Consider the following 57,671-nt stretch of genomic DNA (forward strand, 5'->3'; position numbering starts at 1 on the left):
CAGGCCGAGCAACCCCGTGCCGACGATGCGACGGTCAATCATGGGCGGTCTCCCTGGACGCATCCTCGCGCCCGAACAGCAACAGGTAGAAGGCGGGCAGCGCGACCAGCGTCAGGATGGTCGCGCCGATCAGGCCGCCGATCATCACGATCGCCATCGGACCCCAGAAGATGTTGAAGCACAGCGGGATGAAGGCCAGCACGGCGGCCAGCGCGGTCAGCACCACCGGGCGTGCCCGGCCGGTCGTCGCATTAATCACGGCGTCGCGCACCGCCATCCCGTCGGCGCGGTATGATTGCACCTGATCGACCAGGATGATGGTGTTGCGCATGATCATCCCCGCCAGCGCAATCAGCCCCAGCAGCGCGACGAAGCCGAAAGGCGCGCCCGTCAGCAGCAGCGCCGCCACCGCCCCGATGATGCCCAGCGGCGCGGTCGCCAGCACCAGCAGCGTTCGCGAGACGCTCTGCAACTGGATCATCAGCAGCACGAGCATGATCCCGATCGTCAGCGGCAGCAGGCGATAGATCGCCCGGTTGGCATCAGCGGACAATTCGCCGTCGCCGCCTTCCTCGAGCCGATAGCCCGGGGGCAGGGTGGCGCGGATCGCGGCGATCCGGGGCGCGGCGGCCTGAACGATCTCGGACGCCTGGACATCGCCGATCATGTCGGCCTGCACGGTCATGGTCGGCGCGGCATTGCGGGTCCAGACGACCGGCTGTTCGGTGGCGGGGCGCAGCGTCGCCACCTCGCCCAGCGGCACCATGCCGTGGGACGTGGCGACGGGCATGTCGATCAGGCCGCCCAGATCGTGCCGATCCTCGGCCCGGCCGCGCACCATGATGCCGATCTGCTTGGTCCCGTTCAGAACCGCGCCCCCCGGCGCGCCCGACAGGATGGCGGCGAGGTCGCCCGCGACCTGCGCGCGGTCCACCCCCAGCGCCGCCGCCCGTTCCGGATCGATCGCGTAGCGCGCGACGGGCGCGGCGATGCCCCAGTTGATCCGAACGGCCGTGGTCGACGGGGTGGCGCGCAGCACGGCGGCGATCCGCTCCGAGATCGCACGCAGCCGCGCCGGATCGCTCCCCACCACCCGGTACTGAACCGGCGCACCCAAGGTCGGCCCGAGCGACAGGCGACGCACATGCAGGCTGGCTCCGGCGATGCCCGGCATGCGCTCCAGCTTGCGGATCAGCGCGTCGCGTGCCGCCAGGTCGGTCGTGACCAGCATCACGGTCGCCGTCGCCGGATTGGGCAGCGCCGGACCATAAGGCAGATAGAAGCGCGCCGCACCGCGCCCGACATAGCTGTCCATGCTGCGGATACGGGGATCGCCGCGCAGCACGTCCTCCAGCCGCTTCACGGCGGTTTCGGTCGCCTTGATCGATGCTCCCGGTCGCATCGCGACGTCGACCATCACCTCTGGGCGGTCGGAATTGGGGAAGAATTGCTGCCGCACGAGCATCGCCCCGGCCAGGCTGACCGCCAGTAGCGCGACCGTGATGCCGACGATCAGCCAGCACCGGTCGAGCGCCCAGTCGATGGCGCCGCGCAGATATCGATAGGGCCTGGAAGGACCGGCGTCATGACCATGGGCCTGCACCGGCTCCGGCAACAGCTTCACCCCCAGGAACGGCGTGAAGACCACCGCGACGATCCAGCTGACCAGCAGCGCCGACCCCGTCACCCAGAAGATGCCACCCGCATATTCGCTGGTCGTCGACTGGGCGAGGCCGACCGGCAGGAACCCGACGATGGTGATCAGGGTGCCGGTCAGCATGGGAAAGGCGGTGTGGGTCCAGGCATAGGCCGCGGCCTCGTGCCGGTCGACGCCCTGTTCCATCTGGACGACCATCGCCTCGACGCTGATGATCGCATCGTCGACCAGCAGGCCGAGCGACAGGATCAGCGCACCGAGCGAAATCCGCTCCAGCCCGATCCCGGCCACCTCCATGTACAGGGCAACGATCGCCAGCGTCAGCGGCACCGACAGCGCGACGACGACCCCCGTCCGCCATCCCAGCGTGACGAAGGCGACGACCAGCACCACGGTCAAGGCGCAGAAGAACTTGACGAGGAAGGTGTTCACCGCCTCGCGGATATTGGCGCTCTGATCCTCCACTTGTGTCAGTCGCGCCCCGGCGGGCAGCGTCCGGCGGACCTCTTCGGCCGCCGCGCGGATGGCGTCGCCGAAGCCCAGGCCGTCCGCGCCCGGCGTCATCGACACGGCGAGGATGACCGCCCGGCGTCCGTCATGGCGCACCAGCGCGTCGGGCGGATCGGCATAGCCGCGTGCCACCTGCGCGATATCCCCCAGTCGGACCGCACCGGCGGAGGTCGGGATCGCGGCGCCCTCCAGATCGCGGACATCGTCCACCTGCCCGTCCAGCCGAACGGGCGTCTGCATCGCGCCCATGACCCCGCCCGCCGGGCCGACCGCCTGGCGCTTGGCCAGCGCCTGCGCCACGCGACCGGGCGACAGGCCCATGGCTGCAAGCCGCCGGGGATCGACGTCCACGAACAGACGCCGGGGCAGTTCGCCGATGATCTCGGCCTTGCCCGCCCCCGGCACGCGCAGCATCGCGTCGCGCGCCTGCTCGGCCAGGCGAACCAGGCGGGCATTGTCCGCCCCGGTCAGCGCGAAGACATAGCCATAGACATCGGCATTGTCCTCGCTCGCCGCCAGCGACGCGCCGCCGGGCAAGGCGGGCTCGACGTCCTTCAGCTTGCGCCGGACCTGCCGCCAGACTTCCTTCACCTGACCGGGCGGCGCGGAATCCTTCAGTTCGACGGTGATGAGGCAGGCGCCCTCCAGGCAATAGGTCTGGAGATAATCGAGATGGTCGATCCCGCGCAGCGTCTGTTCGACCGGATCGGCGACCTGCGCCCGCATCTGCGCCGGGCTGGCGCCGTCCCAGCGGGCGGAGACGATCATCTCCTTCAGGGTGAAGCCGGGGTCCTCGTTGCGGCCCAGCGACAGGAATTGGAACGCTCCCGCGACAAAGAGCAACGCGATCAGGAAGCCGACCAGCGCGGGGTGGCGGATGGCCCAGCGGGACAGGTTGAAACGGTCCATGGCTCAATGGAACCCCGGCTCGATACCGGCCGCGACCACGCTTTGTCCGTCGACCAGCGTATCGGCGGCGGTGGCGACGACCGACTGTCCATCGTGCAGTCCCGTGACCAGCGCATCCTGTCCGATCCATTCGGTGATCCGGACCGGCTGCCGCCGGATGCGCCTGTCCGGCAGGATCGTCCAGACATAGGGCCGCCCGGCTCGATCGGCGATCGCGGACAGGGGCACGCGAATTCGCTGGGCCGGGACCGACGCTCGCAGGCTGAGCGTCACCATGCTGTTATAGGGCGGCGACCCCGCTCCGTTCAGCCTGAAGCGGGCGTCGCGCAGGTGCGAGGCCGGATCGCCCTCGGGCGACACGAGGCGCAACCGGGCGGTGACCGCCATGGCTTGGCCGGGGCTGCGGACATCGGCCATCATGCCGGGCGTCAGGCGGACATCGGCGGGGGCGTGGATCTCCACCTCGGACGGGCCGCTCGCCAGCTTCAGGACCGTGGTGCCCGCATCGACGACGCTGCCCGGTTCGGCCAGCCTGGCGGTGACGACCCCATCCTGCGGCGCGACGAGCATGGCGTCGGACCGCATATCCCGGCTGCGTCGCACGGCGGCGGCGGCGACCGCCACTTTGGCGTCGGCGGCGCGGGCGGTCAGAGCCCGCTGGCGGACCTCGGCGCCCGACAGCGCGCCCAGGCCGTCCAGCCCCCGCGCACGGTTCGCCGCGTCCCGCGCGCCTTGCGCATCGGCGGTGGCGGCGGCCAGCTCGGCCGAGGCTTGCGCCACCCCGGCATCGGCTTCGGCCCGGCCCAGGCGACCGAGCACCTGTCCAGCGCTGACCCGATCGCCGACCCGGACCGTCAGCGCCAGCACCCGGCCCGGCCGCTTGAACGCCAGCATCGTCTCGCCATAGGGGCGCACGACGCCGCTGAACTGGCGCAGCGCGTCGCCTGCGGCATGGACCGGGACGATATCCACGATCGCCACGTTGCGATCGGGCTGGTGCGGCGGCGGCGACGAACAGCCTCCTGCAACCAGGGCGGATATGGGAAACAGCATCGTGACAATGCGATACGTGCGGGCAAATGGCATGGCGGCCCCCTTGGGATCGGAATGGGGGTGCCATGGCGAGGAAGCGGCGCGGCGCCTCCCGGATTTCGGATTTCGACCGATCGATTCCGAAATCGATCAGTCGGACGGTGGCGTCGTGTCCAGATGGCGGCGGCGATAGGCGCTGGGCGTCTCCCCCTGGCGCGCCTTGAAGCTGCGGTTGAAGACCGCCAGGCTGCCAAAGCCCGCATCCATCGCGATGGTCAGGATCGGCACCTCGGCCTGATCGGGGTCGGCCAGCGCGGCGCAGACCTCGGCCACGCGCAGGCCGTTCAGATAATCGCTGATGTTGCGATGGCCGAACCGGCCGTTGACCAGCCGCCGGACCCGATATTCCGGCACCCCCAGATGCGTGGCGATGGCGCCGATGGTCAGGTCGGGCGCGCGGTACAGCCGCTCCTGCGTCATCGCCATGTCCAGCGCACGCGCGAGCGGCTCGTCCAGATCCTGGGCCGGGGAGGGATCGGCGGCGACCGGCAGCGACGGCGTGTCCTCGGGCGATGCGGATGCGAACATGTCCGGGTGGCGCAACCCGAACAGCAGCAGCGCCAGCCCGAATATCCCCGTCAGCATGCCGATCGCGCCGACGATACCGGCCATGGCGAAACCGCCCAGCGCGCGTCCGATGACCTCCGCACCGATCGTCCAGAGGATGACCATCGTGACGATGACGATGAAGGCGACCCGCGCGCGCAGCCGCGCCTCGACCAGATCGCTCGCCCGGTTCCGCCAGGCATGACGCAGCGTATCGACGGCAAGGACGATCCCGGCGATGTAGAGCAGGCCGTCCAGCGGATGCAGCGCCGCCTGCGCCGCATGCTCGCCACCGATCACCGCCGCGCTCAGGCCGAGATAGGCCAGCGCACATGCCAGTTCCGCGACGCCGGGCCGGAAATTGTCGTCGAACCACGAACGGGCGAAGAGCCAGAATAGCGGCAGGCTGGCCGATCCCGCGACCCGCAGCACCGTGGCAAGCATCGGCCGGTCCTGCGCGAAAGGCAGCCCGGCCAATTCCGCCAGCAGCGCGGCCAAGGCCAGCGCCGCGCCATAGCGGCTGGGCCGGGTGGGCGCCTCGCTGAGAAACAGCGCGACCGCCAGTCCGAGCAACGTCACGATGCCGCCGTGCAACCAGGCTTCCATGATGCGCGAGCGGGTCTTTCCTGGAGGATAGGGGGCGAGGGGCGAAATGCCCTATCGGCCCGTCGATAGAAAGCGGCGGCGCGATGGTGTCAATAGGAAGGGCCGGCTTGGGGGCAGGACTCGTTGATCACAGCCGAGATCACGGTGGCAGCGAGGGCGGCGGCGGAGAAGAAGAGAGTTGGACAGCGATCGCGACCTCTTCATACCATCATCGCATCCGACCAGGGGCAGATGATCCGCTCCCGGCAATATCTGATCTTTGCGCCCACGAACCTGGTAGAAAATTAGCCTGTATCGCCTGCGATATGAAGGGGAGGCTACCCATCACCCGAAAGGTTCGGTCTCACGGGCCAGGAGATAATCCAGCAAGTCGGATTCAGGCACAGGACGGGCCAGATAATATCCCTGGAAGAGGTGGCCGCCCAGCCCCTGTATCATTGCATAATCCTCACGCGTCTCGATGCCTTCGATGACGACTTCGAGGTCGAATTTCCGACCATAATCGATGATGGCGCTGACCAGATGCTGGTCCTCGGGCGACCGGGTGATGTTGGATACGAAGCTTCGATCGATCTTGATGCGATCGACCCGGCGATGGCGGAGAGCCTCCAGCGACGAATAGCCCACGCCGAAATCATCCAGGCTGATCGTCACGCCCGCTTTCGACAGCGTTTGTATCTTGTGCTGTATGGCCTTGGTCTCGAAGGCGGTCTCCTCCGTGATTTCAACGTCGAGCAAGGGAGGCGCGAGGCCAAGCGCCTCGAAATGCTCGAGGATGATGGTGTCGACCGACAGTTGCGCCATCTCGCGCGGCGATATGTTGATCGCGACCTTGATCTCCTTCAGTCCGGCTTGGACCAGGGCTTCCAGAAGTTGACTGGCACGGTGCAGCACGAAACGGAGCAGGGGTTCGGCGTGTCCGTTGATCGCGGCCAGGCGGACCACATTTTCCGGGGAAATCCAGCCGTGCTGCGGATGCCGCCAGCGCAACAGGGCTTCGATCGTGTTCGGCAAGCTTTGGCCGAGCGCGAAGATCGGCTGGAACCAGACATCCAGCGATCCGTCCTCGAGATGGCGTGGAAGGTCGCGTTCGAGGTCGCGGCGCATCTCCAATCGTTCGCGCAACTCGTTGTCGAAGACGTGATAGCGGTTCCGGCCTCCGTTCTTGGCGGCGTAAAGGGCTTCGTCGGCACAGGCCAGGACATCGGCCAGGTCCGCCTGAAGGCTCATGACGATCCCGATGCTCGCCCCCAGCGCGCCCGTATCGACGCCGTCCATGTGAACCGACAGGGCGCCAATGACAGCCTGTGCGAGGTCGGTGGCCTCTTGAAATGCCGCGACGGGGAGGAAGATGGCGAACTCGTCGCCGCCCATGCGCGCGAGAAGGCTTTTGCCGTGGGTCTGGGCCTGGAGGCGCCTGGCTGCCTCTATCAGCACCTGGTCGCCCTTGCGGTGACCATAGACGTCGTTGACGGCCTTGAAGCCGTCAAGGTCGATGAACATCAGGCAATAGGCATCCGGCCCCGCCTTCATGTGTTCCTCGACCTCAGTGAGAAAACCCGATCGGTTGAGCAAGCCCGTCAGGTCGTCATGCGTTGCGCGATACCGCATGATGTCGATGATGTGCAGCGAATGTTCGTGCGCCGCGGAAAGGGCCGCGGCGTTCGTCGTGGCTTCGTGCTTGGCGCGGCTGAGCGCTTTGAACGTTTTTTCGGCGCGAATGGAACTGCGGGATAGGGCGGCCATGTAAACGATCGTGGTGAAGGCGATGCAAGCCCGCTCGAACCCTCCTGCCACCAACAGGCAGATGACGACGGATGCCAGAGCCGGGAGGATGAAGCATAGGGGCGTGCGTGCATCGGGCGTGCCATGGGTGACGGCCCCTGCGGTGACGCCGCATACGACTGTCAGATAGAAGAGCGCCTGCGGCGAGGTGTAGCCTGCGCACAGGATCGGAACCCAGGCCCATACCAGTCCCGACAGCAGCGCTCCCGCCCACATCAGATATCTCTGCACGGTGATCGATCGCAGCGGCGATCGCCGGCCGGAAACCTGCCCCACATCCGGGGCCGGCAGATAGCAAAGATAGAGACGCACGAGGTTCACGGTGAGCGAGGCGACGAACCAGACTATGCCGTAGAGCGCGAGGTCACTCCTGATCGCGACCAGGAGGTTGACCATGCCGAGCATCATGTTGACCGGTATGGCGACCCGGACGCAGCTCTTGATCTCGGCAATCTGGTCCAGAACGATAGGCGCAGAAAGCTCGTCTGGGATTTTCGCCACAGGGAGATCAAATTGCGTGTGGCGGGAGGAGGGCATGGGCAATCACCGTGACGAACTCGGAATAGATGCTTCGTTTCGCATGTGTAAGGTATATGCTGTGCTAACAGTGGCCGAAACTGAGCGAAATGTTGTGAAATGGCCCCGGTTTTGACCGGAAGTTTAGGCTTGGGATCCTAGCTGAAAATTGAGTCGAGCCATTTCAACGACTTGCGGTTGGCCGACAGTGAGGTGCAGGTGATTACAGCGACCGGGGGCGGGGGGCCCTTGGCCCGCCGCCACGAACGTCAGCAGCTTCACCTTGCCGTCGACCCGGAGTTTCATGCGTCAGGATTTCGACCCGGTGCGGGCATAGGCTATCTGAATTGGCCATCCCGTATGGCTTCCCGCGTCGCTCCGGTGTGTCGATTAAAGTGATGTACCCCGCCATGCATCCACGACAACCCCGCGTTTACGAGGGGATGGAGACGTTAGGAGCGTATCGATGCAGGGTCATGGCGGAAGAGGTGGGATTCGAACCCACGGATGGCTTGCACCATCGCCGGTTTTCAAGACCGGTGCCTTAAACCGCTCGGCCACTCTTCCGGATCGGCGGAAGGGGGCTGTACGCCAAGCCGGGCGGCGAATCCACCCTTGGATTTGGGCCCGCCAGGATGGGGCAATCCCGCCATCCGTGGGTGATCCGTGCCGTGCGCGCGGTGACGCGAGGTTCCGGTTCCGCCGTCGCTATGGCAAACAGGCCGCATGTGGGGGGACATTACCCGGCGCGTGAGGCGCCTCGGCATTTCTTCGGCTCTGGCTCTGCTGGTCGGCAGCACGCCCGCGCTTGCGCAGGACGAGGCGGGTTTCCAGAGCTATCTGCAACAGGTGCGCGGCACCGCGAGCGCGCAGGGGGTCAGCCGCGCGACGCTGGACGCCGTGCTGCCGACGCTGACGCTCAACACCCGTGTCATCGAACTCGACCGTCGTCAGCCGGGCGGCCCGAGCAATACCGGCTTCAGCCCCTTTGCTCCCTATAAGGCCGCGCATGTCGATGCCGCGCGGATCGGCCGGGGGCGCAGCAAATATCTGGCGCAGCGCCCGCGCCTGTCGCGGATCGAGCGCGAGACGGGCGTGCCCGAATCGATCATGGTCGCGATCTGGGGCCATGAGACCAATTACGGTGCCTATACCGGCAATTTCGACCTGCTGCGCTCGCTCGCCAGCCTGGCCTATGAGGGGCGGCGGCGTCCCTTGTTCGAGGGCGAGTTCATCGCCGCGCTCAAGATGATGGACCGGGGCGTCAGCCGCGAACAGCTGAAGGGCAGCTGGGCCGGGGCGACCGGCAATCCGCAATTCCTGCCGTCCATCTATCTGCGCCTCGCGCGCGACGGCGACGGCGATGGCCGCGCCGACATCTGGAACAGCGAGGCCGATACGCTGGCCTCAATCGGCAATTATTTTGTCAACGCCGGTTGGCGGGCGGGCCAGCCTTGGGGCTTTGCGGTGACGGTGCCGGCCGGGTTCGATCAGTCGCAGGTCCGCAACCGGCTGGTCAGCCCCCGCTGCCCGCGGGTGTTCGAGCGGCATAGCGGGTGGCGGACCATGGCCGAATGGCGCGCGCTGGGCATCGTGCCGCAGGGCACCGCCTGGCCGGGCGATCAGGTGCTGGCGACGCTGATGGAGCCCGACGGGCCGGGGCGGACCGCCTATCTGCTGACCGGCAATTACCGCGTCATCCTGGATTACAACTGCTCCAACTTCTACGCCTTGTCGGTGGGCCTGCTGGCCGATGCGATTGCGGGCTGAGATCCTGGCCCTGGCGGCGCTGGTCGCCGGGTTCGCGGCGTCGGTCCGGGCGGAGGAGGCGCCAGCGCCGCGCTACGGCGGTTACCAGGCGAGCGGCCATGCCAGCTGGTACGGCCATGAACTGGCCGGGCGAAGGACCGCGACGGGGCGGCGGTTCGATCCCGACGACGTGATGATCGCGCATCGCAGCCTGCCGCTGGATTCGATGGTCGAGGTGACCGACATCGACACCGGCCGGACGATCGTGGCGCGGGTCGGCGATCGCGGGCCGGGCCGCGCCGACCGGCTGGCCGACCTGTCGCTGGGCGCGGCGCGGCTGCTCGGGACGAACCGGCGGGCGGTGGCCCATATCCGGTTGCGCGCGCTGCGAACCGGCGCGGACAATCCCGGCCTGGTGCTGGCGGGGGCCAGCGCGGTGCCGCCGGTGGCCAAGCCCATCTCCCTCGATCCGCAGGCCCGCTACCGCGTTCAGATCGCCAGCTTCTCCAGTCAGCCTCGGGCCGAAGCGCTCGCCCGCCGCTTCGATGCGCGGGCGCACCGGGTCGGCCGGGTCTGGCGCGTCGAACGGTCGTCATTGAATGCCGATTCCGCCAAAGCCCTGCGTGACGCGGCGGCACAGGCGGGTTATGACGACGCCCGCATCCTGCATCAGGATTGACCTCCTACCTCCCTTTGGTCACGGAACATCCATGAAGACCCTGTTCGCATCGCTCGCCGCCCCGCTCGCTCTCGTCGCGCTGGCCTATCCCTCGATCGCGGCCGCGCCGCAGTTCGATACCCCCGCGCCGGTCGCGTTCATGAAGGACCTGTCGTCGGGCGCGGTGCTGTTCCAGCGGGACGCCGATCGCCGGATGCCGCCCGCCTCGCTGGCGAAGATGATGACGGTCTATGTTGCCTTCGACCTGGTGAAGAAGGGCCAGCTGAAACTGGACGACATGGTCACGGTCCAGCCGGAGACCTGGAAGAAGTGGCATGGCCCGCAGGCGGGGTCGACCATGTTCCTGTCGCCCGGCGAGCAGGTCAGCGTCGCCAACCTTCTCTATGGCATCGTCACCCTGTCGGGCAACGACGCCTGCGTCGTGCTGGCCGAGCATATCGCGGGGACCGAGCCGAACTTCGTCGAGCGGATGAACCGGACCGCCAAGCAGATCGGGCTGACCAACAGCCATTTCGGCACCTCGAACGGCTGGCCGGACGGCGGCGTGACCTATGTCACCGCGCGTGACCTCGCCAACCTGGCCGAGCACACGATCGAGGACTTCCCCAAGCTCTACAAGCAATTCTATTCCCGCCGCGATTTCTCCTGGGGCAAGACCATGGGCGGCAACGCCATCACCCAGGCGAACCGCGATCCGCTGCTGGGTCGCGTCGCGGGGGCCGACGGGCTGAAGACCGGGCATACCGAGGAGGCGGGTTACGGCTTCACCGGATCGGCCGAGCAGAATGGCCGCCGTCTGGTGATGGTCGTCGCGGGGCTGAACAGCTTCGGTGCGCGGGCCGAGGAATCGGTGAAGTTCATGAACTGGGGCTTCCGCGCGTGGCAGGCCAAGCCCGTCGTGGCGCAGGGCAAGAAGGTCGCCGATGCCGAGGTCCAGATGGGATCGTCGAGCAGCGTCGGCCTGGTCGCGCCGCGCCAGCTGACCGTGACGCTGCCCGCCGGGCTCGATCCGCAGCTGAGCGCCAAGGTCGTCTATCAGGGCCCGATCAAGGCCCCGATCAAGGCGGGCCAGCATATCGCCGACTTGGTCGTCAGCTCGCCCGACATGCCCGCCCAGCGCCTGCCGCTGGTCGCAGACAAGGATGTCGGCGAAGCCGGGTTCTTCGGACGCGCCTGGGCCGGGCTGACCTCGTTCTTCGGGTGATCGCATGAACCTGCCGGTCGGCAATGCGGCGGCGCAGGCCGCCTTTGCCGCCGCGCTGGGGGGCGCCAAGCTGCACCATGCCTGGCTGCTGGCCGGGCCGGAGGGCGTGGGCAAGGCGGCCTTCGCGCGCGCGGCGGCCAGGCGCGTCCTGGCTCGGGCGGGTGGGCAGGGGGGCTTGCCCCCCGGCCTCGCCGTGCCCGACGATCATCCGACCGCCAGGCTGATGGAAGCGGGGTCGCATCCCGATTTCCGTGTGCTGGCGCGGCTGCCCAAGGATGCGGACAAGCCCGACCAGGATCTGGCGCGGTCGATCAGTATCGCGCAGGTCCGCACGCTCCAGCCCATGTTCGCGACCGCGCCCGCCATGGGCCCGGCGCGGGTCGTCCTGATCGATGCGATCGACGATCTGGAGCGGGGCGGCGCCAATGCGCTGCTCAAGAATCTGGAGGAGCCGCCCGCGGGCACCCTGTTCCTGCTGGTCAGCCATGCGCCGGGACGGTTGCTGCCCACCATCCGGTCGCGATGCCGCTTGCTACGCTTCGAGCGGCTGTCGGACGGCGAGGTCGCCACGGTGCTGCGCGGACAATTGCCCGAGGCGGAGGAGGACGAGATCGCCGCGTTGGTCGCCGCCGCCGATGGCGCGCCGGGCCGTGCGCTGCGCTTTGCCGGGCTGGACATTGCCGGGCTCGACGCGGCGATCGCGCGCATTGCCGAGAGTGGCGATCCGGGCAATGCCGAGCGGGTCAAGCTGGCCAAGGCGCTGGCGGGCAAGGCCGCACAGGCGCGCTACGAAGCGTTTCTGGACCGGGTGCCCGCGTTCATCGCGGGTCGGGCGCAGACGCGGTCGGGGCCTGCGCTGAAGGTCGCGCTGGATGCCTATGCCGCCGCGCAGGATCTGGCGGGCGCGGCACGCGGGCTGTCGCTGGATGCGCAGGGGACGGTGTTCGAGATGGCGGGGATCATCGCGACCTTGCGGTGAGGGTTGCCCTTGGGCTTCGACTTCGCTCAGCCTGAACGGAGGTCGTGGCAAGGGCTTTTCCCATCAGCCGTTCAGGCTGAGCGAAGTCGAAGCCCACGCTTCACCGCCATCCAAATGGCCTGTTACAGACCCACCCGCTCGAAATGCCCCGGCGCAAAGCCGTCGATGGCCAGCGCGGTGATCCGCTCCGCCACCATTTCGGGCGCCTTGACCGATGCCGGGTCCTCGCCCGGATAGGCCTTGGCGCGCATCTGCGTACGGGTCGCGCCCGGATCGACGATGGCGGTACGGATCGCACTGATCTCCGACGTCTCGTCGCCATAGGCGCCGAGCAGCGTCTCGAACGCCGCCTTGGAGGCGCCATAGGCTCCCCAATAGGCACGGGGGCGGCGTCCGACCGAAGAGGTGACGCCGATCACCCGCGCGCCCTTCGACCGGCGCAGCATCGGGTCGAAGGCGGAGATCATCGCCGCCTGCGCGCTGACGTTCAGGGTCAGGACGCGGGCGAATTCCTTGGGATCGATGGCGGGCACAGCGGCCAGCGATCCCAGCATCCCGGCGTTCAGCACGAGGATGTCCAGCGCCTGCCAGCGTTCGCCGATCGCCCCGGCCAGCCGCCCGATCGACTCATTCTCCGTCAGGTCGAGCGGCGCGATGGTGGCCGACCCGCCCGCGTTGAAGATGGTCTCCTCGACCTCTTCCAGCCCCTTGGGGGTGCGCGCCGTCAGGACGACATGGGCCCCTTGCGCGCCGAGCGCGATGGCCGTGGCGGCACCGATCCCCCGGCTGGCGCCGGTGACCAGCGCCAGCTTGCCCGACAGCGCGCCCGTCATCAGGCGACCCGCTCGGCCAGCATCTGGAACTGGTCGACCGGCGCCGTCTCGTCATGGTCGGTCAGCGTGGTGGGATAGTCGCCGGTGAAGCAGGCGTCGCAATAGCTGGGCTTGCCGTCGCGCGCCGCGTTCAGCGCCTTGTACAGCCCCTCGATCGAGACGAAGGACAGGCTGTCGGCATGGATGAAGTCGGTCATCCCGCCCAGGTCGAGCTTGGCGGCCAACAGCTTGGCCCGCTCGGGCGTGTCGACGCCGTAGAAGCAGCTGTGGCGGGTCGGGGGCGACGCGATGCGCATATGCACCTCGGCCGCGCCGGCCTCGCGCATCATCTGCACGATCTTCAGGCTGGTGGTGCCGCGCACGATCGAATCGTCGATCAGCACGATCTTCTTGCCCTGGATCAGCGCGCGATTGGCATTGTGCTTCAGCTTGACGCCCAGATGGCGGACCTTGTCGCCCGGCTGGATGAAGGTGCGGCCGACATAGTGCGAGCGGATGATGCCCAGTTCGAACGGAATGCCCGACTGCTGGGCATAGCCGATTGCGGCGGGGACGCCCGAATCGGGGACCGGGATGACCAGATCGGCATCGACCGGCGCCTCGATGGCGAGTTGCGCGCCGATTTCCTTGCGCACCGAATAGACCGACTGGTCGCCCGCGATCGAATCGGGGCGGCTGAAATAGACCCACTCGAAGATGCACGGGCGCGCATCGACCGCCTGGAAGGGGCGGATCGAGCGGATTTCGGTGCCCTGCACGATGACCAGCTCGCCCGGCTCGACCGCGCGCTCGAAGGTCGCGCCGCACACGTCGAGCGCGACCGTCTCCGAGGCGAAGATCACCGCGCCGTCCAGGCGACCCATGACCAACGGCCGGATGCCCAGCGGATCGCGGCAGGCGATCATGCCCTCGGGCGTCATGACGATCAGCGAATAGGCGCCCTCGACCTGCTTCAGCGCATCGATGAAGCGGTCGAGCAGGGTGCGGTAGTTGGAGGTCGCGACCAGATGGATGATCGTCTCCGTATCGCTGGTCGACTGGAAGATCGAACCGCGACGCACGAGTTCGCGACGCAGCTTCATCGCATTGGAAATATTGCCGTTATGCGCGATGGCGAAGCCGCCGGTCGACAGGTCGGCGTAGAGCGGCTGGACGTTGCGCAGCGCGGTCTCGCCGGTGGTCGAGTAGCGGACATGGCCGCAGGCGACATCGCCCGGCAGGCCGCGGATGACGTCGTCGCGGTCGAAATTGCCCGCGACGTGACCCATCGCGCGGTGGGTGTGGAACAGCGCGCCGTCGAAGCTGGTGATGCCCGCGGCTTCCTGCCCGCGATGCTGGAGCGCGTGTAGGCCGAGCGCGGTCAGCGCGGCCGCGCCGCTGGCGCCGGACACGCCGAAGATGCCGCATTCCTCGCGGAGTTTGTCGTCGTCGAAAGGATGGGTGGTCAGCATGGGAGAGGCGCTCGCAACGTTCGCAACTAAGGGGCAGACGGGGCGCATATAGGAACGTCATCCGCGTTTGTCGCCTGTTTGTCATGGTTGACGGGATCATTTTCGGGGAGGCTGCGTTTCGGCACCGAAAACAGGAGTTGTCATATGGCGCGCGACCACGGACCCCAGGTCAAGGATGACGCCCTGTACGAGGAGCTGCGCAAGCAGGGCCAATCCAAGGAAAAGGCGGCAAGAATCGCCAATGCCAAGGCCAAGGGCAGCCTGGACCACCGCGCGACCCATCTGGAGGATCGGACCAAGGACGACCTGCTGAAGGAAGCGCGCAGGATCGGCATTGCGGGGCGGTCGAAGATGGACAAGGCGGCGTTGATCGCCGCGATTCGGGATCACGGCTGACGGGTTGGAAGGCGGCGCGGTTGCGGCTAGATCACGCCGCCATGGCCGACCATCGTGACACCGGGCTGACGCTCGACCCCAAATTCGACGCCAACGGATTGCTGACCGCGATCGCCACCGACCGCGTGAGCGGCGACCTGTTGATGGTCGCGCATATGAATGCCGAGGCATTGGAAGCCACGCGGACCACCGGCGAGGCGCATTTCTGGTCGCGCAGCCGGGGACGGTTGTGGAAGAAGGGCGAAAGCTCGAACCATGTCCTGCGCGTCGTGGAGATGCGGATCGACTGCGACCAGGATGCGCTCTGGCTGATCTGCGACCCCGCCGGACCGGCCTGTCACACGGGCGCGCGCAGCTGCTTCTTCCGGCGGATCGAGGGCGACGGGCTGGTGCCGGTCGCGTGAGACGGGGCTGGGCGGGCCTGATGCTCGCCGCCGCGCTGGCGGCCTGCGGTTCGGGCGCCGGCGATGCCGACAATGCGGCGGGCGAGCAGCTGGAGGCCGCCAGCATTGCCACGGGCCTCGTTGCCGATCCGGCGGTCGTCCCGCTGGAGGGCATGTGGGCGCGCGATTCGGACCGGATGTGCATCCTGCCGCCCGGCGATGGCGGGTCGGAGGCATCGTGGCGGATCGGCGTGATGCTGGATTATGGCGAGGGGCAGGGGTGCACCGCGCGCGGCACGCTCAAACGCTCGGGGCGCGACCTGGCCGTGACGCTGGGCGGCTGTCGCTTCACCGCGCGGTTCGATGGCGATGATATCCAGTTCCCCGCGACGCTGCCTGCGCCCTGCGCCTCGCTGTGTACGGGACGGGCGAGCCTGTCGGCGCTGATCGTCGAACGGATCAGCCGGTCGGTGGCGGAGGCGCGGACGCTGCGCAGCGCGGACGGCGCGGCGCTTTGCGGCGATTGACGTTGACGTAAACGGACCCTAGCCTCCGGCATCATGGCCAAGGTCGCTGCCCATCCCGTTTCCCCGCCCCAACCCGACCGCGACTCGTACAGCATCACCGAATTGTGCGGCGAGTTCGGCGTGACCGCGCGCGCTCTGCGCTTCTACGAGGATGAGGGGCTGATCTCGCCCGAGCGGCGGGGGACGCAGCGCATCTATTCGCCGCGCGACCGCGCGCGTCTCGCCTGGATCCTGCGCGGCAAGCGGGTGGGGTTCAGCCTGGCCGAGATACGCGAGATGATCGACCTGTACGATCTGGGCGACGGCCGCCGCCAGCAGCGCGAGGTGACGATCGCCCGCTGCACCGCCAAGATCGAGGCCCTGCAGGCGCAGAAGCACGACATCGATGCCGCGATCGCGGAACTGGCGGAGTTCGTGACGCTGGTGGAAACGCATCGCGATTGAGAGCGGGGGACAGGCGCGCGCCATGCCGATGGGCGCGATACGGCGGCCATCCCCCATTCCCCAACTTCCGTTCAGCCTGAGCGAAGTCGAAGGCCACGCCCGGCGCTGGCCGCAAGCGATTTCACGTGCTCCCGACAAGCGGGCCGTCGTCCCATGGTGGTGTCGGAGAGGTTTTCCCTTGGCCTTCGACTTCGCTCAGGCTGAACGGGTGTGGGGGGACGGGATTGGGCTGGACGGGCCCAGGCGTCCTACGGTTTTCCTTCGGACGATGGCCCACTGGCGCGTCTCACGCCGCCGAGTTCGCCTGGTGCTGGTGCCGCGGCGGGCTGGGGCGTCGGGGTCGCCGCAGGCACGGGTATGACGGTCAGCGTCTGCCGCTTCATGCAGCGTGGCCCCCGCATCGCCGGATAGAGGGTACAGTTCCACAGCGTCCGCTCCAGCCCGGTGGTCGGATCGCGCAGATAGCTGAACGCCATCGTCTCCAGCTGCGTCGGGGCCAGCGGCACGGCGCGCGGGGTGGCGGCGGCGTCGCGCCAGGCCATGACCGTGCAATGCCTGCGCTCGCCGCACAGGGTCAGCGCGAAGGCGGCGAAGCCCTCGGGCGCCAGGCCGGTGGGCAGGGTGACGAGGAACATGTCCGGGTCGCTCGCCAGCGGGGCCAGCGTACCACCCGCCACCGCCCCCTCGGCCAGCGCGGCCCCCGCTTTGTCGGTCGCGTCGGTGCCCGCCCGATGCGGCGGCGAGAAGGGGGCGAGGGCTTCGATGACCGGCTCGCCCGCGACCTGGTGCCGGTTGAAGGCGGGTGGGGTGCCCCACCAGCCCGCCCAGCGGAAGAACAGATGCGATCCGACCCGCGCGACCTTGTCGAGGCTGGCCTGCCAATAGGGGACGACCCAGTCGGTATGGTAATGGGTGGCATGGCCCACGGGGCGGAAGACCTTGCCGTTCAGCGCCATCGCGGCGATCTGGCGGGCGCGGGTCCAGGCGGCCTCGGGCGGTTGCCACTTGGTCAGCGCGCCGTCGCAGCTGAAGGTGAACTGACAGCCGGTGCTGCGCTCCTGCCCCTCGAACACCACGCCGCACACCGTCTTGGGGAAGGCCGGGTGGCGCAGCCGGTTGAGCACGACCTGCGCGACCGCCTGCTCGCCCTTGGCATCGTCGCCCGCCTCGTACAGCACGCCCGCCGCCAGACAGTCGAGCGCGCGCGCCTTGTCCTCCGCCGTGCCCCGAAAGACGAAGGGGCGGGCGGCCGGGTTGGGATCGGTCGAGAAGGGGACGCCTTCGTTATAGGCGCGTGCCTCGTCGGGCGTCATGTCGATGAACGACACCGGCTCGACCGGCGGAAGCTCGGCGGGCGGCACCACGCGCGGCACCTGTCGCAGCCGCTCGCTGGCGGTGTGGTGCGTCTTCGGAATGGCGGGGGCGTTCGCCACGAGCAAAGCCGGTACGACACTGGCCGTACCGGCGATGACGAACAGCGCCGCGCGGATGCCGCCGCGCGGCCGGGACAGATCGCTCACTGTTCGGGCAGGAAGTCCGGCACCGACAGATAACGCTCGCCCGTGTCATAGTTGAAGCCGAGCACGCGAACGCCTTCGGGCAGGTCGGGCAGCTTCTGCAGGATCGCGGCCAGCGTCGCACCCGACGAGATGCCGACCAGCAGCCCCTCTTCGCGGGCGGAGCGGCGGGCCATGTCCTTGGCGACATTGGCATCGACCTCGATCACCCCGTCGATCGCCTGGGTGTGGAGATTGGCGGGGATGAACCCTGCGCCGATGCCCTGGATCGGGTGCGGGCCCGGCTGGCCGCCCTGGATGACCGGCGAGGCGGCGGGTTCGACCGCATAGACCTTCAGCTGCGGCCATTCCTTCTTCAGCGTCTCGGCGACGCCGGTGATGTGGCCGCCGGTGCCGACGCCGGTGATGATGACGTCGATCGGCGAATCGCGGAAGTCGTTCAGGATTTCCTGCGCGGTCGTGCGGACATGCACGTCGATGTTCGCGGGATTCTCGAACTGCTGCGGCATCCAGGCGCCCGGCGTCTCGCGCACGATCTCCAGCGCGCGCTCGATCGCGCCCTTCATGCCCTTTTCACGCGGGGTCAGGTCGAAGGTCGCGCCGTAGGCCAGCATCAGGCGGCGACGCTCGATCGACATGGACTCGGGCATGACCAGGATCAGCTTATAGCCCTTGACCGCCGCGACCATCGCCAGGCCGACGCCGGTATTGCCGCTGGTCGGCTCGACGATGGTGCCGCCGGGCTTCAGCTCGCCGCTGGCCTCCGCCGCCTCGATCATCGCGAGCGCGATCCGGTCCTTGATCGAGCCGCCGGGATTGGAGCGTTCCGACTTGATCCAGACCTCCGATCCGGGGAACAGCCGCTGGATCTTCACATGCGGCGTGTTGCCGATCGTTTCCAGGATGGTGTTGGCCTTCATGGCTTGGCTTCTCCGTGGGTTGGTTCGGTTGCAAGGATTTCAGGCGGATCAAAGGTTCGCGCCCGCCGGAGTTCCGGGAACAGCCGCGACCAGAGCAGGGTGACGCCGATCGCGCCCAGCCCGCCGAACACCACCGCGCCGACGGGGCCGAGGATCGAGGCCATGACCCCGCTCTCGAATTCGCCCAGTTCGTTGGAGGCGGAGATGGTCAGCTGCGACACCGCGCTCACCCGCCCGCGCATCGCATCGGGGGTGTGGAGCTGGATCAGCGACTGGCGGACATAGACCGACACCATGTCCGCACCGCCCGCGCAGATCAGCGCGGCGAGGCTGAGCAGGAAGGCGGGGTGGACGAACAGGTTCACGCCGCCCAGCGCCACCGTGCCGCTCTGGAGCCCCAGGGCGCCGGTCACATGGCTGGCGATGCCGAAGGTCAGGATCGACAGGCCGAAGACCACGACGGCGACCAGCATCTTGACCCCGACATTGCTGGTCATCGGCTTGAACGAGAACCAGATCGCGGTGGTCGCCGCGCCGATGCCCATGCCCGCCGCCAGCACGCCCAGGCCCTGCGACCCGACATGCAATATGTCGCGCGCATAGACCGGCAGCAGCGAGGTCGCGCCCGCCAGCAGGACCGCGAACAGGTCGAGCGTGATCGCCGCCTGGACCAGCCGGTTGCGGCGGACATAGCTGAATCCCTCGACGATTCGGGTCAGCGGGCGGCGGTCGGTCTGCGCGGGCGGCTGCGGCACCGGGCCGATCAGGAAGATGCAGAGCAGCGCGACGGCGAACAGCAGGGTGGCGACGCCATAGGCGAATTCGGGATGGATCGCATAGAGCAACCCGCCGACGCTCGGCCCGGCGATGGTGCCGACCTGCCACGCGATCGAGCTGACCGCGATGGCGGTGGGCAGGCTCTCGCGCGGGACCAGATTGGGGGCGAGCGAGGAATAGGCCGGTCCCGAAAAGGCCCGCGCGATGCCGAACGCGACGGCGGCGGTGAACAACGCCCCCAGCGTCAGATGCCCCGACCAGGTCAGGAACCAGAGGCTCGCAGCGGTCAGCACCAGCAGTCCGGTCGTCGCCCGCACGATCCAGCGCCGGTCGACGCTGTCGGCGACCAGGCCGGTGATCGGGGTCAGCAGGAACAGCGGCACGAACTGCGCGAAGCCGATCATGCCCAGCATGAAGGCGGCCTGCCGGACGTCCATCGTCTCGCGCGCCAGATTGTACACCTGCCATCCGATGACGATCGACATGGCGGATACCGCGATGGTCCCGCTGAACCGCGACAGCCAGTAGCTGCGGAAATTGGCGATGCGGAACGGGTGTTTGGGTCTATCCATGGTCGGCGAGCGTTGTAGGCTGCGGCGCGCCGTCAAGGCAACCGAGGCAAAGCTATTCTCCGCTAAATTCCTTCTGTCCGAATGGGAATTAAGAGGGGGAATTGAGTTTCATGACAAAGCACGCCAATAGGCGTCCATCCTTCCCTAACGGAAACAAAGGTGTTCCCGACTGTGGCAAAAGCTCCAAGCCGTACCAGCGAGCCCCCCATTCCCAATCGGGAGCGTCCCGCCGAACCGCAACCGTTCCAGGCTACCAAGGAACAGTTGCTGGATTTCTACAAGCAGATGCTCCTGATCCGCCGCTTCGAAGAAAAGGCGGGCCAGCTCTACGGCCTCGGCCTGATCGGCGGTTTCTGCCACCTGTATATCGGCCAGGAAGCCGTGGCGGTCGGCCTCCAGTCGGCGCTCGACGGCGACAAGGATTCGGTCATCACCGGTTACCGCGACCATGGCCACATGCTGGCGTACGGCATCGATCCCAAGGTCATCATGGCCGAGCTCACGGGGCGTGCCGCCGGCATCTCCAAGGGCAAGGGCGGGTCGATGCACATGTTCTCGACCGAGCATAAATTCTATGGCGGCCACGGCATCGTGGGCGCGCAGGTGTCGCTGGGCACCGGCCTGGCGTTCGGGCACAAGTACAGCAATGACGGCGGCGTCTGCCTCGCCTATTTCGGCGACGGCGCTGCCAATCAGGGCCAGGTGTACGAGAGCTTCAACATGGCCGAGCTGTGGAAGCTCCCGATCATCTTCGTGATCGAGAACAACCAGTACGCCATGGGCACGGCGGTCAACCGCGCCTCGTCCGAGGATCAGCTGTATCGCCGTGGCGAGAGCTTCCGCATCCCCGGCATCCAGGTCGACGGCATGGACGTGCTGGCGTGCCGTGGCGCGGCCGAAGAGGCGCTGGCCTGGGTTCGTGCGGGCAAGGGTCCGGTCATCCTCGAGATGAAGACCTATCGCTATCGCGGTCACTCCATGTCCGACCCCGCCAAGTATCGCAGCCGCGAGGAAGTGCAGGGCGTGCGCGACAAGTCCGATCCGATCGACCACGTCAAGAAGCTGCTCGAAGCGCAGGGCGTGACCGAGGCCGATCTGAAGGTCCTGGAGCAGGACATCCGCAAGCAGGTCAACGAAGCGGCCGATTTCGCCGAGCAGACCCCCGAGCCCGATGTGGCTGAACTCTACACTGAAGTGCTGGTGGAGCGTTACTAAGATGGCGATCGAGATCAAGATGCCGGCCCTTTCGCCGACCATGGAAGAGGGCACGCTCGCCAAGTGGCTCGTGAAGGAAGGCGATACGGTCAAGTCCGGCGACATCATGGCCGAGATCGAGACCGACAAGGCGACGATGGAGTTCGAGGCCGTCGATGAGGGCGTGATCGCCAAGATCATCATTGCCGAGGGCACCGACAATGTGAAGGTCGGCACTGCCATCGCGCTGCTGGCCGAAGAGGGCGAGGACGTCGCGACCGCCGCTGCCTCGGGCAGCCGTTCGGGCGAGGCCGCCAACGCCGCGCCGAAGAACGAGGCGACCGACTCCAATTCGCCGCCGATGCCCGAGGGCGCGGCGGCCGCCGAGCAGGAGAGCGGCACGCAGAAGCTGGTCGCCGCCGCCGAGCAGGAAGCGCCCGCCTCGCCGGAAATCCCGGAAGGCACCGAGATGGTGAAGCTCACCGTCCGCGAAGCGCTGCGCGACGCGATGGCCGAGGAAATGCGCGCCGACGACCGCGTCTTCGTGATGGGCGAGGAAGTCGCCCAGTATCAGGGCGCGTACAAGGTAACGCAGGGCCTGCTGGACGAGTTCGGCGACCGTCGCGTGATCGACACGCCGATCACCGAGTACGGCTTTGCCGGTGTCGGCACCGGCGCCGCGATGGGCGGCCTGCGTCCGGTCATCGAGTTCATGACGTTCAACTTCGCCATGCAGGCGATCGACCACATCATCAACTCGGCCGCCAAGACCAACTATATGTCCGGTGGCCAGATGCGCTGCCCGATCGTGTTCCGTGGTCCTAACGGTGCCGCCAGCCGCGTCGGCGCGCAGCACTCGCAGAATTACGGTCCGTGGTATGCGTCGGTCCCCGGCCTGATCGTGATCGCGCCCTATGACGCGGCCGATGCCAAGGGCCTGCTGAAGGCCGCGATCCGTTCGGAAGACCCGGTCGTGTTCCTCGAAAACGAGCTGATGTACGGCCGTTCGTTCGACGTGCCCAAGCTCGACGATTTCGTCCTGCCGATCGGCAAGGCGCGGATCATGCGCGAGGGCAAGGACGTTACGCTCGTCTCCTATTCGATCGGCGTGGGCGTCGCGCTCGAAGCCGCCGAGAAGCTGGCCGCCGAGGGCATCGACGCCGAGGTCATCGACCTGCGCACGCTGCGTCCGCTCGACACCAAGACGGTGCTGAAGTCGCTCGCCAAGACCAACCGCCTGGTCGTGGTCGAGGAAGGCTGGCCGACCTGCTCGATCGCGTCGGAAATCACCGCCGTCGTGATGGAAGAAGGGTTCGACGACCTCGACGCGCCGGTGCTGCGCGTGACCAACGAGGACGTGCCGCTGCCCTACGCCGCCAACCTCGAGAAGCTGGCGCTGGTCGACGCGAACAAGGTCGTCGCGGCGGTCAAGAAGGTCACCTATCGCGGCTAAGCGGCGGGTTATCTTATGATCTGAAGGGGGCCTTCCGGGAGACCGGGAGGCCCTTTTTCGTGGCCGCCGCCTGTGCGAAGGGCAAGGGATGACCGATGCTCCTGCCGCCACCACACCCCCGCCCGCGATTGAGGCGGTGATGCGCGAACAGGCGCTGGCCGTGGGTTATGCGCCAGCATCGGCGCGCGACGGCTTCGCGGCGCTGCTCGATCTGGATCACCAACTCGCCTCGATCCTGCAAAGCACGACCGACCCGATGATCGGCCAGATGCGGCTGACCTGGTGGTATGAGGCGCTGGAAAAGCTCGACCGTGAGCCTGCCCCGGCGCATCCGGTACTCCAGCGGCTGGCGGCGACGGTGTTGCCCGGCGGAGTGCGGGGAGCCGACCTCGCACCGATGATCGAGGCGTGGGAGGCGCTTCTCGATGATGGCGAGCCGCTGGACGACGAACGGGTGGCACTTCATGCAAGCGCACGGGGCGGGTTGTTGTTCGCCTCGATCGGGCGGTTGCTGGGTGGCGAGGGGTGGGAACCTCTCGGGATCGCCTGGGCCAAGGCCGACCTGGCCGGGCATATCAGCGACAAGCCGCTGGCGGATCGAATCGGCGCACAGGCCCTGGGCGAGCTGGACACCGCGCTGTCGCCGAAGCGGGCGCGAGGGACGCGGGGGTTGAGCGGCCTGGGTGTCCTGGCCCGTGAAGGTTTGCGCCACCCGGACCGCCTGCCAGGCCATCCCCTCCGCGCGGCGCGGCTGGCGTGGCATGGTTTGACGGGGCGCTGACGTCCTTGGCCTGGAGATAGTGCCGTACCCCGGCGAAGGCCGGGGTCCAGTTGCGCTGCCCTATCGACGGCGCGAGACCTTTGCCTCCCCCGCCGATCCGGGGCGCTCCACAGGCTGCACAGAAACTGGACCCCGGCCTTCGCCGGGGTACGCCGAGCATTGGGAATGGCGCTCCCTCCCACCGTTCAGCCTGAGCGAAGTCGAAGGCCACGGGAATCCCTTGCCGCCCGCCTATAACCCCGGTTACCCATAAGCCCGTCTGACGGGGGGAGACGGGACCGATGTGGCGCTATCTGGCCGGAGGGTTGGGCACGCTGGTGCTGGTGGGGGCAGGGCTGTTCCTGTGGGGCAGCCGACCCGACACACCATCCCCACTCCCCGCCGCAAGTGCCGCTACGGCGGCCTCCCCGCAAGCCGGAGAGGACGACACGCCGCTTCCCGAAGCGTCCGCCCGCACCCGCGAGCAGAAGCGCTTCGACCGCTACGACAAAGACCGCGACGGCGCGATCACCCGCGAGGAATATCTCGCCGCGCGGCGCAAGGCTTACGCCAAGCTGGACCGCGACGGCGACGGCAGGCTGTCGTTCGACGAATGGGCGGTGAAGGCCACGACCAAATTCGCCAACGCCGACCGCGACAGGTCCGGCGCGATGAACGCGGCCGAGTTCGCCACCACCGCCGTCAAGCGTCGACCGGCTCGGGCGAACTGTCCTCCGGCGCGAACGGCACCGGCTGAGGCACCGGAGGCGGCCCCGGCGGAAGAGAGTTGAGCCAGCCGGGCAGCGCCTCGCGCGCGCGGTCGGTGTACATCTTCTTGCGATCGGCCTTCTTGGTCCGGCCGGGAATGGGCGGGAATAGGCCGAAATTGACGTTCATCGGCTGATAGGTCTCGGCCTCGGCCAGCCCGGTGATATGACCCAGCAGCGCGCCCAACGCGGTTTCGACCGGCGGCGGCGCGATGGTCTTGCCGGTCAGCTCGGCCGCCGCGAAACGTCCGGCCAGCAGGCCGATGGCGGCGCTCTCGATATAGCCCTCGCAACCCGTGATCTGGCCCGCGAAGCGCAGATTGGGCCGCGACTTCAGCCGCAGCGTCGCGTCGAGCAGCTCGGGCGAGCGGATGAAGGTGTTGCGGTGCAATCCGCCCAGCCGCGCGAACTCGGCCTTTTCCAGCCCCGGAATAGTGCGGAAGATGCGGATCTGCTCGGCATATTTCAGCTTGGTCTGGAAACCGACGATGTTCCACAGCGTGCCCGCCGCATTGTCCTGGCGCAGCTGGACGACGGCATAGGGCCAGCGCCCGGTGCGCGGATCGTCGAGGCCGACACCCTTCATCGGCCCGAAGCGCAGCGTGTCGACGCCGCGTTCGGCCATGACCTCGACCGGCATACAGCCATCGAAATAGGGGGTGTTCTTCTCCCACTCGCGGAACTCGGTCTTCTCGCCGTCGAGCAGCGCCTGATGGAAGGCCAGATACTGGTCCTTGTCCATCGGGCAGTTGATGTAATCCTTGCCCGTGCCCTTGTTCCAGCGGCTCTGGAACCAGGCGACGTCCATGTCGATCGACTCGCGGTGGACGATCGGCGCGATGGCGTCGAAGAAGGCCAGCGCCTCCGCGCCGGTCGCCTCGCCGATGCCGCCCGCCAGCGACGGCGCGGTCAGCGGGCCGGTGGCGATGATCGCGGGTCCTTCCGGCAACGCATCGATCCGCTCGCGAACGATGGTGATGTTGGGATGCGCCGCAAGCGCGGCCGTGACACCGGCCGAAAAGCCGTCGCGGTCCACCGCCAGCGCCGAACCGGCAGGCACGGCATGGACATCGCCCTTGGCCATGATGATCGAGCCAAGCGCGCGCATCTCCTGATGGAGCAGGCCGACCGCGTTGGAGGTCGCATCGTCCGAGCGGAAGGAATTGGAACAGACCAGCTCGGCCAGATCGCCGCCATGATGGGCGGGCGTGGTGTCCGCGCCGCCGCGCATTTCGGACAGGCGCACCTTCAGCCCCGCTTCCGCAAGCTGCCACGCGGCTTCCGAGCCCGCCAGCCCGCCGCCGATCACATGAATGTCATAGGTCATCGCGTCGCCTTAGACCCGGAAGCGCCGGGGTGGAAGCACTTGCGCCGATGCGACACCGCCGCCACCTCCGGAGCATGACGACCATCTTCACCATCGGCTATGAGGGCGCGACCGTCGACGGGTTCCTCGCGACGCTGAAACAGGCGGGGGTCGCGCGGCTGATCGACGTCCGCGCGCTGCCGCTGTCGCGGCGGCCCGGCTTTTCCAAGTCGCCGCTGGCCGCCGCCTTGCGCGAGGTCGGGATCCATTATGTCCACCTCAAGGATCTGGGCACGCCGAAGCGCGGGCGGGATGCGGCCAAGAAGGGCGATGTGGGGACGCTGCGCGACGTCTATGACGATCAGCTGGCGCTGCCCGAGGCGCAGGCGGCGGCGGCGCGGATGCTCGATCTGGCGGGCGAGATGCCGTCCGCCTTGCTCTGCTACGAACGCGATCCCTGCCATTGCCATCGCACCCTGTTGCTGGAGGCGGTGGGGCAGGGGATGACGGTGGTCGACCTCTATGTCTGATCAGACCGCGACCAGGTCCACGAAGCTGGCCGTGCGGTCGCGCAGCGCGCCGATGGTTTGGCCCAAAGCCTGCGCCAGGCCGTGGAGCGCGCCCGCTTCCTGATCGATCCGGGTCGCATCCTGCTGGATCTGCGCGACCTGTCGCCCGATTTGGTGCGCGGCCGTCACCGACTGTTCGACATTGCCCGCGATCGCGGTGGTCGCGACGCCTTGCGCCGCCACCGCCAGGTCGATCGCCTGAGAGATGGCGCCGATCGCCCCGACCGCCTCGCAAAGCTGGCCCTGTTCGGCGACGAGCGCGTGCAGGTTGGTCTTGACCTCGGCGATGTTGCGCGCGGCGTTCTGTGCGGCCTCGCGGGTCTGGCTGGCGAGCGCCTTGACCTCATGCGCGACGACCGCGAAGCCGCGTCCGGCCTCGCCAGCGCGCGCGGCCTCGATCGCGGCGTTCAGCGCGAGCAGGTTGGTGCGGGCCGATACCGCCTCGATCAGCGCGAGCAGCGCGTCGATCGCGGTGGCGCTGTCGGCCAGGGCATCGGCGCGGAGGCCGGTGGCGGCGATCCGGTCGCCGACCGTGCGGCGGATATCGCGCGCCTTGTCCATGTCGCGGGTGATCGAGGCGAAGGCATCGGCCAGGCCCCGCCCGCGCGCCGCGGTGTCGCCCAGCGCCGAACGGCTTTGCTCGACCGCCTCGGTCATGCATGTCGCGCCTATCTGGGTTTCGCCCGCATAGCGCGCCAGATCGCCCGCCACGCGGCCCATATCGCCGGTCGCGCGGGCCAGCGTGTCCGACAGGATGGCGATATCGGCCAGGAAGTCGTGCGCCGCGCCGTCGATCCGACGTGCCCGCGCCATTCGCTCCTGCGCCAGCGCGATTTGCGCATCGGCCGCCTGCCGCGCGATCGTGGCGGCATCCAGCGTGCCCTCGAAAACACCCTTCTTCGTCAGGATCAGCGCGTCGGGCGCGCCCCAATCGGCATGGAGCGCCAGCTTTTCGGCGATGCTCGCCCCGACCTCGCAACAGGGATGGGCGCGGACATAACCATCCAGCGTCGCGCCGAAATCGGGATTTTGCAGCAGCGCATGGCCGAAGGGATTGTAGAGCAGCCCCTTCACGTCCCGCTCACGGATCGCGCCGACCGGGCGGCGCTCGGCGTCCAGCACCGGCAGCAGCCGCATGTCGGGATGCTGCCGGAACAGGCCGATCGCCGCCGTCAACGACGCATCGGCGTCGATCACCGGGGCTTGGGGCACGGCGACCCCGGAGGAGAAGACGGGCGGCTTCATCGCCTCCGTCCCTAGGTCATCAACCGTAAACGCCGTGTTAGGAATTGATGACGTTTTCGTGACGCAACGCCATCAATTTCCTTGCGATCACCCCAAAACGGGCAGGCGGACCGTCCCGTCCGTATCGCGTTTCATCGGACCATAGGCCAGCACTGCCGTCAGCGGCAGCGGCGCATAGAGATGCGGGAAGAGCTGGCCACCCCGGCTCTCTTCCCACTTCACCGCCCCGCCCATCGCCGCCAGATCGACCGCCGCGATGTGCAGGTCGTCCTGGCCGGCGAAATGCTTGTCGACCGTGTCGGTCAGCTGGGCGGCGGTGGACAGATGGATATAGCCATCGGCCATATCCACGGGGGCGCCCGCAAAGGCGCCCTCCTGTTCCAGCGCCGCCATCTGATCGGCGGTCAGCACCTTATAGGCGGTGGCGGGCTGGCTCATTCGCCATCCTCGGGTCCGGCGGCGAGGTTCTCGCCGACGACCGCGTCGGGCTCGGGCGCGATGTCGGACGTGCCGTCGGCCAGGTTCATCTCGGCATCCTCCTCGGTCTCCTCGATGCGCGCGGCCGAGACGACATGCTCGCCCGCCGCCACGTTGAAGAGCCGCAGCCCCGCCGAGCCGCGCCCGATGACGCGAAGCGACGCCAGCGACATGCGGATCAGCTTGGCCTGGTCGGTCACGAGCATCAGCTGATGCCCCTTGGATGCAGGGAAGCTGGCGACGACATCGCCGTTGCGGGCGATATTGTCGATGTTCGTGATGCCCTGGCCACCACGGCCCGTGCGGCGATATTCATAGGCCGAGGACAGCTTGCCATAGCCGTTCGCGCAGACGGTCAGGATGAACTGCTCGGAGTTGCGCAGCTCTTCATACCGCTCCACCGACAGCTCGGGCTCGCCTTCCTTCTCGCCCTTCCAGGGGGCGAAGCGCAGATAAGCCTCGCGCTCCTCCTGGGTGGTGCCGACGCGGTGCAGGACCGAGAGCGAGATGACCTCGTCCTCGCCCTTCAGCGCGATGCCGCGCACGCCGGTCGAGGTACGGCTCTGGAACTCGCGCACATCGTCGGCGGCGAAGCGGATCGCCCGGCCGCAACGGGTGGCGAGCAGCACGTCGTCCTGGGCACCGAGCAGCGCGACACCGATCAGCCGGTCCTCGCTCTCGTCGTCGAAGCGCATCGCGATCTTGCCGTTCGAGGGGACGTTGGTGAACGCGTCCATCGAGTTGCGGCGCACCGCGCCCTTGGCGGTGGCGAACATGACGTGGAGCTTGCCCCACTCCGCCTCGTCCTCGGGCAGCGGCAGCACGGTCGAGATGGTCTCGCCGGGTGCCAGCGGCAGCAGGTTGACCATCGGCCGCCCGCGCGTGGCTGGGCCGCCTTCGGGCAGGCGCCACACCTTGTAGCGATAGACCTTGCCATGGTTCGAGAAGAACAGCACCGGCGTATGGGTGCTGGTCACGAACAGCTCGGTGACGACGTCCTCGTCCTTGGTCGCCATGCCCGAGCGGCCCTTGCCGCCCCGGTTCTGCGCGCGGAAGGCGTCGAGCGGGGTGCGCTTGATATAGCCCTGCATGGTCACGGTGACGACCATGTCCTCGCGCTCGATCAGGTCCTCGTCGTCGATGCCATCGGCGGCGGCGGCGATTTCCGAGCGGCGCGGGGTGGCGAACTGGTCGCGGATCGCCACCAGCTCGCCGCGCATGACCTCGTACAGCTTCACGCGGTTGGCGAGGATTTCGAGCAGCTCGGTGATCGAGTCCGCCAGACCCTTCAACTCGTCGCCGATCTCGTCGCGACCCAGCGCGGTCAGGCGATGCAGGCGCAGGTCGAGGATCGCGCGGACCTGGGTCTCGGACAGGCGATAGGTGTCGCCAAAGCCCTCGCTTTCGACTGCTTCGACCAGGCGAATGTACGGCGCGATCTCGGCGATCGGCCATTCGCGGGCGAGCAGCGCCTCACGCGCGGCGACCGGCGAGGCCGAACCCCGGATGATCCGCACCACTTCGTCCAGGTTCGTCACCGCGATGACGAGGCCCAGCAAGATGTGCGCCCGCTCACGCGCCTTGGCCAGTTCGAACTTGGAGCGGCGGGTGATGACCTGCTCGCGGAACTGGACGAAGGCCTGGATGATGTCGCGCAGGTTCAGCAGTTCGGGCCGCCCGCCGCGAATGGCAAGCATGTTGGCCGGGAAGCTGGTCTGGGCGGGGGTGTGCCGCCACAGCTGGTTGAGCACGACCTCCGGGGTCGCATCGCGCTTCAGGTCGATGACGATGCGAACGCCTTCGCGGTTCGATTCGTCGCGAATGTCGCTGATCCCCTCGATCCGCTTTTCCTTGGCGGCCTCGGCGATCTTTTCAACGAGCGCGTTCTTGCCCTGCTGATAGGGGATTTCGGTCAGGACGATGGCCCGGCGGTCGCCGCGCATCTCCTCGATCTCGTGACGCGAGCGCACGATGATCGAGCCGCGCCCGGTCTGATAGGCCGAGCGCGCGCCCGAACGGCCCAGGATCAGCGCGCCGGTGGGGAAGTCGGGGGCGGGGACGATCTCGTTGAGTTCCTCGACCGTGATCGCGCCGTTTTCCATGTACGCGAGACAAGCATTGACCACCTCGCCCAGGTTATGCGGCGGGATGTTGGTCGCCATGCCGACCGCGATACCGCCGGCACCATTGACCAGCAGGTTCGGGTACTGGGCGGGCAGGACCGAGGGTTCGCGCTCCGAGCCGTCATAGTTGGGCTGGAAGTCGACCGTATCCTTGTCGAGATCGTCGAGCAGCGAGTTGGCGACCTTGGCCAGGCGCGCTTCGGTGTAACGCATCGCGGCGGGCGGATCGGGGTCCATCGAGCCGAAGTTGCCCTGGCCGTCGATCAGCGGCACGCGCATCGACCAGTCCTGCGCCATGCGGGCCAGCGCGTCATAGATCGCGCTGTCGCCGTGCGGGTGGTATTTACCCATGACGTCGCCGACGATGCGCGCCGACTTGCGGTACGGCTTGCCCGCGACGAAGCCGCTCTCGGCGGCCGAATAGAGGATACGGCGATGGACGGGCTTCAGGCCGTCGCGCACATCGGGCAGCGCACGCGCCACGATCACACTCATCGCATAGTCGAGATAGCTCGACTTCATCTCGTCGACGATGGAGATCGTCGAAATATCGGAAGGTTCCGCGAGGGTCGTCTCGTCGGCCAAAGTCTGTTGCTTTCCGGCTTGATGGTCAGATGGGAACCAAGGGTACTAGCCGAGCGTGAGCCGCCTGACCACCCCCGCGCGACCCCATTCGCGAGGGGCCGTTCGGGAGCAACGGCGGGCGCGGAGCGGGTCGGCGGGGATGGGCCCGGCGCCTATGCTCCCCCTCGGCAGCAGGATCGCGGGACTTTTCGAGGCGCTGGTCGCCGACGGGAGTAAACGGCGACCAGCCAGGACCTTATGCCGTCCCGGCGATTTCGGCGACATGTCGCAGATGTTACTATTCTGTCATGACGTTGTCGTAACAAGGGTTTGACGGGTCAGGGCTGGACCTCCTTGCCCTCCCAGTCGAACAGCTTGCCGCTGTCGGGCGCGCGCAATCCGTCGAGGACGTCGAGCAGTTGCACGGCGGCGCGGTCGGCGGCGAACAGGCCGCCGGGGCGGACATTGCCCTGGAACGGCCTGGACAGCGCGGTATCGACGGTGCCGGGGTGCAGGGCGACGACGATCGAGCGGTCGTTGCGCCGCTTGTGTTCGATCGCCAGCGTGCGGATGAACTGGTTCAGCGCCGCTTTGGACGCGCGATAGCCGTACCAGCCGCCCATGCGATTGTCCGAGATCGAGCCTACCCGCGCCGACAGCGCCGCGAAGATCGTCTTGCCGGTGCGCGGCATCAGCGGCAGCAGGTGCTTGGCGACCAGCGCCGGGCCGATCGCGTTGACCGCGAAATTGCGCGCCAGCCATGCGGGCGACAGCTGGTCGATCGCCTTTTCGGGCCCCTGTTCGCCGTCATGCAGCAGGCCGGTGGCGACGATCACCAGATCGGGGGCAGGGCCGCTGGCGATTCGCGCGGCGGCGGCGGCGATGCTGGCCTCGTCCTCCAGATCGATATGCGCGTCGCCGGTCATCGAGCGGGCGAAGCGGGCGACGGCGATCCCTTCTTCTTCCAGCGCGTCGGCAAGGGCTCCGCCAATCCCGCCCGAAGCGCCGATGACGATCGCCCGTTTCCACTCGCTCATCGCACGAATCTCCATAGGGTCGGCGTGCTCGCCTCGGCATCGAACGCATAGCCGTCGCTATCGAAACCGCGCATCGTATCGGTGTCGGTGATGGCATGCTCGACCATCCAGCGCGCCATGGCGCCCCGCGCCTTCTTGGCGTGGAAGCTCACGAAGCGGTCACCCTCGCGGAAATCGACGCCGATCACGCGGATGGACGCGGGCAGCTTGCCGTCGACGGCATGCCAATATTCCTGGCTGGCCAGATTCAGGATGGTGCCGGTCCCCTCCGCCTCGACCTCCTCGGCCAGGCGCGCGGCGATCCGGTCGCCCCACCAGTCGGTCAGCTTGTCCCCGCGCGGCGCCCAGCGCGTGCCCATTTCCAGCCGATAGGGACGCATCGCGTCCAGCGGGCGGAGCAGCCCGTAAAGCCCCGACAGCATCCGCAGATGATCTTGCGCGAACAGGATCGCGGGCTCGTCCAGCGTCTTGGCCTCCAGCCCGGTATAGACGTCGCCCGCAAAGGCGAACATCGCGGGCCGCTCGGGCGCGTCGGCGAAGTCGCGGAACCGTTCGGCATTCAGCTTGGCGAGCGCGGGCGAGATGCGCATCAGCGCGGACAGCTTCTCTTCGCCTAGGCCCGCGGCGGCGGCGGCCAGCGCGTCCGCCTCGACCGCGAAATGCGGGCGGGTGGGGGCGAGATCGGGGAGGGGGCTCTGGTAATCGAGCGTCTTGGCGGGGGAAATGACGGCAATCATGATGGCGCACGCGCTAGCGGGCGGAGCGTTCGCGTTCAATCCGCGTTCAGCGGCTGACGGATAGGGTGGCACGCATCATCGCTTTGCTTGAACGGGACGAGACCTGTCCCTACAAGCGCGCCATCGACGGTTCCGGACCTGACAGGCTCTATTCTTGGAGAGAATTCGCATGAAAATCATTCCGAAACTCGCGCTGGCGGCGGTGCTTGCGACGGGCGTAGGTGGCGTTGCGCTGACCGCGCCGGCCGTTGCGCAGAAGAAGGGCAAGGAGCAGGAAGCCGGTGGCCTGAAGCTCAGCCCCGAGGCGCTCAAGGCGGCGCAGGCGGCACAGCCGGTGCTGCAGCAGAAGAATTATGCCGCCGCCGATCCGCTGGTGTCGGCGGTCGAGGCTGCGGCCAAGACCGAGGACGACAAGTATATCGCGGCCGCGATGCGCTACGAACTCGAATCGGGCAAGCTGTTCGCCGCCCAGCAGGCGAACCCGAACGCGCCGATCGACGAGGCCCCGCTTGCCAAGCCGCTCGACGTGCTGATCGCCAGCCCTTCGACCCCGGTGACGGACAAGCCGCGCTATGTCTATCGTCGCGGCGCGCTGGCCTATAATGGCAAGCAGTATCCGATCGCGCTGAAATATTTCGAACAGGCGCAGCAGCTGGGTTACAACGACCCCAACCTGCCGCTGCTGATCGTCAAGGCGAAGATGGAGACGGGCGACGTCGCGGGTGCCAACGCCGCGCTGGCCACCACCATCGACCAGATGAACGCCTCGGGCCAGAAGGCGCCGGAGGATTATTACAAGTACGCCATCGGTCGCGCCAACAAGAGCAAGATGGTCCCCGAGACGCTGACCTGGATGCGCAAGTGGATCGTCGCCTATCCGACGCCCCAGAACTGGCGCAACGCGCTGGTCATCTATGGCCTGCAGCCGGGTTCGCTGGCGACGCTGGACAAGAACCAGAAGCTGGACCTGTTCCGCCTGATGCGCGCCTCCAAGTCGCTGGCCGACCAGAACGACTATATGGAATATGCGCAATATGCGACCGACAAGGGCCTGCCCGCCGAGGCGGAAGCGGTCCTGAAGGAAGGCATGGCGACCGGCAAGATCCCGGCCGGTAACGCCACCGCCAAGGCGATGCTGACCGCCGCCGCCGCCAAGAGCCGCCAGGAAGGCTCGCTCGCTCCGACCGAGGCGCGCGCCAAGTCGGCGGGCGACGGCAAGCTCGCCGCGCTGACCGCCGAGGCCTATTACGGCCAGGGCAATTATGCCAAGGCGGCCGAGCTGTACCGCACCGCGCTGCAAAAGGGCGGCGTCGATGCGGGCGAGGTGAACACCCGCCTCGGCATCGCGCTCGCCGCGCAGGGCGACAAGGCCGGTGCCACCGCCGCCTTCGACGCCGTGAAGGGCGCCCCGCGCGCCGATCTGGCGGGCTTCTGGAAGGCCTGGCTCTCGACCCAGGCATAAGGTCATCGTCCGCGCCGATCCGGTCGGCGCGGTCCGGTCCTGCGGAAAGGCCTCGGCGAAAGCCGGGGCCTTTTCCGTTCCGGGGGAGATGCGCGAAGCTCCCTCCCACCCGCCGTTCAGCCTGAGCGCAGTCGAGGGCCACGGGATTGCGCTCGCCTGGAAGGAAACCGCAGGGCGTGCGCTTCGACTTCGCTCAGCGCGAACGGCTGTCGGGTCAGCAGCCCCAAGCACTGCCTGCGCCCCGCCCTCCGTTCGGCCCAAGCGCAGTCGAAGGCCACGGGATTGCGCTCGCCTGGAGGGAGGCCGCAGGGCGTGTGCTTCGACTTCGCTCAGCACAAACGGCTGTCGGGTCAGTAGTCCCAGGCCCCGCCCGCGCCCCGCCCTCCGTTCAGCCTGAGCGCAGTCGAAGGCCACGGGAATACGCTCGCCTGGAAGGAAACCGCAGGGCGTGCGCTTCGACTTCGCTCAGCGCGAACGGCTGTCTGGTCAGCGGCCCCAAGCGCCGCGCGCGCCCCGCCCTCCGTTCAGCCTGAGCGCAGTCGAAGGCCACGGGATTGTGCTCGCCGGGAAGGAAGCCGCAGGGCGTGTGCTTCGACTTCGCTTAGCGCGAACGGCTGTCGGGTCAGTAGTCCCAGGCACCGCCCGCGCCCCTCTCTCCGTTCAGCCTGAGCGCAGCCGAAGGCCACGCGAATTCCTGGAAATTGAATTGCCCCGGCAGATCGAGGCCCAAGAAAAAAACCGGCCCCCCTCGCGGAAGGCCGGTTTCCTGTCTTGCCAAAAACCCGTGGGTCAGTCCGCTTCGATCGGAATCCCCGACACCTGCTTGGCGGTGCGAATGGTCAGCGAGGTCTTGACGCTGGCGACGTTGGGCGCCGGTGTCAGATGCCCGGTCAGGATTTCCTGGAAGCTCTTGAGGTCCGACGCGACGATCTTCAGGATGAAGTCGATCTCGCCGTTCAGCATATGGCATTCGCGCACTTCGGGGATACCGGCGACATGCGCCTCGAACGCGGCCAGGTCATGTTCGGCCTGGCTGCGCAGCGACACCATCGCGAAGACGGTGATCGGAAAGCCCAGACGCGCGGCGTCCAGATCGGCGTGATAGCCCCGGATCGCCCCCGCTTCCTCCAGCGCGCGGACGCGACGCAGGCAGGGCGGGGCGGTCAAACCGACGCGTTCGGCGAGTTCGACATTGGTCATACGGCCATCGGCCTGCAACAGCGCCAGGATCTGCCGATCGATGCGATCGAGCGCCATTACACGATACTCCACATAAAAAGCCGATTCCCTATGTTCGTTTGCGGCTGGATATAAGAAAATTACGCACTACCGCAATTGTCTCACTTTGCAACGGCATGTCGCGTGATATTTGCAGGTTACCAGTTGGAAGGATAAAGACGTTACGTCAGGGTCCTCAGGGGCCATGGCCCAAGCGTAAAGGGAGCTCTGTGCGGTTCGACGACAGTCTGGCGACGATTCTTTCGGCCGACACTGCGACGCCATTCGGCGCGCAGACTGCCTGGCGGCAGCTTGTCGACCTGATGAGTCGCGGGCGGGTTCCCGCAGATCCGCCGATGCTGGCGCGACTGGCGGCGTTGCGCGATATCGTGCCCGAGCCCGTTCGTGCCGCCAGCGCCCGCATGCTGCGTCAGGGCCCGGCACCGGTCGCGCTGGTCGCCTTCTTCGCCCAGGACGATCTGCCCGTCGCGGGGCCGGTCCTGCGCTCGGTGACCCTGGCGGATGCGGACTGGCTGGCGATCCTGCCCCGGCTGACGCCCGGCACCCGATCGATCCTCCGTCATCGTCGAGATTTGTCGGAAACGGTGCAGCGGGGACTGGAGAGCTTCGGCGCGGTCGATTTCGTCCTGCCGCACTTCGGCGCGGAGGCGGTGGCCGATCCCGAACCCGTCACCGTGGCGCCGACCCCATCCCAGCCGCAAAGCTGGCCGATCGCCCGCGACACGCCCCCGCCGCCGCCCGCCGCCGCGCCATTGCCGCCGCAGGAGCCGCCGGTCGCCGAACAGCCGCCGCTGTCCATCCTGCTCGATCCCGTGCCGACCCAGCCCGCCACGCCGTTCGTCGCGCTGGGGCAGGTGGCCCGGACCCTGCCCTTCATGGCCGAGGCGATGCGCCATGCCGAGCCCGCTTCCGCCCCCCCGCGCTATGAGATCGCCGATCTGGTCGCCCGGATCGACGCGTTCAACCAGCGCCGCGAAGAAGTGGCGGGGGCGACCCCGAGCCATGCGGGCCCGGCGCATTTCGATTTCGAGACCGACACGCGTGGACTGATCCTGGGCGTCGATGGCGTCGCGCGCGGGCCGCTGGTCGGCGTCAGCATCGCCGAGACCGTGATGCAGGGGCTGGCGCAGTTCGACGGCGTGGCGATGGGGGCGTTTCGGCGCCGCTCGCCCTTCCGCGACGCCCGGCTGGAGATTGGCGGTGCATCGGAAGCGGCGGGATCGTGGCGGGTTTCGGCCATGCCCTATTTCGACCCGTTGACCGGCCAGTTTCTGGGCTATCGCGGCAGCGGGCGGCGGCCCCGGCGCGACGAGATCGCCAATGCGGTCGGCGCCGACACGGCGTCGGACAAGGCTTCGTCCGATTCGCTGCGCCAGCTGGTCCACGAACTCCGTACCCCCGCCAATGCGGTGGCGGGCTTTGCCGAACTGATCGAAAGCGAGCTGCTCGGCCCCGTCGCGCCGGTCTATCGCGACCGGGCATCGGCCATCCGGTCGATGGCGGCGGACCTGCTCGCCTCGGTCGAGGATCTCGACACGGCGGCGCGGATCGAGGGACGGGTGCTGGAGCTGCGGCCGACCGTCGTGCCGCTCGAGCCGCTGATCCGGCGCATCCTGACCGAACTCCACCCGCTGGCCGAGTTGCGCCGTGCGGAAATCCGTTTCGAGGCGCCCGAGCAGGCGATCACCGCCCTGGCGGACGACCGCGCGAGCGAGCGGCTGATCACCCGACTGTTCTCCGTCCTGCTGTCCAATTGCGTGGTCGGCGAGCGGCTGGCCGCCGGGCTGGCGATCGATCAGGGCATGGCGGTGCTGCGCGTCGACCGGCCGCTGGCCCTGACCGTCGAGACCGAGGGCGCGCTGCTCAGCGAGGCGGGCGACGAGGATCAGCGTGACGGTGCGCCGCTGCTCGGCACCGGCTTTTCGCTGCGGCTGATCGACAAGCTGGGCGCGGAAATGGGCGGCGGCCTGACCATCGGGCTCCACCGGGTCGTGTTGGCGCTGCCGCTCGGCGGGGAGCAGCGCGCGGGACAGGCGTCGCGCCGCTGAAGCCGACCATGCCGACCCGGCCCTGGCGCCCCGACCCGCCGAGTGCGGAGGAACGGATCGACTGGCCCGCCGATTTCGGCACCCGCTTCCTGGTCACCGTCGATGTCGAGGAGGAATTCGACTGGTCCGCGCCGCTCGATCGGCGGCACCGTGCGACGACGGCGATGCGGGCCTTCCCGGCGGCGCATCGGCGCTTTGCCGCGGCGGGCGTCGGGCTGACCTGCATGGTCGACTATCCGGTCGCGGTCGATCCGGCGTCGGTCGCGATCCTGTCCGAGTGTCTGAACGACGGGCGGTCGGAAATCGGGGCGCAGCTTCACGCCTGGGTCACCCCGCCCTACCGGGAGGTGGTCGACCCCTTCACCAGCCATGCGGGCAACCTGCCCCCCGCGCTGGAAACGGCCAAGCTCGATACGCTGACCCAGGCATTGGCGCAGGGTTTCGGCACGGGGCCGCGCATCTTCCGGTCGGGGCGCTATGGGTTGGGGCCGTCCTCGCTGGGCCTGTTGGCGGAGCGGGGCTATCGGATCGACAGCTCGATGCGCGCGCTGCACGATTATGGCGACGAAGGGGGCATGGATTTCGGCGGCATCGCGGCGCATGGCTTTCGCCGTGACGGGATGATCGAGTTGCCGCTGACCAGTGTGTTCGACGGGCTCTTGGGGCGATGCGGACCGCGCCTCTATCGGTGCGCGGGACAGGTCCCATATGGTCGCGGAATGCTGGCACGGGCGGGGTTGCTCAACCGGATACCGTTGACGCCTGAAGGGGTGGGTATCGCCGATGCGCTGGCGGGGATCGACCGGGCATTGCAGGACGGTGTCCGCCTGCTGGTCTTTTCCTTTCATTCCCCGACGCTGGAGCCGGGGCATACCCCCTATGTCCGCGATGCGCGCGACCGGACGCAGTTCGATCGGTGGTGGGATGCGGTGTTCGACCGGCTGGCCGAACGGGGCGTCCTGTCCACCACGGTCTCGGATATACTCGCGGCGCTCGACCGGCGCTCCGGCTGACACCGGCGGGCGACCAGGACGGCCGCCCGCCGGTCGGGGATCAGCGCTTCATCGCCTCGATCAGCTTCTTGACGTCCTGGCTGCGACCGCGCGGCAGGATCAGGATGTCGTCGCCGCTCGCCACGACGATCAGATTCTCGACATCGACCGCCGCGACGCGCACCCGGTCGGTGCGGATCAGACAGTTCTTGGTATCGATCGCCAGCACTTCGCCGCGATGCGCATTGCCGAAACCGTCCAGCTCGCTGATCGCGTGCAGCGCGTCCCAGCTGCCGACATCGTTCCAGCCCATCGCGACCGGCACGACCGCGACGCGATCGGCGCGCTCCATGACCGCGTAGTCGATCGAATCGGACGGGCAGGCGGCGAAGTCGGCCTCGTTGGGGCAGATGCGCTTGCCCTCATGCGTGGCGCCGCGCATCGCCTTTTCGGCGGCGACGAGCATTTCGGGGGCGTGCTGGCCCAGTTCCTCCAGATAGCGGTCGGCACGGAACAGGAAGATGCCGCCGTTCCATGCATAGTCGCCGCGCGCCAGCATCGCCTCGGCACGTTCCAGGCGGGGCTTCTCGACGAAGCGCGCGACCTGGTTGACCCCCGGCGCGATCTCGCGGCCGACCTGGATCCAGCCATAGCCGGTCTCGGGCTTGTCGGGCGAGATGCCGAAGGTCGCGAGCCAGCCCTGCGACACCATCGGCAGCGCGGCGCGGATCGCGGCATGGAACGCGTCCAGATCGGCGATGACATGGTCGGACGGCATGACCAGCAGCACGTCCTCGGGCTTGGCGGCGAGCGCGGCGAGTGCGATGGCGGGCGCGGTGTTGCGCGCCACCGGCTCGAGGATCAGCGCCTGGGCCGGGGTGCCCGCGGCGACCAGCTGGTTCTCGACCAGATCGGCATGCCGTTGGCCCGCGACGATGATCGGTGCCGCGAAGTCTTCCGAATTGGTGCGTTGCGCGGTCAGCTGCAACATGGTCTCGTCCGAGGTCAGCGCGAGCAGCTGCTTGGGCATTTCCGGCTTGGACATGGGCCAAAGTCGCGTGCCGGAGCCGCCGGACAGGATGACCGGAACGATCGGATTGTGCATGAATGCCCCTTTGTTGATCCGCCATCGCCGATCGGATGACGGTTTCGCCTATAACGCGCCCATAACGCATATCTTCACGCTTCGTTTGTCATTCCGTGTAAAAATTGGGACAGTCGTGCGTTCAAGGGGGTGACGAGTAGCGTCCGGTCGATGATCCGTGTGTTCAAACACTATGTCCCCCATGCGGTTCTGCTGCTCGGGTTGGTCGATTTCACGCTGCTGCTGCTCGCCTCCGAGCTGGGGTGGCGGTTGCGGGCCTGGCAGATCGGCTATCCGGTCGGTGCGGCGATCGACCGCTGGCCGCAGATATTGAGCTTTGCCGCGCCGCTTCAGATCGCGCTGCTGGCGGTGGGGGCCTATTCAACCGCGTCCTTTCTGTCGTTGCGCTTCGCGGCGGCGCGGTTGATGGTCGCGGTGTCGCTGGGCGTCATCTTCCTGTCGCTGATCTTCTTCTTCTTTCCGGCGGTCTCCTATTGGCGATCGAGCCTGTTGTTCGCGATGATGTTTGCGATCCTTCTGCTGGTCGTCATGCGTGGCGCGTTAGGGCGGCTGCTGGGCGGGGACCGGTTCAAGCGGCGGGTGATCGTGATGGGGGCGGGGCCCCGCGCCGCCCAGATCGTCGAGCTGGCCGAGCGGCCGGGTGCCAATTTCCTGGTGGTCGGGGTGATCGCCATGTCCGATGCCGAAAGGGTGCTGCCACAGGCCATCCACCGCGAGGATATTCCCAATCTCCAGGCGTTCGTCGTCGGTCGCGAGGTGGTGGAGGTCGTGCTGGCGCTGGAGGAACGCCGCCGCGCCTTGCCCTATCAGGACCTGTTGCGTGTCCGGACGGCGGGCGTGCAGGTGTTCGAGCTGTCGAGCTTTCTGGAGCGCGAAACCGGACGGATCGACCTGGCGTCGGTCAGCCATAGCTGGCTGATCTTCTCCGACGGCTTCTCGTCGGGGCGCGTGCGCTCCGTGATCCTCAAGCGGGCGTTCGACGTCACGGTCAGCCTGGCGCTGCTGGTCGCGGCGGTGCCGATCATCGCGATCACCGCCATCGCCATCCGGCTGGAGTCGAAGGGGCCCGTCTTCTATCGCCAGCGCCGTGTCGGCCTGTTCAACCAGGCGTTCGACATCCCCAAGCTGCGCTCGATGCGGCAGGATGCCGAGCTGGCCGGGCAGGCGGTCTGGGCGGAAAAGGACGATCCGCGCATCACGCGCGTCGGCCGCTTCATCCGCAAGGTCCGGATCGACGAACTGCCGCAGATCTGGTCGGTGCTGAAGGGCGAGATGAGCTTTGTCGGCCCGCGCCCCGAACGCCCGCAATTCGTGGAGCAGCTCGAACAGCAAATTCCCTTTTACGCCGAACGGCATATGGTAAAGCCGGGGATCACCGGATGGGCGCAGCTCAACTATCCCTATGGCGCCTCGATCGACGATGCGCGGCACAAGCTGGAATATGACTTGTACTACGCCAAGAATTATTCGCCCTTCCTCGACGCGCTGATCCTGCTCCAGACGCTGCGGGTCATCCTGTGGCCGTCGGGCGCGCGGTGAGCGACGCGGCCGGGCCGGGGGCCCCGGCGGCCAGCCCCTATCCGATGCTGCGGCGCAAGCGGCGACTCTGGCGTCGGGGGCGGTTGCCGCTTCGCGTCCGGCTGATCGGCGTGTTGGCGGCGATCGCGCTGGCGGTGGGGGCGCTGCTGGTCCAGCTGTTCACCGCGAAGCCGCCGGTCGACCCCGTGCTGGCGCTGCGCAAGGCGAGCGTCGCGCTGGAGGCGGGCAATTATCACGCCGCGCACGACCAGGCGCTCCAGGCCGCCGCCGCCGCGCCGCGCTCCGGGCCAGCGCAGATGATGCTCGCCCGGACGAGCCTGTTGCTGGGGCAGGGGGTGACGGCGGAGGCGGCGCTGGACCGCGCGCTGGCCGACGGCGTGCCAGAGGTCGAGACGCTGGCCGCACGGGCGGAGGCGCGCTGGTCGCTGGGCAATCTGGCGGGCGCGCAAGAGGCGGTCGATCGCATGCCCGCGCAGCAGGACGCCGCGATGATGCGCGCCGCCGCCCAGGTTCGTGCCGCCCGCGCCGATGGCGCGACGCTTCGCCGGATGTTGCAGGCGGTCGTGGCGCGCTTTCCGAACGATGGGCGAAGCTGGACCGATCTGGGTCGCAGCCGGTTCGGCGCGGGCGACATGCTGGGCGCGAGCGAAGCCGCGACCCGCGCCGCCGCGCTGGCCCCCGCGGATCCGGCGGCGCTGACCCTGCAGGCCGAGGTGGTGCGCGCGCGCTATGGCCTGGCGGCGAGCCTGCCCTGGTTCGAGGCGGCGTTACGGCGCGATGCCTATTATCATCCGGCGCTGATCCGTTATGCCGCGACGCTGGGCGATAGCGGCCGTTCGAGCGATGCGCTGGCGGCGACCCGCAGGGCGCTGGTGTCCGAGCCGGGCAGTCCTGAGGCATTCTACCTCCAGGCGGTGATCGCCGCGCGGGCGGGGCGTTTCGCCTTGGCGGAGGGCGTGCTGGAGCAGACACGCGGCGCCTTGTCCTATCGTCCCGCCGTCGTGCTGCTCAACGGTTTGCTGGCCTATGCCCAGGGGCGGCCGCAGCGGGCGGTGCGGGTGTGGGGGCGACTCGTCGCGATGCAGCCGATGAACGTCGCCGCCCGTCGCCTGCTGGCGGCGGCGCAGATCGCGACGGGGGATCGCCCCGCCGCGCTGGCGACGCTTCGCCCGATCCTGAGCCGGGCGGATGCCGATGGTTATGCGCTGCGTCTCGCGGCGTTCGCGGCCCCGGCGGGGGAGGGGGCGGGGCTGATCGACCGGATCGCGCAGGCGCATGTCGGCGAAGCGGCGATCTTTCGCCCCGACCGCCCGCTGGGCGACCTGGCCATCGCGGCGGAAACCTCGCCGACCGACCCGACCTATGCGCTGGGGGTCATTCGCGCGCTGGCCAGCCAGGGGGACCGGGCAGGCGCGCTTGCCAAAGCGCAGGCGCTGGTCCGCGCCACGCCGGGGGCCCCGGCCGCGCTGCTGGCCTATGGCGATGTGCTGGCGACCATCGGCCGCCAGGCGGAGGCGCTGGGCCCCTATGCCCGCGCGGCCGATCTGACCTTCGACGAGCCGACGATGTTGCGGCTGGTCGACGGCTATGGGCGAGCCGGGCGGGCCAGGGATGCCGCCGTCGCGCTCGGCCTGTATCTCTCGCAAAACCCGCAGAGCGTGCCCGCGCGCCGTCTGCTCGGACGGTGGCAGCTGGTCGCCGGGGAATGGGATGCCGCGATCGAAACGCTCGAAGGATTGCGGATGCAGCTGGGGCCGGACGACGTCGCGCTGCTCCACGATCTGGCGCTGGCCTATGCCGGGGCGGGGGACGGGCTGGTCGCGCGGCGTTACGGCGCCGTGGCCTATGGGCTGGCGCCTATGAACGCGGCGGCGGCGGATGCCTATGGCGTGGCGCTGGCGGCGGCGGGCGAGACGGAGGGCGCGCGTCAGCTCTTTGACAAGGCGCTGGCGCTCGCCCCCGGCAATCCGGTCATTGCGGGGCATCGCGCCGCGCTCTGACGCCTGTCGGTCTTTGCAGCGGGGTGTCCGCGCCGTAGAAGCGCGGGCATGACCGACCTTCCCGTTTCCGTGCTGGAGCGCATCGCCGCCGCGCTCGAACGCCTGGCCCCCGCGCCCATCGCCTCCGCCGATCCGCTGGCGCATCCCGCCTATCTGTGGCGTGACGGCGTGCTTCGGCCGGTGCGCGGCTTCGCGCCGCTGCCGCTGGACCTGTTGCAGGGGCTGGACCGTCAGCGCGAGGCGCTGCTCACCAATCTGACCCGGCTGGCCGAGGGGCATGCGGCGCAGGACGTGCTGCTCTGGGGCGCGCGGGGCACGGGCAAGTCGGCGCTGGTGAAGGCCAGCGTGGCGGCGGTACAGGCGGCGCGGCCCGGTCGTCTGGCGCTGGTGTCGGTCGATACGCTCGACAGCCTGCCCACGCTGTTCGCACTGCTGGAAGGGGTGGACCGGGCCTTTGCGCTGTTCATCGACGATCTGGGTTTCGACGAGGCGGGCGAGGCGCGCAAGCTGCGCTCGCTGCTCGACGGCGGGGCGGAGGCGCGGCCCGCGCATGTCCGCTTGCTGGTCACCGCCAATCGCCGCCACCTGCTGCCCCGCGACCTGAGCGAGCAGGACAGCGCGATCAATCCGCGCGACGTGGTGGACGACCAGCTGGCGCTCGCCGACCGTTTCGGCCTGAGCCTGGGCTTCCACGCGCTCGACCAGGACGGCTATCTGGCGATCGTCCGTGCCTATACCGAGCGCCACGACCTGCCGTTCGACGGGGCCGAGGCGGTCCACTGGGCGACCCGGCGCGGCAGCCGCTCGGGGCGGGTGGCCTGGCAATATATCGTCGACCTGGCGGGACGGATGGAGCGGGTCCTGTAAGAGAAATTTCGTTTCGGTGAAAAAACCTCTTGCGCCGATCCGAGCCGCTGGCTATTGGCGCGCCTCCAGCACGGATCGGCCTTCCCGAAAGGCTCTGAAAACCGATCCGTACTCTCTAGTCGGGGAGTAGCTCAGCCTGGTAGAGCACTGCCTTCGGGAGGCAGGGGCCGGAGGTTCGAATCCTCTCTCCCCGACCATTTCATCATCGCGAACATGACGCACCCCTTGCGGGGAAGACCCGACGCGTACGCCGTTTGCTGGTGCGATAGCGCCCTGCATCGCGATGATGGCGGGCATCCTTGTTCCGCTGCTCACCCCTCCCGGTTCATTGCGGCGTTGGCATTCGCCATCCGCCCTCAAGAGCCGCAGGAGCTGGCCCTGACAATCAGCTCATAGGGAAGCTCGATCGAGGATCGGGCGCTCTCCGGACCATCGCTGCGGTCTGCCAGCAGGCTCACGGCGGCCGCCGCCATTTCGCAATTGGGTTGCCGGATCGTCGTCAGCTGCGGCCAGGCCATGCGGGCCAGCTGGGCGTCATCGAACCCGACGATGGACAATTTCTGCGGCACGGCGATCTGCGCCCGCATCGCAGCCACCAGCACGCCCAGCGCCATCTCGTCGTTGCTCGCGAAGATCGCGTCGGGTGCGCGGGGGCCCTGGAGCAGTGCCTCCGCCGCGACGATGCCGGATCGGAAGGTGAAGTCACCCTGGACCACCAACCGGTCGTCGGGCGGCGTCCCGGCGGCGTCCATGGCATCGCGAAACCCAAGCCAGCGGCGATGGGTCGCGCTATGGGTCGGGTTGCCCTTGATGAAAGCGATGTCGCGGTGGCCCAGCGCGATCAGATGCTCCGCCATGGTGCGGGCCGCCGCGCGGTCGTCGATGCTGACATAGGGTGTCCGGTCGACATCGTTGCCCGGCGCGATGCGGACCACGGGCACCGCATGCCGCTCGAAGATCGCGATCAGGTCGGCGCAGTCGCAAATGGGCGGGGTCAGGATCGCTCCCCCCAGCTTCAGCCCGACCAGGCTGTCCTCCAGCCTCGCCTGCCAGTCGGAACGGTCGAGCGAGATGGTCTCGATGACCACATGGCGGCCGAGCGATCGCGCCCGCTCTAGCGCGCCGAGCAGGACGTCATTGGCATAGCTGCACGCCGGGTCGTCGAAGAACAGCCCGATGAGGAAGGAGCGGGTGCTCGACAGGCTGCGGGCGAACGTGTTGGGCCGGTAGTTCAATTCCGCCACGACGCGCGCAACGGCCTCGCGCACCGCCGGGCGGACATGCGCTTCGCCGTTGATGACGCGCGAGACGGTCTTGGGGGAAACGCCGGCCTGCCGGGCCACGTCCTTGATGGTAAGCGCCTTCATCGAAACATCCGGCCGGAAGACAAGGAGCGGCACGCCGGGGTCAAGCGTCCCATATGGCGTCATCTTATGCAATCGGATGCGGCCCGCAATCATGCCGTGCCCCAGGGGCAGTCTCGATAGGAGACGGGCGATCGATATCGTCGTCGCGAAGTCCGGAAAGCATCGGGACGCCGACGGCACGCCCTGCGAAACGCGCTGCTCCCGTCGCGAAGGACAAGGGAAGTGTGGCGGCGGAACCACAGTCATCCGGTTGATTCACCGGGCGATCCCGGTACCGGTCAATTTTGTTGACACCGATGTCATGCCGTATAGCGTGATATGGCAAAATAATACGCCGACGCGATCGGTGAAACGCGGTCCGTGAAGGTCGCAAAGGGAGAGGTGACATGAAGGGGAAGACGCTTGCGCGCGTGCTCGTGCGCTCGACATCGGTTCTGGGGCTGACGGCGGGATTGCTGCTGGCCTCCCAGGGCCAGGCGCAGACGGCACCGGCCGATCCGCAACAAGGCACGCCCCAGGCCGATACCGGCAGCCAGACGCCCCCGCCGGGCGAGGCGAGCCCGACCAATCCCCAGCCTGAAACCAATTCGAGCGACATCGTCGTCACCGGCGTCCGCGCCTCGCTGGAGCGGTCGATCGCGATCAAGCGCGACTCCAACGGCGTCGTCGATGCGATCAGCGCGGAGGATATCGGCAAGTTCGCCAATACCAACCTGGCGGAATCGTTGCAGCGTATCACCGGCGTGTCGATCGACCGGCGCAACGGCGAAGGCTCGACCGTCACGGTGCGCGGCTTCGGCGCGCAATATAATCTCGTCACGCTCAACGGCCGCCAGCTGGCGACGTCCAATATCGTCGCGGTCGGCGGCGACCAGGGCGGCGACGGTGCGGGCGGCTTCGGGCGCTCGTTCGACTTCTCGAACCTCGCCTCGGAAGGGGTGAAGACGCTGGAGGTCTACAAGACGGGCCGCGCCGCAATCCCCTCGGGCGGCATCGGCGCGACGGTCAACGTGGTCAGCCGCCGTCCGCTCGACAATGCCGATACCGGGCTGGTCGGGTCGCTGGGCGTCAAGGGCAGCTATGACAACAGCTCGGCCGACTGCATCGACTGCGGCGCGCGCGTCACGCCCGAGGCGTCGGGCACGGTCAGTTGGTCGGACAGCGAGAAGCGCGTCGGCGTGTCGCTGTTCGGCAGCTATCAGAAGCGCAATTTCAGCTTTGCGAGCGTCGCGCCGGACAATTGGAATATCCGCTCGCTCAACGACTTCCTCAACCCGGCCAACGGCTTCGTCAACGGCGCGACCAAGATCAACAACCGCCCGACGGGCAACCCGCTGGTATCGGTGCCCAACGACTTCCGCTATCACTTCTCGGAGGCCAGCCGCGAGCGGATCAACGGCCAGGCGATCCTGCAATTCCGCCCGACCGACACGCTGACCTTCACCGCCGATGGTCTCTATGCCCAGCTGCGCCAGTCGGAACGCCGCTCGAGCCAGTCCAACTGGTTCAACCGGCCGTTCAGCGAGGTGACGTTCGACGACGCCAGGAACGGCGTCGCCACCACCCAGTTCCTGGCCGAGACGATCAACGGCGTGAAGGACGCGGCCTTCGAACAGGCGTACCGCGCGCAGAAGAACCGGCTGTACGATGTCGGCGGCAACATCGAATGGAAGCCGAGCGATCGGTTCACCCTGTCGGTCGACGGCCATATCGGCGAGGCGCAGAGCCTGCCCGACAATCCCAACGGCCAGACATCGACCACCGTCGCGATCAACGCGCCGGTCGTGACCGGCCACACGCTGCGCTGGACCGAAAACGGCTTCCCGCAGCAGACGCTGGCGATCAACGACGGCACCCAGAGCACGACCCCGACCGGCCAGCCCTTCATCAAGGGCAATAATAACGGCGTGCTGGACGTCGGCGATCTGGCAAGCGCGGTGCAGCGTCAATTCGCCTCGAACCAGACGCAGCGGATCCGCGAGCTGCGTGCCGATGCCGCCTGGGACTTCACCGATCAGATCCGGCTCGACGCAGGTGTCGATTACCGCACCACGACGACCCGCCAGACCCAGTTCAACACGCGCCAGGTGCTGGGCGACTGGGGCAACTCGCTGCCGCCCGACATCGCGCGACTGGCACCGGGGCAGGTTTTCCAGTTCTGCAATACCTGCAAGTTCGAGCATAACAATCCGAACGCCGACCCGAACACCCAGATCGCCTTCCGCACCCAGGATGCGACCAAGCTCTACAACACGCTGTTCAACTATTATTCCGGCGTGACGAACGACGGCGTCGACCATCGCAACAATATCGACGCGAACAGCGACAATTCGGTGCGCGAGAATATCTGGTCCGGCTATCTCCAGGGCAGTTGGAACGGGCAGGTGTTCGGCCGCAACGCCCAGATCGTGGCCGGCCTGCGCTATGAGAATACCAAGGTGCACGCCGTGTCGTTGCAGCCGGTGCCGCTGGCGATCGTGTGGACCGCGGACAATGACTTCGTGCTCCAGAACAGCACCGATCGCCAGGCGATCACGGCGCGGGGTTCGTACAACAACTGGCTGCCCGCCGTGGACGCCAAGATCGAGGTGATGGACAATCTGTTCGCGCGCGCGTCCTACAGCAAGACGATCTCGCGGGCGCCGTACGGCAACCTCTTCGCCTCGACGGGCGTCGGCGCGCCGGGGCGGCCGACCGCGATCGGCGGCATTGCGACGGGTTCGGCCAACAATACCGGCCTGCTGCCGCTGTCGTCGGACAATATCGACGTGTCGGTCGAATGGTATCCGCGCAAGGACGTCTTCCTGTCGGCAGGCTTCTTCGACAAGCGGGTGCATAATTTCATCGGCAACACGGTGGTGAACCGCAACCTGTTCGGGCTGCGCGACGCGACCTCGGGGCAAGCGGGCACGCGCTCGGGCACGGCGCGCGAGCAGCTGACCAACACGTTCGGCGCCGACATCACCGACGTCAACCTGTTCACCTATACCGCCCTGCTGCAACAGAATGCGGGCAATGTGGCGGCGGCGAACGCGCAGTTCGCGGCCAATTACAACACGCAGAGCCGCGCGCTGAACCAGGGCTTCGTCGACTCGATCCTGAGCCAGGTCGACATCAGCCCCAATGCCAGCGACCCGTTGTTCAATTTCGCGGTCAACACGCCGATCAACAATCGCGACGCGCATATCTATGGCGTCGAGCTGGCGGGTCAGTATTTCCTGGGTGAGACCGGCTTCGGCATCGCGGCCAGCTATACGCTCGTCCGGGGCAATATCGGCATCGACATCGCGGCGGACCCCAGCGTGAACACCTTCGCGCTGGTCGGCCTGTCGGATACCGCCAATGCCACGCTGATCTACGACAAGAACGGCATATCGATGCGCCTGTCGTACAATTGGCGCGACAAGTTCCTGAGCGACATCAACCGTGGCGGTGACCGCAACCCGGTCTTCACCGCGCCCTATGGCCAGCTCGACCTGTCGATGAGCTTCGACCTGACGCCGCGCTTCGCGCTCGGTTTCGAGGCGATCAACCTGACCGAGGAAGGCGTGCAGACCTATGGTCGCGACCGCATGAACACCTGGTATCTGGCCGAAGGCTCGGCACGCTATCTGGTCGGCGCGCGGTATCGCTTCTGATTTCGGAAACCCGGAAGGCCGCTGTCCCCTCTGCGGTCTTCCGGGTACATGGGGCGATCATGGCCGCACCTGTCCTGCTCAACAATATCGACCATCGCGACCTTCGCGTCGCGATGGGTCATCACGCGCGCTTCGGCGATGCGATCAACCAGACCCGCGTTTTTCCCGCCGAGTTCGAGGAGCTTCAGCGCGAATACGCCATATTGCTGCGCCGGGACGAGGCGGGTGCGCTGTATGCGACCATCCTCCTGGGCCTGGACCCGGATGAGAACCTGTTCCTGAAGGGTGACCGCTGGGACGCCCGCTACATTCCCGCGACCCGTGCGCGCGGGCCGTTTTCGATCGGTCACGACCCCGCCGGTGAACCGATGATCTTCATCGATCCCGAGCATCCCCGACTGGCCACGGACGGCATGCCCGTCTTTCGCGAACATGGCGGCAACGCGCCGCTGCTCGACCATGTCTCGGTCATGCTGCAACGCATTTATGAGGGCGTGCAGACCGAGCAGACCATGTACGAGGCCTGGGCGGCGCTCGACCTGCTGACGCCCGCCGTGCTGCAACTCGATCTGGACGAGGGGCGGCGATACAAGGTGCCGGACTGCCTGACGATCGATAGCGCGCGGCTGGCGGCGCTGGAGGGCGGGGCGCTTGGCGACCTTCATGCACAGGATTATCTGCGTCCGGCATTCTGGATCGCGTCCTCGCTGGGCAATCTGCGCCATCTGATCGATCGCAAGCTGGTCGGCGATGCGCATGGCTGATCGCCTGCCCGCCGCGCGTCACGCCCGCGAGATGACCGGCACGCGGCCCCCCGATCTCGCCGCGCTGGTCCAGCGGGACGAGCCGGTCATCCTGCGGGGCTATGCCGCCGACTGGCCGCTGGTCCGTGCGGGGCGGATTTCCGCGCACGCGGCCGCCGACTATCTCCTTCGCTTCGATCGCGGACGGCCGGTGACGGGCTATGTCGGCGACGCGGCGATCCGGGGGCGTTTCCATTATGACGAGACGGCCACCGCGCTGAACTTCAAGAGCCAGACGCTGCCGCTGCGCGATCTGCTGGCGCGGTTGCTCGACGGGGCGGACGGGGGAGGGGACGCGCCCGCGCTCTATATGGGGTCGACCGATCTCGACGCCTATCTGCCCGGCTTTCGCGACGAGAACGAACTTGTGCCGTCGGATGGCCTGTTCGCCCGCCATCCGCCGCTGGCCAGTATCTGGATCGGCAATCGCACCATCGCCTCGGCGCATTACGACATGGCGAACAATGCGGCGATCTGCGCGGTCGGTCGGCGTCGCTTCACCCTGTTCCAGCCCGACCAGATCGCCAACCTCTATCCCGGGCCGCTGGCCCCGACGCCGGGGGGGCAGGTCGTCAGCATGGTCGACTTCGCCCGGCCCGACCTCGATCGCTATCCCCGCTTCGCCGCCGCCATGGCCGAAGCCGTGGTGGCGGAACTCGAACCCGGCGACCTGCTGGTCTATCCGGCGCTGTGGTGGCACCATGTCGAGGCGCTGGAGGCGTTCAACGTCCTCGTCAATTACTGGTGGAACACCGCGCCTGCCTATCTGGACACGCCGATGGATACGGTGATGCACGCCATGTTGTCGCTGCGCGATCGGCCGGCGGCGGAAAAGCGGGCCTGGCGCGCGATCTTCGACCATTATGTCTTTGGCGATCCCGAAGCGGTCGTCGCGCATCTGCCCCCGGCGTCGCACGGCCCGCTCGCGCCGCTCGACGAGGCGATGGCGCGGCGGCTTCGCGCCTATCTTCTGCAAAGGTTGAACCGATGAGCGATCCCTGTCCGCCGACGCGGGTCGTCATCGCGGGGGGCGGGACCGCCGGGTGGCTGGCCGCCACCGCGCTCGTGCGGCAATTGGGGCCGCTCGTCCAAGTCGTCCTGGTCGAATCCGACGAGATCGGCACCGTCGGAGTGGGCGAGTCCACCATTCCCACCGCGCGCAGCTTCCATGCCTTTCTCGGCATCGACGAGGCGGCGTTCATGTGCGCCACCCAGGCGACCTTCAAGCTGGGCATCGGGTTCGAGAATTGGGGCCGGGTCGGCGACCGCTATTTCCACCCGTTCGGAACCGTGGGGCGGTCCGTGGCGATTGCCGATTTCCAGCATTTCTGGCTGGAGGCGCGGCGTCACGGGTTCGGCGGCGCCTATACCGACTATTCGCTGGAGGCGCGGGCGGCGGCGGCGGGCCGGTTCGGACGGGACGAGGCCGGGACCCTGGCCTATGCCTATCACCTCGATGCCACCGCCTATGCCCGCTTCCTGCGCGGTATCGCCGAACCCGCCGGGGTGCGCCGGGTCGAGGGCCGCATCGCCAGCATCGAGCGCCACGGCGAGGGCGGGGACATCGCCGCGCTGCATCTGGTATCGGGCGACCGGATCGAGGGGGACCTGTTCCTCGACTGCACCGGCTTTCGCGCGCTGCTGATCGAGGGTGCGCTGGAGACGGGTTTCGAGGACTGGAGCGAATGGCTCGCCTGCGACCGGGCGATCGCGGTCCAGACCGAGGCCGTCGCGGCTCCGGTTCCCTATACCCGCGCCATCGCGCACCGGGCGGGCTGGCGCTGGCGCATCCCGCTCCAGACGCGGGTGGGCAATGGCCTGGTCTATGCCTCGGCCCATATGAGCGAGGACGAGGCGACCGCCACCCTGATGGCGGGGATCGAGGGTATGCCGCTGTCCGAGCCGCGCGCCCTGCAATTCCGCGCCGGGATGCGTCGTCGGGCTTGGAGCCGCAACTGCGTGGCGCTGGGGCTTGCGGCGGGGTTCATCGAGCCGCTGGAGTCGACCAGCATCCACCTGGTCATGATCGCGGTGATGCGCCTGATCCAGGGCTTTCCCTTTCAGGGGCAGGACAGCGCGGCGCTGCGGACGCGGTTCAATGCCCAGTCGCGTCACGAATGGGAGCATATCCGCGACTTCATCATCCTGCATTACGCGCAGACGGAGCGGACGGACTCGCCATTCTGGCAGCGCTGCTCGACGATGCGCGTCCCCGAGACCCTCGTGGAACGGATCGCATTGTTCGCCGAAAGCGCGGGGGCGTGGCAGGGGCAGGACGATCTGTTCAGGATCGATTCCTGGGTTTCGGTGATGCTGGGGCAGGGACTTGTCCCGAAAGCCCATCACCGCATTCCCGGAATGCTGAGCCGTCAGGCGCTGAAGGATTCGTTCGACGGACTGGATCAACAGCTTTCACGGCAGTTGCAGCCGATCCCGGACCATCTTGCGTTTCTCAAGGGGTATTGTGGGGCGTCGGCTTGACGGCAGGTCGGGAATAAGGCGCGAGTTTTGCCCTGATCGTCCACTGTCCGACCTGCCCTTTCCGAAGTGGGGGCGTTGGAGGCCGCAGCCCCACCGACGGGATCGGCGACGGTGCCGTTGACCCGGAATTGATCGACAGAGCCGACACAATCCTGAGCGGTCGATTGGGACTATCGCAAATGCGTGTCGCTGGCCTATCGGGCGATCCCAATATGGTAACGCTTCGAATTCGGGCCGATCCGCTATGAGGAATGGGAAGGACGCTTCCGGCCCGCAGGCGTCGGCGAGCGCCGGTGCTCCTGGCGAGGGACATTCGCCGCCGACGATGGTCCGGCCTGTCCCGGTCCGATGACCTGGCTTGAGTCCATCGCCTTCGTCCTCGGGGTCGCGAACGTCACGCTCGTCGTGCGGCGCAGCCTGTGGAACTACCCCGTCGCGCTGGTGATGGTGTCGCTCTATGCGCTGCTGTTCTGGCGGGAGCGGCTGTACAGCGACGCCGCGTTGCAGCTCTTCTTCTTCGCGCTCAACCTCTATGGCTGGATCGTCTGGCGGCGCAGCGTCGCGCAGGCGGGCGAGGTGACGGTAGAGACGCTGTCGTTGCGCGCGCGTGGCCTGTCGCTGGCGGGGATCGCGATCGCCTCGCTCGGTTGGGGTGCCGCGATGGCGCACTGGACCGATGCGGCGATGCCCTTCTGGGATGCCTCCAATGCCGTTGCCAGCGTCGCGGCCCAGATATTGCTGGCGCAGCGGCGGCTGGAGAACTGGATTCTCTGGATCGTCGTCGATCTCTCCTCCATCGCGCTCTATGCGGTGAAGGGGCTGACGCTGACCGCCATCCTCTATGTCATCTTTCTGGGGCTGAGCCTGTGGGGCTATCGCGAATGGCGGGGGCGGGCGTGACGAGCATCTGCCTGCATGGCCCCGAAAGCACCGGCAAGTCGACCGTCGGCCCGCGCCTGGCCCGGGCATTGGGCGGATGTTATCTGGGCGAATATGGCCGCGACTATGCCGAGGCGCATGGCACCGACTTCACCATGGCCGATCTGGTGGCGATCGGGCAGGGGCATGATGCCCGGCTGGCCCGGGCGATGGCGGAGGGGCCATGGCCGGTCGTGACCGATACCGATCCGCTGATGACCGCCGTCTGGGCCGACATGCTGTTCGCCGCGCGCGATCCCTGGTTCGCGACGTGGAACCGGCTGTCCGACGTCTATCTTCTCTTCGCGCCCGATTTGCCCTGGGTCGAGGACGGCACCCGCCTGTTCGGCACGCGCGCGGCGCGGCAACGCTTCTTCGACCTGTCGCGTGCAGAGCTGGATCGGCGCGGGGTGGCGTACCGGTTGATCGAGGGGCAGGGCGAAAGCCGCTATGCAAATTGCATCGCCGCGCTAGAGCACTTTGGCATCCGCCCGCATCTTTGCTAACGGCGTCATCGAATAGCTTTTCAGGAAACCATTCCCCCCGTGTCCACGCCGCTCGACAAGATCCGCAACTTCTCCATCATCGCGCATATCGACCATGGCAAGTCGACGCTCGCCGATCGCCTGATCCAGTTCACCGGCGGCCTGACCGACCGCGAGATGAGCGAACAGGTTCTCGACAATATGGAGATCGAGAAGGAACGCGGCATCACCATCAAGGCGCAGACCGTGCGCCTGGCGTACAAGGCGCAGGACGGCGAGACCTATACGCTGAACCTGATGGACACGCCGGGCCATGTCGACTTCGCCTATGAGGTCAGCCGGTCGCTGGCGGCGTGCGAGGGCGCGCTGCTGGTCGTCGACGCCGCCCAGGGTGTCGAGGCGCAGACGCTGGCCAATGTCTATCAGTCGATCGAGCATGACCATGAGATCGTGCCCGTCATCAACAAGATCGACCTGCCCGCCGCCGAACCCGAAAAGGTCCGCGCCGAGATCGAGGATGTGATCGGCATCGACGCCTCGGGCGCGGTGCTGGCCAGCGCCAAGTCGGGCATCGGCATCGGCGACATCCTGGAAGCGATCGTCAAGAACATCCCCGCGCCCAAGGGCGACGCGACCGCGCCGCTCAAGGCGATGCTGGTCGACAGCTGGTACGACCCCTATCTGGGCGTCGTCATCCTGGTCCGCGTGATGGAAGGCACGCTGAAAAAGGGGCAGCAGATCAAGTTCATGCAGGCGGGCACCACCCACCTGATCGACCGCGTCGGCTGTTTCCGCCCCAAGATCGAGCAGCTGACCGAGCTGGGCGTCGGCGAGATCGGCTTCATCACCGCGCAGATCAAGGACGTGGCGCAGGCGCGCGTCGGCGACACGCTGACCGACGCCAAGAAGCCGACCGAACAGGCGCTGCCGGGCTTCAAGGAAGTCCAGCCGGTCGTGTTCTGCGGCCTGTTCCCGGTCGACGCCAACGACTTCGAGAAGCTGCGCGAGTCGATCAGCAAGCTGCGGCTGAACGACGCCTCGTTCAGCTTCGAGATGGAGACGTCGGCGGCACTCGGCTTCGGTTTCCGCTGCGGTTTCCTGGGGCTGCTGCATCTGGAGATCATCCAGGAGCGGCTGACCCGCGAATATGACCTCGACCTGATCACCACCGCGCCGTCGGTGGTCTATCAGATCGAACTGACCCATGGCGGCGGGCAAATCGACCTGCACAACCCGGCCGACATGCCCGATCCCAACAAGATCGAGTCGATCAGCGAGCCGTGGATCGAGGCGACCATCTATGTCCCCGACGAATATCTGGGTTCGATCCTGAAGCTGTGCCAGGACCGGCGCGGCATTCAGAAGAACCTGACCTATGTCGGCGGCCGCGCGCAGGCGACCTACGAATTGCCGCTCAACGAGGTCGTGTTCGATTTCTACGACCGGCTGAAGTCGTTGTCGAAGGGCTATGCCAGCTTCGACTATCACCAGATCGGCTATCGCGACGGCGACCTCGTCAAGATGTCGATCCTGGTCAATGAAGAGCCGGTCGACGCGCTGTCGATGATCGTGCACCGTGGCACCGCCGAGACGCGCGGGCGCGGCATGTGCGAGCGGCTGAAGGAACTGATCCCACGCCACCTGTTCAAGATCCCGATCCAGGCGGCGATCGGAGGCAAGGTGATCGCGCGCGAGACGATCAGCGCGATGCGCAAGGACGTGACCGCCAAATGCTATGGCGGCGACGCAACACGTAAGCGCAAGCTGCTGGAAAAGCAGAAAAAGGGTAAGGCGAAGATGCGCGAATACGGCTCGGTCAGCATCCCGCAGGAAGCCTTTATCGCGGCGCTGCGCATGGGCGACGAGGCGTAAGAACCCGGACCGGCCGGACGCGTGGCTGTTTAAAGCCGAGCGCCCGGCCGGGTCGGTAGCTCATGCACCGTCATCGGCATGGCGGCGAAATCCTTAGGGACGACCGCGTGAGCCCATTGGGACAGATGCCTTTGTGCTCCATCGGTCGCCTTGCGGTCCCGTACGAACAGGTCGAGTTGAGGTAGGCTCTCGCACGGCTTGGGACCCCTGCCGCAGTGATAGCTTATGACAGCAATCGCATGTATCTCACCTTGTGGACCGAGTAGGATCGCACCCTTTTCATCGCAGGAATGAACGCGGCAGGCGGTGAAGAGGTGGCTGCCATCCGGTAAATCCCGGCGGGCGTCGGGCGGTCCGCCCAGAACAGCTTCGACTTGATCGATCAGGCGGCCACTATGGTAGAGTAGGCTGATGCGCTTGTGGCCATCTATCCCCAAAAACTGAGCCAATGCCTGCTGGAAGTCCGGACGCCAAGATAGGGGGTTGACCGTATCACAGCCTGTTAGCCGCCGAAGCGAACACGGCTTCACGGCGACATTCGCAGACGGTGTAGCCAAAGCGATCGCCGACATTAAAGCCGCAAGCATCACGACAATCCCCCCGAGAACACCGATCGAGAACACCGATCCATCGCATGGCGGACGGCAGTTCGCCAATGGGCTTTCGGAAAGACGTGCAGTACAAGCGGGGCGGCCGCCCAAGGAGTAAAGCGGCCGCCCTTCAGTGTATCAGAACGCGATCTTGATCGTGCCGCGATAGGACTGGTTCTCGACGTCCCGGCGCTCGAAGGTCGTGTCGGCGCCCAGCGACAGCTGGACCCGACCCGCGACATAGGACACGCCCATGCTCGCCTCGCCCCAGTTCTTGTCCTGGCCCGGCAGTGCGAACAGCGCGGAGGGGCCGATGCCGCCCGCGAAATTCGCCCCGAACACGCCCGGCCGATCCTGGAAGTCATGGACATAATAGGCCGAGGCATAGGGACGGAACGGCCCATCCGAACTGAGCATCAGCCCGGCACGCCCCTGCACGCTGTTATAATCCTGGCGATCATAGCGCAGGGCGGGGCCGCCGCCCGTCTCGGCCGTGGGGGTGAAGCCCAGATGGCTGACCCGCGCGGCGATACGCGGGCCGATCTTCAGGCCGCCGAAGCTATAGGTCTTGGCCAGCCCGACCTCGCTCGACAGGGCAAGCGCATTGTCGCGCGACCGCAGGTCATAGGCGACCCCCGCCAGCGAGACGTTGCGCTGCGTCCGCGCCTGGAACACGCCTGCGCTGAACTGGCTGTCCAGCGAGACGCCGCCCAGCTCGGTCTTGCCGTACAGCGTACCCTGATACAGGTCACCGCGCGCATATTGCCCGAACGAGGTGTTGCCGGTCGTCTTGGTATAGGAAAAGCCGAAGCCGATGATGCTCGCCTCGTCCACCTCGGTCTCGATGCCGGTCGCGACATAGAAGCCGTCGAACCGGTCGCGGACGTTCGAGCTGGTCGTCTGCGGCAGGGCGCGGGACCGGCCGTCGAGATAGCCGCCCGCCAGGAACACCGCGACATTTTCGGGCAGGACATTCTCGCGCATCGACACGCCGCCGCTGTCGGTCGCCATCTGCGCCTGGGTGCCCGCCAGATTGCTCATCGCAAGGCTGGCGACCTGCACCGGCTGGCCGACCATGGTCAGCGTGCCGCCAAGACCCTCGCGCGGGGACAGGGTGGCGAGGTGCTCGCGATAGAAGCGCGCCGTGTTGTCGAGCGCCATCGTGCCCTGCGCGCGCTTCAGCGCCTCGGTCGAGGGGACGAGTCCCTCCAACGAGGTGCGGATCGACGCGGCGGAGGCCAGGTCGAGCGTGCCGTACAGGCTCGACAGATTGGCCTGGTTGCTGCGATTCTGGTCGAGCAGCCGGGCATAGGCGGTCTGGTACGGCGTGGCGTTGACGACATTGGCATAGGAGCCCGCGACGATCCGCGCGGTGATCGCATTGGCCGAATAGGCCAGCGTCGGCGTCAGGATGGCGCTCAGCGCGGCTGGGCTGTTGAACTGGCCGCTGATCCCGCCGGTCGCGGTGGCGATGGTGTAGACGTCGCCCGCGCGGATCACCTGCCCGCTGACCGGTGCGAAGCCGACCGATCCGCCCACGTTCAGCTGCCCGCCGCTGCCATTGTTGGCGACGACGGCGATCTTGTCCGACGTGCCGCTGGGCCCGACATCGATCAGCAACTGCGTGCCCGAGGCCAGGATGACGTTGCCGCCGAAGGTCAGCGTGCCGATCGTGCCGGTGGTGCCCGGCGCGATCATGCCCGACACGCTGGTGAAGAAGCGGCTGTTGATCCGCCCCGTGCCCTGAAGCCCGCCCGCGAGCATCAGATAGTCGCCGCCCGCATTGATCGTGCCGCTATTGGCGACCATGCCCGCCAGATGGTTGAACTCGGCCACCGTGGACAGGGTGCCGCCGCTCGCCACGGTCAGCCGCGCCTCCGATCCGTTCAGCGTGAAGCGATCGACCGTCGCCGAGGAGCTCAGCGTCGTATTGCCCGCCGCCGACAGGGTGACGTCGTAATAGCGCGCCGCGACCGTCCGG

General features: G+C 67.5%; 46 protein-coding genes and 2 tRNA genes (2 of these 48 running past the window's edge). 27 read left to right on the plus strand and 21 right to left on the minus strand.

Features of this window, described 5'->3' with window-relative positions:
- The 6 genes from ABIC44_RS02795 to ABIC44_RS02820 form a co-directional block, all read right to left on the minus strand.
- Positions 1–42: the 5' end (the start) of an efflux transporter outer membrane subunit gene (locus ABIC44_RS02795; RefSeq protein WP_354293488.1), read on the minus strand. 1,383 nt of this gene lie to the left of the window's left edge; the window shows 42 of its 1,425 coding nt (coding positions 1–42); its start codon is at positions 40–42; its stop codon lies off the left edge, out of view.
- On the minus strand, positions 35–3,076 hold the full coding sequence (locus tag ABIC44_RS02800; protein ID WP_354293489.1) for an efflux RND transporter permease subunit: 3,042 nt from the start codon (positions 3,074–3,076) through the stop codon (positions 35–37). The genes ABIC44_RS02795 and ABIC44_RS02800 overlap by 8 nt, the downstream gene beginning before the upstream one ends.
- Positions 3,077–3,079: 3 nt before the next feature.
- Entirely contained in the window at positions 3,080–4,162 is a 1,083-nt protein-coding gene (locus tag ABIC44_RS02805) for an efflux RND transporter periplasmic adaptor subunit (protein WP_354293491.1), read from the minus strand.
- A 96-nt stretch (positions 4,163–4,258) separates the two neighbouring features.
- Positions 4,259–5,320 carry a helix-turn-helix domain-containing protein gene (locus ABIC44_RS02810; RefSeq protein WP_354293493.1) on the minus strand — a complete coding sequence of 354 codons (1,062 nt, stop codon included), beginning with the start codon at positions 5,318–5,320 and terminating at the stop codon, positions 4,259–4,261.
- A 324-nt stretch (positions 5,321–5,644) separates the two neighbouring features.
- Positions 5,645–7,642, minus strand: a complete 1,998-nt coding sequence (locus tag ABIC44_RS02815; RefSeq protein ID WP_354293494.1) for a putative bifunctional diguanylate cyclase/phosphodiesterase — start codon at positions 7,640–7,642, stop codon at positions 5,645–5,647.
- Positions 7,643–8,098: 456 nt separating this feature from the next.
- Positions 8,099–8,188, minus strand: a tRNA-Ser gene (locus tag ABIC44_RS02820).
- A gap of 159 nt (positions 8,189–8,347) precedes the next feature.
- Here ABIC44_RS02820 and ABIC44_RS02825 point away from each other — a divergent pair.
- From ABIC44_RS02825 to ABIC44_RS02840, 4 genes are read left to right on the plus strand one after another with little or no spacing between them, the layout of a single operon-like run.
- Positions 8,348–9,391, plus strand: a complete 1,044-nt coding sequence (locus ABIC44_RS02825; protein WP_405052634.1) for a lytic murein transglycosylase — start codon at positions 8,348–8,350, stop codon at positions 9,389–9,391.
- Positions 9,375–10,049, plus strand: a complete 675-nt coding sequence (locus ABIC44_RS02830; RefSeq protein WP_354293496.1) for a septal ring lytic transglycosylase RlpA family protein — start codon at positions 9,375–9,377, stop codon at positions 10,047–10,049. Before ABIC44_RS02825 ends, ABIC44_RS02830 begins: the two co-directional genes overlap by 17 nt.
- A gap of 31 nt (positions 10,050–10,080) precedes the next feature.
- On the plus strand, positions 10,081–11,253 hold the full coding sequence (locus tag ABIC44_RS02835) for a D-alanyl-D-alanine carboxypeptidase family protein (RefSeq protein WP_309703374.1): 1,173 nt from the start codon (positions 10,081–10,083) through the stop codon (positions 11,251–11,253).
- Between the two features lie 4 nt (positions 11,254–11,257).
- Complete coding sequence (locus ABIC44_RS02840) at positions 11,258–12,232, plus strand: DNA polymerase III delta subunit-related protein (protein ID WP_354293498.1); 975 nt, start codon at positions 11,258–11,260, stop codon at positions 12,230–12,232.
- Positions 12,233–12,354: 122 nt separating this feature from the next.
- Here the strand turns inward: ABIC44_RS02840 and ABIC44_RS02845 are convergent, their stop codons facing one another.
- Entirely contained in the window at positions 12,355–13,065 is a 711-nt protein-coding gene (locus ABIC44_RS02845; protein ID WP_354293500.1) for an SDR family NAD(P)-dependent oxidoreductase, read from the minus strand.
- On the minus strand, positions 13,065–14,516 hold the full coding sequence (gene purF, locus ABIC44_RS02850; protein ID WP_307098048.1) for an amidophosphoribosyltransferase: 1,452 nt from the start codon (positions 14,514–14,516) through the stop codon (positions 13,065–13,067). Before purF ends, ABIC44_RS02845 begins: the two co-directional genes overlap by 1 nt.
- Positions 14,517–14,660: 144 nt before the next feature.
- Between purF and ABIC44_RS02855 the strand changes: the two genes are divergently transcribed.
- The 4 genes from ABIC44_RS02855 to ABIC44_RS02870 are packed head-to-tail and all read left to right on the plus strand — an operon-like array spanning position 14,661 to position 16,266.
- The gene (locus ABIC44_RS02855) at positions 14,661–14,912 is read left to right on the plus strand and encodes a DUF7218 family protein (RefSeq protein WP_307098049.1); all 252 of its coding nucleotides are present in this window, start codon (positions 14,661–14,663) and stop codon (positions 14,910–14,912) included.
- Positions 14,913–14,953: 41 nt separating this feature from the next.
- Positions 14,954–15,316, plus strand: a complete 363-nt coding sequence (gene hisI / locus ABIC44_RS02860; protein ID WP_307098050.1) for a phosphoribosyl-AMP cyclohydrolase — start codon at positions 14,954–14,956, stop codon at positions 15,314–15,316.
- Positions 15,313–15,822, plus strand: a complete 510-nt coding sequence (locus tag ABIC44_RS02865; RefSeq protein WP_354293502.1) for a hypothetical protein — start codon at positions 15,313–15,315, stop codon at positions 15,820–15,822. Before hisI ends, ABIC44_RS02865 begins: the two co-directional genes overlap by 4 nt.
- Before the next feature lie 33 nt (positions 15,823–15,855).
- Entirely contained in the window at positions 15,856–16,266 is a 411-nt protein-coding gene (locus ABIC44_RS02870) for a MerR family transcriptional regulator (RefSeq protein WP_354293504.1), read from the plus strand.
- A gap of 248 nt (positions 16,267–16,514) precedes the next feature.
- On the opposite strand, the gene ABIC44_RS02875 is transcribed toward ABIC44_RS02870, so the two are convergent.
- The 3 genes from ABIC44_RS02875 to ABIC44_RS02885 are packed head-to-tail and all read right to left on the minus strand — an operon-like array spanning position 16,515 to position 20,052.
- Positions 16,515–17,786, minus strand: a complete 1,272-nt coding sequence (locus tag ABIC44_RS02875; protein ID WP_354293506.1) for a cell wall hydrolase — start codon at positions 17,784–17,786, stop codon at positions 16,515–16,517.
- A complete protein-coding gene (gene cysK, locus ABIC44_RS02880) occupies positions 17,783–18,703 on the minus strand; it encodes a cysteine synthase A (protein ID WP_294235727.1) in 921 nt (306 codons plus the stop codon). The genes ABIC44_RS02875 and cysK overlap by 4 nt, the downstream gene beginning before the upstream one ends.
- Complete coding sequence (locus tag ABIC44_RS02885) at positions 18,700–20,052, minus strand: MFS transporter (RefSeq protein WP_354293508.1); 1,353 nt, start codon at positions 20,050–20,052, stop codon at positions 18,700–18,702. Before ABIC44_RS02885 ends, cysK begins: the two co-directional genes overlap by 4 nt.
- Before the next feature lie 171 nt (positions 20,053–20,223).
- Here ABIC44_RS02885 and pdhA point away from each other — a divergent pair, with 171 nt between their 5' ends.
- The 4 genes from pdhA (at position 20,224) to ABIC44_RS02905 (ending at position 24,250) form a co-directional block, all read left to right on the plus strand.
- The gene (pdhA, locus tag ABIC44_RS02890) at positions 20,224–21,267 is read left to right on the plus strand and encodes a pyruvate dehydrogenase (acetyl-transferring) E1 component subunit alpha (protein ID WP_294235726.1); all 1,044 of its coding nucleotides are present in this window, start codon (positions 20,224–20,226) and stop codon (positions 21,265–21,267) included.
- Between the two features lies 1 nt (position 21,268).
- On the plus strand, positions 21,269–22,699 hold the full coding sequence (locus ABIC44_RS02895; protein WP_354293510.1) for a pyruvate dehydrogenase complex E1 component subunit beta: 1,431 nt from the start codon (positions 21,269–21,271) through the stop codon (positions 22,697–22,699).
- Positions 22,700–22,787: 88 nt separating this feature from the next.
- Positions 22,788–23,480, plus strand: coding sequence for a squalene/phytoene synthase family protein (locus ABIC44_RS02900; protein ID WP_354293512.1), 693 nt, complete (start codon positions 22,788–22,790; stop codon positions 23,478–23,480).
- Between the two features lie 281 nt (positions 23,481–23,761).
- Positions 23,762–24,250, plus strand: coding sequence for an EF-hand domain-containing protein (locus ABIC44_RS02905; protein WP_354293514.1), 489 nt, complete (start codon positions 23,762–23,764; stop codon positions 24,248–24,250).
- Here ABIC44_RS02905 and trmFO read toward each other — a convergent pair.
- Positions 24,162–25,553: a methylenetetrahydrofolate--tRNA-(uracil(54)-C(5))-methyltransferase (FADH(2)-oxidizing) TrmFO gene (gene trmFO, locus ABIC44_RS02910; protein WP_354293516.1), complete on the minus strand. Its 1,392-nt coding sequence runs from the start codon at positions 25,551–25,553 to the stop codon at positions 24,162–24,164. The two genes, ABIC44_RS02905 and trmFO, sit on opposite strands and share 89 nt — an antisense overlap.
- Before the next feature lie 74 nt (positions 25,554–25,627).
- Here trmFO and ABIC44_RS02915 point away from each other — a divergent pair, with 74 nt between their 5' ends.
- On the plus strand, positions 25,628–26,062 hold the full coding sequence (locus ABIC44_RS02915) for a DUF488 domain-containing protein (RefSeq protein ID WP_354293517.1): 435 nt from the start codon (positions 25,628–25,630) through the stop codon (positions 26,060–26,062).
- On the opposite strand, the gene ABIC44_RS02920 is transcribed toward ABIC44_RS02915, so the two are convergent.
- From ABIC44_RS02920 to ABIC44_RS02940, 5 genes are all read right to left on the minus strand, one after another.
- Positions 26,063–27,346, minus strand: a complete 1,284-nt coding sequence (locus tag ABIC44_RS02920; RefSeq protein ID WP_354293519.1) for a methyl-accepting chemotaxis protein — start codon at positions 27,344–27,346, stop codon at positions 26,063–26,065.
- A gap of 87 nt (positions 27,347–27,433) precedes the next feature.
- Positions 27,434–27,784, minus strand: a complete 351-nt coding sequence (locus ABIC44_RS02925; protein ID WP_354293521.1) for a DUF952 domain-containing protein — start codon at positions 27,782–27,784, stop codon at positions 27,434–27,436.
- Positions 27,781–30,531, minus strand: a complete 2,751-nt coding sequence (gyrA, locus tag ABIC44_RS02930; protein ID WP_309694646.1) for a DNA gyrase subunit A — start codon at positions 30,529–30,531, stop codon at positions 27,781–27,783. Before gyrA ends, ABIC44_RS02925 begins: the two co-directional genes overlap by 4 nt.
- 317 nt (positions 30,532–30,848) lie before the next feature.
- Positions 30,849–31,547, minus strand: coding sequence for an SDR family NAD(P)-dependent oxidoreductase (locus tag ABIC44_RS02935; RefSeq protein WP_307098062.1), 699 nt, complete (start codon positions 31,545–31,547; stop codon positions 30,849–30,851).
- Positions 31,544–32,284, minus strand: coding sequence for a YaaA family protein (locus ABIC44_RS02940; protein ID WP_354293524.1), 741 nt, complete (start codon positions 32,282–32,284; stop codon positions 31,544–31,546). The genes ABIC44_RS02935 and ABIC44_RS02940 overlap by 4 nt, the downstream gene beginning before the upstream one ends.
- A 169-nt stretch (positions 32,285–32,453) precedes the next feature.
- Here ABIC44_RS02940 and ABIC44_RS02945 point away from each other — a divergent pair, with 169 nt between their 5' ends.
- Positions 32,454–33,746 (plus strand): tetratricopeptide repeat protein, encoded by a 1,293-nt coding sequence (locus ABIC44_RS02945; protein WP_307098064.1) that lies wholly within the window; start codon positions 32,454–32,456, stop codon positions 33,744–33,746.
- Between the two features lie 789 nt (positions 33,747–34,535).
- On the opposite strand, the gene ABIC44_RS02950 is transcribed toward ABIC44_RS02945, so the two are convergent.
- The gene (locus ABIC44_RS02950) at positions 34,536–35,003 is read right to left on the minus strand and encodes an Lrp/AsnC family transcriptional regulator (protein WP_042487895.1); all 468 of its coding nucleotides are present in this window, start codon (positions 35,001–35,003) and stop codon (positions 34,536–34,538) included.
- A 191-nt stretch (positions 35,004–35,194) separates the two neighbouring features.
- On the opposite strand from ABIC44_RS02950, the gene ABIC44_RS02955 reads away from it, so the two are divergent.
- Positions 35,195–37,033 (plus strand): sensor histidine kinase, encoded by a 1,839-nt coding sequence (locus tag ABIC44_RS02955; RefSeq protein ID WP_354293525.1) that lies wholly within the window; start codon positions 35,195–35,197, stop codon positions 37,031–37,033.
- Between the two features lie 8 nt (positions 37,034–37,041).
- Positions 37,042–38,046: a polysaccharide deacetylase family protein gene (locus ABIC44_RS02960; protein ID WP_354293526.1), complete on the plus strand. Its 1,005-nt coding sequence runs from the start codon at positions 37,042–37,044 to the stop codon at positions 38,044–38,046.
- Between the two features lie 40 nt (positions 38,047–38,086).
- Here the strand turns inward: ABIC44_RS02960 and ABIC44_RS02965 are convergent, their stop codons facing one another.
- Complete coding sequence (locus ABIC44_RS02965) at positions 38,087–39,130, minus strand: mannose-1-phosphate guanylyltransferase/mannose-6-phosphate isomerase (protein ID WP_307098067.1); 1,044 nt, start codon at positions 39,128–39,130, stop codon at positions 38,087–38,089.
- A 150-nt stretch (positions 39,131–39,280) separates the two neighbouring features.
- Here ABIC44_RS02965 and ABIC44_RS02970 point away from each other — a divergent pair, with 150 nt between their 5' ends.
- The 4 genes from ABIC44_RS02970 (at position 39,281) to ABIC44_RS02985 (ending at position 43,733) form a co-directional block, all read left to right on the plus strand.
- The gene (locus ABIC44_RS02970; protein WP_354293527.1) at positions 39,281–40,669 is read left to right on the plus strand and encodes a TIGR03013 family XrtA/PEP-CTERM system glycosyltransferase; all 1,389 of its coding nucleotides are present in this window, start codon (positions 39,281–39,283) and stop codon (positions 40,667–40,669) included.
- Positions 40,666–42,669 carry a tetratricopeptide repeat protein gene (locus ABIC44_RS02975; RefSeq protein ID WP_354293528.1) on the plus strand — a complete coding sequence of 668 codons (2,004 nt, stop codon included), beginning with the start codon at positions 40,666–40,668 and terminating at the stop codon, positions 42,667–42,669. The genes ABIC44_RS02970 and ABIC44_RS02975 overlap by 4 nt, the downstream gene beginning before the upstream one ends.
- Positions 42,670–42,717: 48 nt before the next feature.
- Positions 42,718–43,536: an ATP-binding protein gene (locus ABIC44_RS02980; RefSeq protein ID WP_354293529.1), complete on the plus strand. Its 819-nt coding sequence runs from the start codon at positions 42,718–42,720 to the stop codon at positions 43,534–43,536.
- 120 nt (positions 43,537–43,656) lie between these two features.
- Positions 43,657–43,733: transfer RNA gene (locus ABIC44_RS02985), tRNA-Pro, on the plus strand.
- 159 nt (positions 43,734–43,892) lie between these two features.
- On the opposite strand, the gene ABIC44_RS02990 is transcribed toward ABIC44_RS02985, so the two are convergent.
- Entirely contained in the window at positions 43,893–44,903 is a 1,011-nt protein-coding gene (locus tag ABIC44_RS02990) for a LacI family DNA-binding transcriptional regulator (RefSeq protein ID WP_354293530.1), read from the minus strand.
- Positions 44,904–45,289: 386 nt separating this feature from the next.
- On the opposite strand from ABIC44_RS02990, the gene ABIC44_RS02995 reads away from it, so the two are divergent.
- From ABIC44_RS02995 to lepA, 7 genes are all read left to right on the plus strand, one after another.
- On the plus strand, positions 45,290–48,541 hold the full coding sequence (locus ABIC44_RS02995; RefSeq protein WP_354293531.1) for a TonB-dependent receptor: 3,252 nt from the start codon (positions 45,290–45,292) through the stop codon (positions 48,539–48,541).
- Between the two features lie 59 nt (positions 48,542–48,600).
- Positions 48,601–49,305, plus strand: coding sequence for a SapC family protein (locus ABIC44_RS03000; protein ID WP_354293532.1), 705 nt, complete (start codon positions 48,601–48,603; stop codon positions 49,303–49,305).
- Positions 49,298–50,335 carry a cupin-like domain-containing protein gene (locus tag ABIC44_RS03005; RefSeq protein WP_354293533.1) on the plus strand — a complete coding sequence of 346 codons (1,038 nt, stop codon included), beginning with the start codon at positions 49,298–49,300 and terminating at the stop codon, positions 50,333–50,335. Before ABIC44_RS03000 ends, ABIC44_RS03005 begins: the two co-directional genes overlap by 8 nt.
- Positions 50,332–51,825, plus strand: coding sequence for a tryptophan halogenase family protein (locus ABIC44_RS03010; RefSeq protein ID WP_354293534.1), 1,494 nt, complete (start codon positions 50,332–50,334; stop codon positions 51,823–51,825). The genes ABIC44_RS03005 and ABIC44_RS03010 overlap by 4 nt, the downstream gene beginning before the upstream one ends.
- A gap of 348 nt (positions 51,826–52,173) precedes the next feature.
- Positions 52,174–52,725, plus strand: a complete 552-nt coding sequence (gene pnuC / locus ABIC44_RS03015) for a nicotinamide riboside transporter PnuC (protein WP_354293535.1) — start codon at positions 52,174–52,176, stop codon at positions 52,723–52,725.
- Entirely contained in the window at positions 52,722–53,249 is a 528-nt protein-coding gene (locus ABIC44_RS03020; protein ID WP_354293536.1) for an AAA family ATPase, read from the plus strand. The genes pnuC and ABIC44_RS03020 overlap by 4 nt, the downstream gene beginning before the upstream one ends.
- A gap of 39 nt (positions 53,250–53,288) precedes the next feature.
- The gene (gene lepA / locus ABIC44_RS03025) at positions 53,289–55,100 is read left to right on the plus strand and encodes a translation elongation factor 4 (RefSeq protein ID WP_354293537.1); all 1,812 of its coding nucleotides are present in this window, start codon (positions 53,289–53,291) and stop codon (positions 55,098–55,100) included.
- 728 nt (positions 55,101–55,828) lie between these two features.
- Here lepA and ABIC44_RS03030 read toward each other — a convergent pair.
- Positions 55,829–57,671, minus strand: the 3' portion of a protein-coding gene (locus ABIC44_RS03030) for an autotransporter domain-containing protein (protein ID WP_354293538.1). The gene runs 1,574 nt beyond the window's last position; the window shows 1,843 of its 3,417 coding nt (coding positions 1,575–3,417); its start codon lies off the right edge, out of view; it ends in the stop codon at positions 55,829–55,831.

Origin of the sequence: Sphingomonas sp. 1185, assembly GCF_040544655.1 — a bacterium.
Lineage (GTDB): Bacteria > Pseudomonadota > Alphaproteobacteria > Sphingomonadales > Sphingomonadaceae > Sphingomonas.

What these genes read in the sequence shown, in the direction of transcription:
- ABIC44_RS03005 (WP_354293533.1), top strand. Translation starts at nt 49,298, where the DNA reads ATGGCTGATCGCCTGCCCGCCGCGCGTCACGCCCGCGAGATGACCGGC.
- purF (WP_307098048.1), bottom strand. Translation starts at nt 14,516, where the DNA reads ATGCTGACCACCCATCCTTTCGACGACGACAAACTCCGCGAGGAATGC.
- trmFO (WP_354293516.1), bottom strand. Translation starts at nt 25,553, where the DNA reads ATGACCTATGACATTCATGTGATCGGCGGCGGGCTGGCGGGCTCGGAA.
- ABIC44_RS02935 (WP_307098062.1), bottom strand. Translation starts at nt 31,547, where the DNA reads ATGAGCGAGTGGAAACGGGCGATCGTCATCGGCGCTTCGGGCGGGATT.
- ABIC44_RS02895 (WP_354293510.1), top strand. Translation starts at nt 21,269, where the DNA reads ATGGCGATCGAGATCAAGATGCCGGCCCTTTCGCCGACCATGGAAGAG.
- ABIC44_RS02845 (WP_354293500.1), bottom strand. Translation starts at nt 13,065, where the DNA reads ATGACGGGCGCGCTGTCGGGCAAGCTGGCGCTGGTCACCGGCGCCAGC.
- ABIC44_RS02925 (WP_354293521.1), bottom strand. Translation starts at nt 27,784, where the DNA reads ATGAGCCAGCCCGCCACCGCCTATAAGGTGCTGACCGCCGATCAGATG.
- ABIC44_RS02810 (WP_354293493.1), bottom strand. Translation starts at nt 5,320, where the DNA reads ATGGAAGCCTGGTTGCACGGCGGCATCGTGACGTTGCTCGGACTGGCG.
- pnuC (WP_354293535.1), top strand. Translation starts at nt 52,174, where the DNA reads ATGACCTGGCTTGAGTCCATCGCCTTCGTCCTCGGGGTCGCGAACGTC.
- ABIC44_RS02990 (WP_354293530.1), bottom strand. Translation starts at nt 44,903, where the DNA reads ATGAAGGCGCTTACCATCAAGGACGTGGCCCGGCAGGCCGGCGTTTCC.
- ABIC44_RS02915 (WP_354293517.1), top strand. Translation starts at nt 25,628, where the DNA reads ATGACGACCATCTTCACCATCGGCTATGAGGGCGCGACCGTCGACGGG.
- ABIC44_RS02830 (WP_354293496.1), top strand. Translation starts at nt 9,375, where the DNA reads ATGCGATTGCGGGCTGAGATCCTGGCCCTGGCGGCGCTGGTCGCCGGG.
- ABIC44_RS02965 (WP_307098067.1), bottom strand. Translation starts at nt 39,130, where the DNA reads ATGCACAATCCGATCGTTCCGGTCATCCTGTCCGGCGGCTCCGGCACG.
- ABIC44_RS02980 (WP_354293529.1), top strand. Translation starts at nt 42,718, where the DNA reads ATGACCGACCTTCCCGTTTCCGTGCTGGAGCGCATCGCCGCCGCGCTC.
- ABIC44_RS02970 (WP_354293527.1), top strand. Translation starts at nt 39,281, where the DNA reads ATGATCCGTGTGTTCAAACACTATGTCCCCCATGCGGTTCTGCTGCTC.
- ABIC44_RS02805 (WP_354293491.1), bottom strand. Translation starts at nt 4,162, where the DNA reads ATGCCATTTGCCCGCACGTATCGCATTGTCACGATGCTGTTTCCCATA.
- ABIC44_RS02815 (WP_354293494.1), bottom strand. Translation starts at nt 7,642, where the DNA reads ATGCCCTCCTCCCGCCACACGCAATTTGATCTCCCTGTGGCGAAAATC.
- ABIC44_RS02950 (WP_042487895.1), bottom strand. Translation starts at nt 35,003, where the DNA reads ATGGCGCTCGATCGCATCGATCGGCAGATCCTGGCGCTGTTGCAGGCC.
- ABIC44_RS02945 (WP_307098064.1), top strand. Translation starts at nt 32,454, where the DNA reads ATGAAAATCATTCCGAAACTCGCGCTGGCGGCGGTGCTTGCGACGGGC.
- ABIC44_RS02885 (WP_354293508.1), bottom strand. Translation starts at nt 20,052, where the DNA reads ATGGATAGACCCAAACACCCGTTCCGCATCGCCAATTTCCGCAGCTAC.
- ABIC44_RS02940 (WP_354293524.1), bottom strand. Translation starts at nt 32,284, where the DNA reads ATGATTGCCGTCATTTCCCCCGCCAAGACGCTCGATTACCAGAGCCCC.
- ABIC44_RS02825 (WP_405052634.1), top strand. Translation starts at nt 8,348, where the DNA reads ATGTGGGGGGACATTACCCGGCGCGTGAGGCGCCTCGGCATTTCTTCG.
- ABIC44_RS02960 (WP_354293526.1), top strand. Translation starts at nt 37,042, where the DNA reads ATGCCGACCCGGCCCTGGCGCCCCGACCCGCCGAGTGCGGAGGAACGG.
- ABIC44_RS02905 (WP_354293514.1), top strand. Translation starts at nt 23,762, where the DNA reads ATGTGGCGCTATCTGGCCGGAGGGTTGGGCACGCTGGTGCTGGTGGGG.
- ABIC44_RS02800 (WP_354293489.1), bottom strand. Translation starts at nt 3,076, where the DNA reads ATGGACCGTTTCAACCTGTCCCGCTGGGCCATCCGCCACCCCGCGCTG.
- ABIC44_RS02855 (WP_307098049.1), top strand. Translation starts at nt 14,661, where the DNA reads ATGGCGCGCGACCACGGACCCCAGGTCAAGGATGACGCCCTGTACGAG.
- ABIC44_RS02835 (WP_309703374.1), top strand. Translation starts at nt 10,081, where the DNA reads ATGAAGACCCTGTTCGCATCGCTCGCCGCCCCGCTCGCTCTCGTCGCG.
- ABIC44_RS03010 (WP_354293534.1), top strand. Translation starts at nt 50,332, where the DNA reads ATGAGCGATCCCTGTCCGCCGACGCGGGTCGTCATCGCGGGGGGCGGG.
- ABIC44_RS02840 (WP_354293498.1), top strand. Translation starts at nt 11,258, where the DNA reads ATGAACCTGCCGGTCGGCAATGCGGCGGCGCAGGCCGCCTTTGCCGCC.
- ABIC44_RS03000 (WP_354293532.1), top strand. Translation starts at nt 48,601, where the DNA reads ATGGCCGCACCTGTCCTGCTCAACAATATCGACCATCGCGACCTTCGC.
- ABIC44_RS02870 (WP_354293504.1), top strand. Translation starts at nt 15,856, where the DNA reads ATGGCCAAGGTCGCTGCCCATCCCGTTTCCCCGCCCCAACCCGACCGC.
- cysK (WP_294235727.1), bottom strand. Translation starts at nt 18,703, where the DNA reads ATGAAGGCCAACACCATCCTGGAAACGATCGGCAACACGCCGCATGTG.
- ABIC44_RS02995 (WP_354293531.1), top strand. Translation starts at nt 45,290, where the DNA reads ATGAAGGGGAAGACGCTTGCGCGCGTGCTCGTGCGCTCGACATCGGTT.
- hisI (WP_307098050.1), top strand. Translation starts at nt 14,954, where the DNA reads ATGGCCGACCATCGTGACACCGGGCTGACGCTCGACCCCAAATTCGAC.
- ABIC44_RS02920 (WP_354293519.1), bottom strand. Translation starts at nt 27,346, where the DNA reads ATGAAGCCGCCCGTCTTCTCCTCCGGGGTCGCCGTGCCCCAAGCCCCG.
- ABIC44_RS02900 (WP_354293512.1), top strand. Translation starts at nt 22,788, where the DNA reads ATGACCGATGCTCCTGCCGCCACCACACCCCCGCCCGCGATTGAGGCG.